Here is a 57671-nt window from a genome sequence, read left to right as displayed (position 1 = left end):
TGTGATCTTCTTCGACCTGCTCGCCGCTGCGTTGGCCATTGCCGCTGTGGTGTACCTCGTGGTCGCCCTCGTGAAACCGGAGCGATTCTAGATGGACGTGTTCTTCGCAGTTCTCCAAGTGGCCACCCTGGCACTTATTCTCACTCTCCTGTACCGCCCGTTGGGCGATTACATGGCCCGCATCTACACCTCAAGTAAAGACCTCAAGGCCGAGCGAGGCTTTTACCGTGTCATCGGGGTGGATTCCAGGGTCGAACAGACCTGGCAGTCCTATTTGCGCGGCGTGCTTGCCTTTTCCGTTGTCGGGCTGCTTTTCGTGTACCTCCTGCAGCGTATTCAGGCCGTGCTTCCTTACTCTTTGGGGCTTCCCGCAGTTCCGGAAGGACTGTCATTCAACACGGCGGCGTCGTTCGTGGCGAACACGAACTGGCAGTCGTACTCGCCCGACGTGACTATGGGCTACACCGTGCAAATCGCTGGCCTAGCCGTGCAGAACTTCGTCTCAGCTGCAGTCGGTATTGCCATCGCCATTGCGCTGGTGCGTGGTTTCACCCGGCGAGAGTCAACAACGATTGGAAACTTCTGGGTTGATCTGACCCGGGGAATCCTGCGGCTGCTGCTGCCTCTTTCAATGGTCGGCGCGGTGGTCCTGCTGGTCGGTGGGGTTATCCAAAACTTCAATGGCTTTACTGAGATCACGACTCTCAGCGGCGGCCTTCAGAACCTGCCCGGTGGTCCGGTCGCGTCACAGGAAGTGATCAAGAACCTCGGCACCAACGGCGGCGGATTCTTCAACGCCAACGCATCGCACCCCTTCGAGAACCCCAATGCCTGGACGAGTCTGTTCCAGAACGTACTGATGCTGATGATCCCGTTCTCCCTCCCTCGCACCTTCGGCCGCATGGTCGGAAATCACAAGCAGGGGTACGCAATCCTTGCTGTCATGGGTACGATCTTCGTCGCCTCGCTCACCTTCCTCACCCTCTTCGAACTCAACGGTGCCGGCACCGCGCCTGAACTCGCCGGTGGCGCAATGGAAGGCAAGGAACAACGATTCGGCATATTCGCATCCACTCTGTTCGGATCCACGAGCACCTTGACGTCGACCGGTGCGGTCAACTCGATGCACGATTCCTACACATCACTCGGCGGCATGATGCCGATGCTGAACATGATGCTCGGCGAGGTCGCACCGGGCGGAGTCGGATCCGGTCTCTATGGGATGCTGGTCCTCGCGATCATTGCGGTCTTCGTCGGCGGGTTGCTCGTCGGCCGCACTCCTGAGTACCTGGGCAAAAAGATTGGCCCGAAGGAGATCAAGCTCGCGAGCCTCTACATCTTGGTCACCCCCACGATCGTCCTGCTGGGTACGGCACTGAGCTTCGCAATTCCAGCGGTGCGTGCAGACGTCGAGTCGACCTCGATTTGGAATCCCGGCATTCATGGGCTGTCCGAAGTGCTGTACGCCTTTACCTCCGCGGCGAACAACAACGGTTCGGCATTCGCGGGACTGACCGCGAATACCCCGTGGTTCAACACTGCCCTCGGCGTTGCGATGCTGCTCGGCCGGTTCATCCCGATTGTGCTGGTACTCGCGTTGGCCGGCTCCCTAGCTGCTCAGGATAAAGTCCCGGCCACTGCAGGAACCCTGCCCACGCACCGGCCGCAGTTCGTCGGCCTCCTCATCGGCGTGACGATCATCATCACTGCTCTCACTTATTTCCCCGTACTCGCGCTGGGTCCCCTAGCAGAAGGGCTGCAGTAATCATGTCCACAACAACATCCACGATGGCGCCGCATAAACCCGACACCACTCGCACCCCACGAGTTCAGCAGAGCACGTTCAGTGCCGAGCAGCTGATCTCCGCCATACCCGGAGCCGTCAGGAAGCTTAACCCGCGGCAGATGTGGCGCAACCCCGTCATGTTCATCGTCGAAGTCGGTGCGGCATTCACCACTGTCCTCGCCGTCGCCGAACCGTTCCTGGGCGGCCCGGCATCATCGGGCGGTTCCACAGTGCCAGGATCTTTCACCTGGGGCATCGCCGTCTGGCTGTGGCTGACAGTGCTCTTCGCCAACCTCGCCGAGTCGGTCGCTGAGGGCCGCGGCAAAGCGCAGGCAGAGAGTCTGCGCAAGACCCGTACCAGCACCATGGCGCACAAAGTCACGGGGTACAGTTTCACCGGTGATCCCGCGGCTACCACCACACCAGTGCAGGAATCCTCCTCAGCGGAGCTGCAACTGGGTGACGTTGTAGTCGTCACCGCCGGAGACCTAATCCCCGGCGATGGCGACATCATCTGGGGAATCGCGTCGGTCGATGAGTCCGCTATCACCGGCGAATCGGCTCCCGTCGTGCGGGAATCCGGGGGCGACCGCAGCGCCGTTACCGGCGGCACCCGGGTACTTTCTGACCGCATCGTCGTGAAGATCACCAGCAAGCCCGGCGAGACCTTCGTCGATCGGATGATCGGCCTCGTCGAGGGCGCCTCGAGGCAGAAAACACCCAACGAGATCGCGCTGAATATCCTCCTGGCTAGCCTCACAATTATTTTTGTCATCGTCACCCTGACTCTGAACCCGATTGCTTCCTACTCCGCCGCGACGGTCAGCCTGCCGGTCCTGGTTGCCCTGTTGGTCTGCCTCATCCCGACCACCATCGGTGCGTTGCTCTCCGCGATCGGTATTGCTGGGATGGACCGGCTCGTGCAACACAACGTCTTGGCCATGTCCGGGCGAGCAGTCGAGGCTGCCGGCGACGTCACGACGCTGCTGCTGGACAAAACGGGCACCATCACTTACGGCAACCGCCGCGCTTCCGAGTTCGTGTGTGTCGATGGTGTCAGCGCGGACGAACTCATCCGGACGGCTGCACTGTCTTCGCTGGCCGACCCCACGCCCGAAGGAAAGTCCGTTGTCGACCTCGCCGGCGTGAAAGGAATCCACGTGGGCGAGTTCGCGGTCGGAGACATCATCCCCTTCACGGCTCAGACTCGCATGAGCGGATTGGACCAGCCCGACGGAATCCAAATTAGGAAGGGCGCCGGCTCTGCTGTCATCGCCTGGATCGAGGAGAACGGGCGGGTGGCCAGCTCCGTGCTCGCCGATCTCGACGAACATGTAGAGCGCATCGCGAAAAGCGGTGGTACCCCGCTCGTGGTCGCCGTGAAAAGCGCGACCGGTGAGGGTCGCATCCTCGGCGTCGTACATCTCAAGGACATTGTCAAGGAGGGCCTCAAGGAGCGTTTCGCCGAAATGCGGGCAATGGGTATCCGCACCGTCATGATCACAGGTGACAACCCGCTAACGGCCAAGGCCATCGCTGCCGAAGCCGGCGTCGATGACTACCTCGCCGAAGCCACCCCGGAGGACAAGCTCGCACTCATCCGCCGGGAACAGCAAGGCGGCAACCTGGTCGCGATGACCGGTGACGGCACCAACGACGCCCCCGCGCTCGCTCAAGCGGATGTCGGTGTGGCGATGAACACTGGAACTTCGGCCGCGAAGGAGGCCGGCAACATGGTTGACCTAGACTCCGACCCGAGCAAGCTGATCGACATCGTCCGCATCGGCAAACAGCTGCTGATCACCCGAGGGGCGCTCACCACATTCTCGATCGCGAACGACATTGCCAAATACTTCGCGATTATCCCCGCCATGTTCATGGGAGTGTTCCCCGGCCTGGCCGTGCTGAACATTATGGGGCTGAATTCCCCGTCGTCAGCCGTGCTGTCGGCAATCATCTTCAACGCCGTCGTCATCGTCTTCCTGATCCCATTGGCCCTGCGCGGGGTGAAGTACCGCCCGCTGAGCGCCTCCAAGATCCTGAGCCGCAACCTGCTGGTCTATGGCGTCGGCGGCGTGATTGCCCCCTTCATCGGAATCAAGCTGATTGACCTCGTCGTCGGCCTGATCCCCGGCTTCTAACCCTATGCTCGACTTTAGAAAGAAGACTTCATCATGAGCTCATCCCGCTCGGGCATCCCGCACTACTGGGTCGCCCTCCGCGCCATGCTCGTCCTCACCGTCGTCCTCGGTGTGGCATACCCGCTCATCATCACCGGGATCGGTCAGCTCGCCCTGCCCGCCCAGGCGAACGGATCCACCGAAACCGTGGACGGCGGCACCGTCGGGTCCGCCCTCATCGGGCAATCATCGTCCGACGCTGACGGCAACCCGCTGCCCGAGTGGTTCCAGCCGCGGCCCTCGGCCGCCGGAGAAGGCTACGACGGAGGAGCCTCCAGCGGATCCAACTACGGACCCGAGAACACCGACTTGATTGCGGCGATCGAGGAGCGGAAGGCGCAGATTGCCGAGTTCAACAGCGTTAACCCGGACGATATCCCTGTGGACGCTCTAACGGCGTCGGCGTCAGGCCTGGACCCGCACATCAGCCCGGAATACGCGCTACTGCAGGTAAAACGCATCGCCGCTGAAAGAAACCTGGCCGTGGAAGACGTGCGGGCTCTAGTTGAGAGCCACATCCAAGCCCGGGAACTCGGCTACCTCGGCGAGCCGACCGTGAACGTGCTGCAGCTGAACATCGCTCTCAAAGCCCTCAAGGCGTAGACCATGAGACGAGGGCAGTTACGAGTGCTGCTCGGTGCCGCCCCCGGCGTCGGAAAAACGTACACCATGCTTGAGGAAGGCAAACGGCTCCTCGGTGAAGGTACGGACGTGGTGGTCGCGGTCGTGGAAACCCACGGCCGCGCCGCCACGGCCGCCATGGCTGAGGGCCTTGAGATTGTCCCCCGCAGCACCGTCGTATACCGGGGTGTCGAATTGACGGAGATGGACCTTGCCGCGGTGATCGCGCGGAAGCCCGACATCGCCTTAGTGGATGAGTTGGCGCATACCAACGCGCCAGGCTCTCCACACGAGAAACGCTGGCAAGACGTGGAGAGCCTGTTGGCTGCGGGGATCGACGTACTGTCTACCGTCAATATTCAACACATTGAATCCCTCAATGATGTCGTGCAGCAAATTACCGGAGTACCGCAGCGCGAAACTATCCCCGACAAAGTACTCCGCGCAGCAGACCAAATCGAAGTCGTCGATCTCGCACCCCAAGCCCTTCGTGGGCGCCTCGCCGATGGGCGGGTATACCCGGCGGAACGCATTGACGCCGCACTGTCAAATTACTTCCGCCTGGGCAACCTCACTGCCCTACGTGAGCTCGCCCTACTTTGGTTGGCAGACGAGGTAGACACCGCCCTGAAAAGCTATCGTGCTGAACATGGAATCGACAGCAAATGGGAGGCCAGGGAGCGGGTCGTCATCGCTCTCACCGGCGGCCCAGAAGGAGAAACCCTGATTCGGCGAGGCGCCCGCATCGCTGCCCGCTCTGCAGGGGGAGAACTCCTCGCGTTACATATCATCAGCCAAGATGGCCTGCGCTCCGCTCACCCCGGAGCGCTCGCCCAGCAGCGAACCCTAGTCGAGACCCTTGGAGGCACCTACCACCAGGTCATTGGCGACGACATCCCCCATGCGCTCGTCGAATTCGCCAAGGGAGCGAATGCCACCCAACTGGTGATCGGGGTCAGCCGCAGGAGCCGGCTAATGGCGGCCCTTACTGGGCCGGGAATTGGATCGACGGTGATCCGCGAGTCCGGTAACATAGACGTCCACATCGTCACTCACGCCGCGGCCGGAGGACACTTCACGCTCCCCCGACTCGCAGGAGGCGTCACGATGAAACGCCGCACTATTGGATTCCTCATCGCCCTAGTCGGCGGCCCACTCGTCACCTGGCTGCTCGTGTCGTTCCGGAGCCCGGAGTCAATCACCAGCGATGTTCTCACTTACCAGCTCCTCGTTGTCCTCGTCGCCCTGGTCGGCGGCATCTGGCCCGCCCTTTTCGCTGCGCTCCTGTCGGGCCTCACCCTCGACTTCTTCTTCGTCGAACCTGTGAATACGATTACCGTTGATGAACCGTTACATCTCTTGGCGCTTTTCCTATACGTTCTCAACGCTGTCCTGGTTAGCTACGTCGTGGATCAAGCGGCGCGACGCAGCCGCGCAGCCAAACGCTCAGCGGCGGAGTCCGAACTTCTCGCCACCATCTCCGGAAGTGTCCTCCGGGGTCAGAGCGCTCTACAAGCGCTGGCCAATCAAACTCGCGAAGCCTTCAATCTCACCGGGGTGCGCCTGACAGCGGACGGGCAAATCATTGTGCGGGACGGTGAACCCACTACCGACCAGAAGCTCACGACGGTGCCCGTCGGGACACGCGCCATCCTTGAACTCCACGGTGGAGCTCTACAGGCATCAGAACGACGACTGCTCGCCGTGATCGCCGCACAGATCGATGCCGCAATGGAACACTCCGACCTCACCGCCACAGCAAACGAAGTAGGGCCACTCGCCAAGGCAGACCGCGTGCGAAGTGCGCTCCTCACCGCAGTAAGCCACGACCTCCGCCGCCCCCTCGCAGCTGCTACTGCTGCCATTAGCGGACTTCGCTCAACCGACATCGCCTGGTCTGACAGCGATCGAGACGAGCTCATCGCCACCGCTGATGAGAGCCTTCAAGCGCTTGCATCACTCGTGACTAATCTTCTTGACGTCAGCAGGGTTCAAGCCGGCGTTCTTGGCGTGTTGCTCGATGCAGTTGACGCGGAGGATGTGATCCTCTCGTCTTTGGATGAGCTGCATCTTGGTCCAGGGGAGATTGAGCTCGACCTCGATCCAAATCTTCCGTATCTCATGGCAGATCAGGGCCTTCTTCAGAGGGTGGTTGTAAATCTCCTTGCCAATGCCGCCCGTTTTACCCCGCCCGGCACGCGGGTCCGCATCTCCACTAGCAGTTTCGGTGGCACCGTCGAGATCCGAGTCATCGACCACGGTCCAGGCATAGCCGCCGAACGCCGAGAGGAAATCTTCGTTCCATTTCAGCGGCTGGGCGACACCGATAACCTCACCGGCCTCGGGCTCGGTCTTGCCCTATCCAAAGGATTCACCGAGGGCATGGGCGGCACTCTCGAAGCCGAGACTACCCCTGCTGGCGGCCTCACAATGGTCATCGCCCTCCCCGCAGTTAGCCCGAAAGTCCCATCATCAGACGAGAAGCCCATCTACCCCCAACCGGACCACATTGCACCTCAGGGCAAGGAGTCACATGAAGATCCTCATCGCTGACGACGACCCCCAAATACTCCGCGCCCTGCGCATCACCCTCAGCGCACGCGGCTATGAGATCATCACCGCCGCCAACGGCACAGACGCTGTTAACGCGGCCATCGAGCATCGCCCCGACATATACATGATCGACCTAGGCATGCCCGAACTCAATGGCATCCAAGTCATCCAAGGCCTTCGCGGGTGGACCCATGCCCCCATCCTCGTGGTCTCCGGGCGTACCGGCGCAGCCGACAAGGTCGAGGCGCTTGACGCTGGCGCGGACGATTACGTAACCAAACCCTTCTCCATCGACGAGCTCCTCGCCCGAATCCGCGCCCTCACGCGTCGCGTCCCCAACCAGGAAACCGCCCCCATTACACGAATCGCCGACATCTCCATCGACCTCGTAGCCAAAAGCATCACCAAGGAGACAACCGACGGAACCGAATTCGTGCGCCTGACGCCGACGGAATGGCAGGTGCTCGAAGTCCTTGTCAGGAACGTCGGCAGACTCGTGTCTCGTCAAACCCTCCTGACCGAAATCTGGGGATCTGAACACATCACTGACACCGGATACCTGCGCCTCTACATCGCGCAACTCCGCAAGAAAATTGAGCCCGACCCGAGCAGGCCCCGCTATCTGCTCACTGAATCGGGCATGGGGTATCGATTCATGCCGGACCGCAACATGCGTGACTGAATCGCAGTTCACAGGAACTAGGCGACCGGTGGGACGCCAGAACACGAATCACACCGCCCAGAATCAGGCCCGGATGGCCCGACTCGAGCCGCACCTCGCGGAGAAGCGCGAGCAGATCGCTGAGTGGGAGGCCGTGCGTGCAGCCCAGATAACGAGCGGCACGCACGGCCTCCCACTCGTCGTGTTGCTCGATCAACACCGACCCGGCCAGGCGGAGCAGGGCTGCGGCCTTGAGGAATACGCCGACGACGTCGGAGCGGCGTTTGATCTCCTTGTTCACCCGTTCCAGCGGGTTGGTGGACCAGATCTGGCGCTAGTGCCGCAGTGGGAACGCAGCGAACGCGAGCAGGTCGGGTTGCGCGTCGACAAGCATCGCGGCGACCTTCGGGTGCGAGCGGGCGAGCATCGTAGTGACCTCGCGGAACTGCTTCTCGATGTGCTCGCGGTCGGGCTGCGCGAAGATAGTGCGGATGATCGAGGCGACCATATCCTGGGATCCTTGCGGGATCACGGCGAGGACGTTGCGCATGAAGTGCACCCGGCATCTCTGCCAGCCGGCGCCCTGGAACACGGTCCCGAGAGACTGCCCCGAGTTCAGTTGACTCAGAGGGTTAGTGGTTTCAGGCGCCTTGTGGGCCACGTTTATTGTCTCAAAACCGATCGGGGTGAGCTTACCGAGGCGGCGTTGCCGGCGCTTGCGGTGATAGGTGCGCTCGATTCAGATCACCATCGCCAGGCGCATTTCCTCCCGGGTTGACCACCGCTGCCGATCGAGGACGTTCTTCTGCAGCAGGGCGAAGAACGACTCCAACGCCGCGTTGTCAGCGCATGCACCGACTCGGCCCATCGACCCGGTGATGCCGTTGTTCTTCCGCACCCGCAGGAACGCGTTGGAGCGGAACTGGGAGCCCCGTTCCGAGTGCAGGATCGTGCCGTCGATGGTGCGCTGGCCGATCGCGTTCCGGGCGGCCGCGACGGCCAGGGACGCCTTCATCCTGGAGTCGATCGAGTAGCCGACGATCTTGTTCGAGTAGACGTCTTTGATCGCGCAGAGGTAGATCTTGCCCTCATCGGTGCGGTGTTCGGTGATGTCGTTCAGCCAGAGCTGGTTCGGGCGTGTCGAAGTGAATTTCCGCTTGACGAGGTCGTCGTGGACGGGCGGGCCGGCCTTGCGCGTGAGGCCGCGTTTCTTCGCGAACACAGACCAGAGCCGCTGCTGGGAGCAGAGCCGCCAGACCCGGTTCTCACCCGCGGTGAGACCGGCCTGGTCGAGCTCGTCGGCGATGAACCGGTAACCGAACGCGGGGTCGTCCCGGTGGGCATCCCAGGCGGCGTTGGTGAGGTGGGCGTCGTCCCAGTCGCGCTGGGAGATAGGGTTGCGCTTCCATTGGTAGAACGCTTGTTTGGAGAAGCGCAGCACCCGGCAGGTCACCGTGACGGGGACACCGTCGACGGCCAGTTCACAGACCAGCGGGTACATCATTTTGGGTTGACGTCACGGGACAGATAGGCCACGGCCCGGCGCATGACCTCGGCTTCCTGCTCGAGCAGCCGGATGCGCTTCTTCGCATCGCGGAGCTCGGCGGATTCCTTCTCGGTCACGCCCGGCTTCACGCCTTCCTCGACGTCGGCTTTCTTCAGCCAGTTCGCCAGGCAGGACTCCGAGATCCCGAAGTCCTTCGCGATCTGATTCAGCGGGGCTTCGTGCTTCCGGGCGACCGCGACTACATCGCGGCGGAACTCGGGTGTGTAGGGCTTGGGCATGATGACATCTTTCCAGCGAAGACGAATCTCCACAGGTCAGGAGTCAACCAAACCGGGGGCAGTCCCGTCGATCCCAACTACCAGGTCCCCGGCATGTTCCAGCTCATCGCAGCTCAGGGCGATGCTGTGCAGGCCTTCCACGAGTTCTACGGGCTCCGTGTGGTCATCACGGACGGCGGCTTGGCCAGCAGCGGCGGTGAGGGCGAGTGCCTGAACGTCTTCTTGGCCGCGGACGGCGAGAACTCGGACTCTAATTCGTTCTCGGGGCCGATCAGGGGCGGTTGTGCTGCGGGACCGTTTCCGGCGATGACTCAGTTGATGGCGGACGAGGAGGGCCTTCCCGACGAACTGCAGTCAGCGTTTCCGGGACCGACCGCCCTGCAGTTCGTCTACGACAAAGCGAACCAAAAGATCGTGATCTTCGCGGGCGAATGACGTTCCTTTCGCGGGCCTCTGTCCGCCCGGACTGCGGCCACAGGTCACGGCGCAGGTTGAAGTACCTGCGTCCGAGCCACAGCCCGTGCGAGACCTGACACTCCCGACGGCAACTGTCGAATCGTCCAACCGACGAGGTCAATGCAAGACTCGATCCAAGCCGGGGGCTGCTACGGTGCAGCCTGATCACGCCATCTCAATGCCGAGGGGCCACGGAAACTCAGGGGGATTTCATGAAACGGTTGCCATCCATACTGGTCGCGGGCGTCGTAGCCGCGGTGGCGTTGTCGGGCTGCCAAGCAGAGGAAACGGTGGCTCCCGTACCTCCAACCTCGGCCTCGCCGGCGCCCGCCAAGACGGATGACCCCACTGCGCAGGAATCTGCTCAGGCGTGGGCCGACGAGACTTTCGGGACGTTCGAGGCTTTCACGGTCACCGGGAGCGGGGCGGATGAAATTGTCTTTCCCGACAACGCCAAATCTGGCTTCTACACAATCACATGGGCACCCGGACACTATGCGAATGAGAATTCCTATGCGCAGGTTTACGGTGAGGACGGGACCTTCCACGAGGTCGGCACAGCGGACTACCAGGGCGATTCGGCCAGCGTCGCTTATGGCCTGGATCCCGCCGTGGGCCCCGCTGGTTGGATAGGTGTTGAGGCCGGTGCGGGTGATTGGTCCATCACTGTTTCGCCTATTTCAGCGCTTCCCGCGTTGCCGGAGACCGGTGGCTACGACGCTTACCTGTATGCAGGCGCTGAGCAACCGGAAGTTTTCTCGTCCTTAAACTCGGGGCGGGTCAGCGTTCGACAGTTCAACGGCGTCGATTCGACCGACAGCATCCTCCACCAGGACGCTGCGGGTACTCTTCTCGCTGGCCCCAGCGTCGTCAACGTCCAGCTGGAGAGCGTGAGCCCCTGGACGCGGTCCGCGAATTAGCCAGGGCGACACGACCTGGTCAGCGGCCGGTTCGGTCTTTGGGACCGCGAATCACGCAGAACAGAGTGTGTTCACGTATCGAGTGAACGGCGTCCCGTAGAGCGTTCCTCTTGCGGGGAACCTCACGACAGCGGGCACTTCACCCTTGGGTTATAGGACGCTGACGCCCCGGAGCCTCGTGGGAGTACAACTCAATGCGCCAAATAGCAATCAAAGAACGCCGCCACAGAGCGCAAAAAGTCACAACGAATGCCCATTTAGGTGGGCTCCCGCGTCTTCAGCGGGCCATCGCATAGCCGCGAATTGAGTTCCTATTGGTCTGTCGCCAAGGCATCCCGAACCGTTTTCTTGTTTGCAGCTCGCGAGGGGATGCCGATGGCGGTCAATATGCCGAGAAAACCAACGAGGGTGACAGCGGCTCCGGCTCTGAGGTCGATTTGCGGTGACCACCCGTAGCCTAGATTGACCAAGGAGAGGGAATAGAGAAGGACGGCCAGGAGCGCGACAACGGCGCTCAGGAAGAAGGCCGTGACTGCATAGATGAGCGCTTCCAGTACCGGCATCAGAGCCAAGGTTCGGGGTGGGGCCCCCGTGGCACGGAGCAGTGCTGTTTCTCTTTCTCGGGTCTGACCAACCATGAAGACTATCGCCACGCTTCCAGTGATGGCGATGACGGCGGCAGGCGTGAATAGGACGAGCCCTTGGCCCAGAGCAAGTTGGGGCGCATCTTGGTCGTTTCGCGATGTCACGGCCCACGTAGTTGCAGCGCTGAAGTAGATGCTCAACAGCCCTGCGCCGATCATGAAGGGCGTGATCGTCGAAGTTGTTGCCGTTAGCCGGGCGAGCGCTCCATGGCGAGCCACATACCAGGCTGTGGAGAGGTGGGCAGGGACGATTGCTGTCCACGCCCGAACAAACACTGGGAAGACTGCCGACGCCATGATTGCCAGGACAACCAAGACGGCGCATCCGAAAAGCATCACAAGCGAGGAGGCCGAACCGTTGTTTTTCTCTGTGATGGCGCCGACGGCGAAGAAGATCCCGCCGGCTGACACGATGCCAGCTCCAAGAATGGATCGCGGTCGAAGTCGTGCTTCGTTCCCACCAGATTTGTCTTGCAAGGCTTCGATAGCCGTGACCCTCGATGCCCGCCACGACGGTATCCCCGCGCCAAAGAGCGACGTCCCAACCACGAACCCGTACGTTGCGACGATCGCTGACCATGTCGGCTGCGCGGGAAGAAGAATTCCGAGATCTGTAACGGACATGAGGAAGTCGGAACCGACTTGGATGAGCGGGAGGGCGACAAGAATTCCGACTGTCGAGGCAACAAGGGCCAACAAAACGAATTGCGCCAAGACACCGCCGAACACCTGGGCGGGCGTTGCCCCGGCCAGTCGCCACCGGGCGAACCGTGAACGGCCCTGCGCAACTTTGGTGGCGCCCACCGAGGACAGGACGATTGTGCTGGGAAGCGCGATTCCCATCAGCAAAAGAAAAACGGCCAATTGGATGAGTGTGTTGTTGGCTCCCTCTGGCGCGGATGCCAGCGCCTGGATCCCGGCGGGTGTCTGAACGGAGAACCAGAAGAACGCGGCCAAGGCTACCCAGAACGAACACGCAACCGTCGCGTACAAGGGACCAACGAAACTCCGTGCATCGGTTCGCATGTCGGAGAGGAGCAGCCGAATCATGGTGTGGCGGACGCTATCTCTGCGGCAAGGGCAGCCAAGATGTCAGCGGGTTCGGGGCGTTCGAGCGTGACGAGGAGGCGACCGTCTCGAATAACGACGACTCGGTCGGCCGTGCAGGCGGCGGGGATGTCGTGTGTGACAAAAATGACGGCTCCACCGCGTTCGGACACGGTTCGCATGTAGCCATTCACGGTCGCTGCCGAGCGGCTGTCGAGAGAACCGGTGGGTTCGTCCGCGAAGAGGATGTCGGGCGCATTGGCCAAGGCCCTCGCTATGGCCACGCGCTGTTGCTCTCCCCCGGAGAGCGTCCCCGGACGGTCGTATGAATGTGTGAGCAAGCCGACCTGATCCAGCGCATCATTGACCGCCTTCTTATCGACCCGTTTACCGCCCAGCCTCTGGGGAAGTGCGACGTTTTCCCACGCCGTCAGTGACGGAATCAAATTGAAGTTCTGAAAGACGAACCCGATTCGCTCTCGATACATGACTGCGAGTCGGCGAGCGGAAATAGTAGTGAGGTCCTGGTCCAACAGTACGGATCGTCCTGATGTTGGTCGTTCGAGACCGGCGAGGCAGTACAGGAGAGTTGACTTGCCTGATCCAGACGGACCGACGATCGCGGTGACTCCGCCGGCGATCGACAGGCTGATGCCATTGAGCACCTCAACGTCAGGTGTCCCCTTGCGAACGCGAAACGATTTTCTTATGTCTTCTGCCCGCAACACCATATCCGCCCCATTTCAGTCTGTGCGATCACACCCCTACCCAGACAATACCGAAAGTGTGACACAGCCAGGCACTCGACGTCATCAGCCAGCACGCTAGACAAGTCTGGGGCGCCCCGTGCTTACTCGGGCTACTCGCCTCAGACTCGGATACCGCTTTGAACCCCATCCGTGTTCTGGGCAGCTACGCGATTCCCCTTCTGGAAAGGCTATTGTCCTTTCCCAGTGTCAGCGACGGTTGAAACGTAGGCCAATAACGACGGTCGAAAAGTAGTCCACTGTTGTGTCTGACTACTCTGCCGTGTTCTCTGGTCGTGCCGAGGGAAGAGTGTCGATGCCGCTGTTTTTGAGTCGGTAGCTGGAGCCTTTGAGCGTGATGACGTCGGCGTGGTGAACGATTCGGTCGATCATCGCGGCCGCCACGACGTGGTCGCCGAAGACGTCGCCCCATCGGGAGAAGGGGAGGTTGCTGGTCAGGATCAGCGAGGCGTGTTCGTAACGGCTCGAGACGAGCTGGAAGAACAGATTCGCGGCGTCTTGTTCGAACGGGATGTAGCCGACTTCGTCGACGATGATCAGGCCGTAACGGCGGAGCTTCACGAGTTCCTGGGGCAGCCGGCCCAGCTGGTGGGCTGATTGGAGCCGGGTGACCCAGTCCGTTGCTGTGGCGAACAGGACTCGGTGGCCCGCATGGGCGGCTTTGATGCCCAGGCCGATCGCGAGGTGCGTTTTCCCGGTCCCGGGCGGCCCGAGCAGGACCACGTTCTTCGCCTCGGTGAGGAAGGAACCGGTGCCGAGGTGCGCGATCGTGTCTCGCTTGAGCGAGGGCTGGTGGTCGAAGTTGAACTCCTCCAACGACTTCCGGCCGGGGAAGCCCGCTGCCCGAATCCGCAGTTCCGCGCCGGAAGACTCCCTCGCGGAGACTTCCCGAGAGAGGACCGCCGCCAAGTATTCCTCGTGAGTCCAACCTGCCTCCCGGGCCTGCTCAGCGAGTCGGGCGGCGGCGTCCCTGATCCTGGGAGCTTTCAATGCGCGGGCGAAGTATTCGATCTCGCTGATCGCTTCGCGGCTCATCAGGCGACTTCACCGTCGAGGTCGAACCGGACCCCGAACGCCGTGTCGTAGTCGGCGAGGTTTCGTTCGAGGCTCTCCTCGACCGGCTCCGCGCGGGTTTGAAACGCGGCTCGCAGGGTCGCGGCGGCGGCAACGTGAGCCCGATCGGTGATCGTTTGTCCGGTCGACCATGCCCGGTCATGAGACGCGAACAGCCTGTCCTCGAGGGTGACCGTGACCTGGTCCAGGTCCGCCCGAACCTCGACCATTCGTCCGATCCCGGCCGGATCAACGGAGTAATCGTTGCCGTAGACGCGAACGTATTAATCGCGCGGCAAACGGATCCGGGCGGCGAACCCGACCAGCGGAGCGACCGGCGGCAACGCGAGCATCGCGGCCCGGTCCGCCGCGACCAACTCCGTGGGGCGCCCGCCGAGCCGGCGAACAACCCTCCCATTCGCCCGGGGCAACCAACTCGAGAGTTGCTCGTTGAAGTCAGCCGGCGAGCGAAACGATCGCCCCGGCAGGAACGATGTCTCCAAGTACTGATTCGCGCGTTCGACGATGCCTTTGGACTCCGGATCGAAGGGCTTGAGTTGCACGATCCTGGTCGTCAACGTCCCGGTGAATGCCGCGACTCCGTGAGCGAACGCGTTCCGGCGGCCGAAGCCGGCCTCGTTGTCCCAGATCAACCGCTTCGGGACGGCGCCCAACTGCCCCGAGATCAATATCCACATGCCCAGGAGCAGATCCGGTGTCGTCCGCGACGGCAACATCACAGCCGTGATGAACCGCGAGAACGAGGACACGACCACCAACACCGGCGGAGACCCGGCCTGGCCGGCGCCGAGCGGGATCTTCACGGGCGGGAACCACAGATCGCACTGCGCCTGATCCCCGGCTGCATACGCGATCCGGTCCGCGGGATCTGCCGGCGCATACTCGGGCCGAAGCCTCGCCACATTCTCACGGAACCACGTGATCGAGCCCGACCACGCCAACCACTCCGCGACGACCGTCGCGGGCATCCTCGGGTGCGCCGCGAGCAGCTCACGGATCCGCGGCTCCAGCTCCCTCAACTCAGATGGCCGAACCGGCCGCTCATATTTCGGCAGCTCATCAGAAGCGATCGCTCGCGCGACCGTGTCCCTGGCCACCCCTAAACGCCGCGCGATCTCTCGCTGCGACACGCCCTCGCTCTTGTGAAGGCGACGAATCAACGCCCAATCTTCCACTGTGATCACCTATCCAATCGTGGTCGAGTGGACTAGTTTTCAACCGTCGATTCTGGCTGGGTATTCAACCGTCGCTGACACCCAGAGGGATAGTCGGCCAGCTGACGGGGTGGCTAAGCCCTCGAGCCACTGGAACACTTGGACTTCTCTGAACCCGAATGCCGAACGCTCGACAGCAAATGGTTCGTGGGATATCTGTCAACGCCTATTCGCTGGGGCCATTGCGAACAATTTGCTTTCATTCGCCGCCTCGATAGCAACCCCAGTGGCGGTCTCGTCCGCGGTGGGCAACTCAAACGATCTGTCCGTGCGATTGAAAAATACTGTCTAACGGATCATTGATTCGCGGCCAGAATCAGACGCAGGTCTTGCACGGCGTCTTCAAGCCCGATGGCGTTTCCGACTCCAACGGTTGAAAGCACAATTTCATCGACGCCGGCATCCTCGTATCGGGCCAGGGCGCTGATGATCTTTGCTGGTGTGCCATATACGAATACGTCATGCTCCAGGACTTCGGCGATGTTCCGCATTGCATCCTTCTCGTGCATTTCGAGGCCGGCTTGTTTGAGCATCGAAACGTAATGGCTGCCGCTGAGGTGTCTTTCCACTGCAGCGCGTGCGAGGACACGGGCTGTCCTTCCCGGCCGAGCTACGGCGACGGGAACAATGGCAACAACACGTGGCCGAGTTCTTCCGCCGGGGCGGTTCTCGATCATCGCTGGGATTAGCCGATCGGCTATGTAGGACGGCGGCGCGAGCCACGTAACTGCGACATCGCCGGACCTTCCTACGGCGGCCGCCATCGCAGGTCGGAGAACGCCGCCTCCGACTTCAATCTCCGGCGCTGGCACAATTTGCATTGAGCCCTGGATGTTGAAGAGCTCACTTGGAGCTTGTACACCGCCGGTTTGCAGCAGCTGTTTCACAACTGACATGTACTGTTCTGTGTGAGCGACGGGACGCGCTAGCGGTTGGCCCAATATGGCTCTGCTGAATTCTGGCGCTCCCGGACCAAAAGCGACAGTTACGTGCGACAAGCCAAGCGAGAGTAGCGATCGCACTTGAAGTGCTGCGTCATAAGGGTGACGCAAAGGCGTGAGAGCAACACCCATCCCCACTCGAATGGAGTATCCCGCGCCGGCAAGATAGGCAAACGACGCGTGAGCATCAATACCAAACGATTGCCCCATCCAAAGCGCGTGTGCACCTTTCCCGCGTGCCAAGTCGGCAACGGGCACCAGCGACTTGATAGCGTTCGGCTGTTGCACAGCCATTACCGACAGTTTTAATGACATCGCGTCCTCATCGGCAATCTCTGTTGGTGAAGCAACCATTTGGACCTGACAATTGATATGAACAGACTCAGGCGACTAGCTGGCGCACGGCCAACTCCCGATAGATCTCGCTGGAGAGCAGAAGCTCGTCATGGGTCCCACTCGCCGTCGTTCTTCCGTCTTCCACAACGATGATCTGATCAGAATTAACTACTGTGGACAGACGGTGCGCAACCACAAGTACCGTTCGTGAAGGGGTTTGGGAAGCCAACAGATTCTGGAGAATTTCTTCGGTGACGGCGTCTACCGAAGAGGTGGGCTCGTCCAGGAGGAGGAGCTCAGCATTTCCCAGGAGGACGCGTGCCCAAGCCAACCTCTGACGCTGGCCACCCGACAGCATCACCCCATCGTCGCCGACCCGGCTCTGAAGACCCTCGCTTGAACGGTGCACCACGTCATCTAGGCCTACGGCGTCCAACGCTCCCATCAATTCCAGGTCGCTCAGGTTTGGATTTCCGAGCCTCAGATTGTCCGCTATCGTGCCCGAAACTGACGTAGCCTCCTGCTCGACATAGCCGAGGTTAGAACGGACGCTAGCCCTCGGCATCGAACGGATGTCATTTCCGGAGTACAGAATGGCTCCAGAGTCAATTTCATAGAATCGTTCGGCGAGAGCCAAAATGGTTGATTTTCCGGCACCAGACGGACCGACGATTGCATTGCGTGTGCCTTTGATGATGGAGAAGGAGACGTCTTGGAGAGCCTGCGTGCCAGACGCGTAAGCGAAGCGCACGCTGCGAAATTCGATCAAGGCTTCGGATTGTGCCGTGGGGACCCGAAGCGGCAAATTCCTTGAGATCGCAGCATCGCCCGCGTCCTCTTCGTCCAAGAAGACTATGTCGTTGACACGCTGCAGAGCGGCCAATGCAACCTGCATCTGACTCACGGCGCCAAGGCCCTGCGATATCGGCTGGATAAGAAGGGACAAGTAGAGCACGAAGGCCACGAGGCTCGCGAGCTCTAAGGTGCCACTCGCCACTCGAACGCCGCCGATTGCGAGAACGACCACGATCGAGCCCTGAATGAACAACGAAATAATGGGGCGAATAAACGCTTCCAATTTGGCCACATTGACGCCAGCTCCATAGGCGGCCGTTGCAGAAATTATGACTCGCTCGGACTCATCAGCGGTTGCACCTGCGGCGCGAATTGTTCGAATTGCGGAGAGTGATCTGAGGACGGAAGCCGACATATCGCCAACCCGATTTTGCACATCAAGGCTGGCGACTCGAATAAGCCGAGCCATCGCAAGGACGCTAACGGTCCCCACCGTCACCGTAGCGAGCACGAGAAGCAGAAGAGTTGAATCGAGCGAGACCATGAGCAGCAACGACGCAACAAACATTATGGCTGCGGCGCCAAGATCAAAGATTCCCGAAGTGACCAGTGACCGAACCATCGCCGAATCTGTGCCAGCGCGCGAGAGCAAATCTCCTAGCGCTCGCTGATCGTACTCAGTGATCGGAAGTCGAAGTAGACGTCCGATCAAGGAGCGCCGGAGCCCCAGCACGGCTGCCTCCCCCGTACGCTGCAGCAGATACGAACGCGCCGCCGAGAAGAGTGCTTCACCAATTGTGATTGCGACCAGTATCCAGATCAGAATCACCGGCGCACCTTGCTCAACCGTTGTCCCACCGATCAAGTTCTTCACCACAATCGGCTGCACGATCGCGAGACCCGTTGCCGCAAGCGACGCGACGATTGCGGACAAAAGAGCCAAGTGATGGCCGCCGAGATATGGAACAAAATCTCGCAACTTTGCCCGTCGCGTCTTCGCGTCGACGGGCGTCTCAAGTTCGGTGGCGGGTTCCAAAGTGATGACCTTCTTTCGATGAGAATCCATGCGAAGGCCATTCTTCTGGGCATCAATAACATGCCCAGATTCGAACCCCCCCCGAAGTAGTTACAAAGAAAAAAATCCAGGTTAGACCCCGAAATCAAATTCTTGTCGACTGATTTGACCTTACTGGACATCGAGTGAAAACGTACTGTAGGTTCTCGTTTGGAAGTCCGAATTTTCGGCGGCCGGGGGGCGGGGTAGAAACATGCGAGAGCTCGTAATTGAGCATTTTGCTATGAATAACGCGTATTTTTTTGAGCAGCCGGATTCGACGTCTGCCGACGAAAGCGCGCGATTTGAGGCGGCCCTCCCAGGTGACTGGCGTCGCATCATCGAGGCGGAGTGGACGCATGCTATTCCAGTCGGCGTGGAACTCGCCGAGCAGGGCTGGAAGATTCACGTCAGCGCTATTCCCGAACATGCCCAAAGTGCCCTAACCGCCGTCGCGCAGATACTTGTGGCCGAGAATACTGCTTTCAAGTACCTGTCGTCTCCGGAACGTCTCAGCGCTCGAAACAGCAAGACCACGCCACGAGGCCACGCCGGTAAGTTCATCACGGCATACCCGAGCAGTGATTCTCTGCATCGAGTTTTGGACCTACTCGATGACGCTCTCCAGCGTTTTTCGGGGCCTTATATCCTGAGCGATAAGCGGTGGAGATCCGCTCCTGTGTACCTGCGTTATGGTGCCTTCCGTCCGCTTCACATGGAAACTACCGGTGGCATTCAAGTGCCGGCAATTCGAAATGCGTCAGCGGAACTTGTACCTGATGAAAGGAATGGTTTCTTCTCGACCCCTGACTGGGCTCCCGTCCCCGGCTTTCTGAAAACCTGGGTAAATAGCTCGAGCGAAGCCGAATCGGCCATGCCATTCCAGGTTCTCAGTGCCGTGAAGTTCTCGTCCGCGGGAGGAACGTACCGCGGAAAAATGCTGGACGGTGAGGCAAATCTCATCATCAAAGAAGCGCGGGCTCACGTCGCTCACGACTTTCTTGGGCGAGATGCTATTCAGCGACTGAACAACGAAGTTGAAGCTCTGAAGGCTCTCTCGGGAATCGCCGCCGTGCCCGAAGTAATCTGGCACGGAATGGTCTGGGAGAACTCATTTGCGGCGCTAGAGTTCAAGCCCGGCATCCCCTTACGGACCTGGGTAGTGGCAAATTTTCCCGCATACAGCATGAGTCCGGCGGGTGCCCTCTCATACTTGAGATCAATTCATAGGATTGGCCGAGACCTTCAAAAAGCGTTATCGAGCATTCACTCGCGAGGGTGGGCTCATTTCGATGTCCATGGGGATAATGTCCTCATTTCGGAGAACCTCGACGTCTCACTCATAGATTTTGAGTGCGCGCGGCCCGCCAACGCGGAGCTTGTCAGGCAGACCATTGCGGCGTCCGGGTTCAGGGCACCTGGCAAGAGGACTCCCGCCCAGGCGGATTGGCACGGGCTGAGACAAACTCTCGCCTTCATGCTTGTACCCCTGATCCAGCAGTCCGAGCTGGTAGCTGATTATTCGCACCAAACACGGATGTTGGCCGCTTCTATATACCCAGATGAGACGAATGTCACCAGCGCGCTGAATGACGTGCTCGCGGACCTCGAACAACTCGACGACCAAGCATCGGACGTGACAGCGGCCACTACCTTTCGAACAGATCGATGGGAGTTGAAGTCACTGCTAACTCCTTTTGTCACAGATGAGTCGCTACTTCAAGCAACGCTCAACGGATACGAAGATTTGCGACCCAAATGGACGTCGTCCTCACGTCGATTCCCAATACACGTATACGGATTGGCAAAAGAGTCCACGGGGCTAGCTTACGGAGACGCGGGCGTCATGGCAGCGTTGGTGACCGCAGCCAACGCCCTGCCGAAATCAACCCACGCCTCAAATCCCGAGCATTGGGACGACCTCGCGAACCATCTCATCGCTCGCGGAGGCACCTCGGCATCACCTGGTCTGTTTTCGGGAGCGGTCGGAGACCTCTGGGCGCTGGCTGTGCTGGGACGGCGCGCAGATGTCACCAGGATCATCGAAAGTCGAGCTGCGGAATGGCTTGAATCCCCTGGGCCCAGAATCTATGACGGTTTGCCGGGAATCTTGCTGGCGCTGCTGCGCCTCAAGGAAGCTGGCTTAGTCCCTTCCAGCCACCATGCAGCTATTTGCGAATCCGTTGACGCGATGGCCGACGCCTATCGGAGGTCACCTGAGTCTTTCGCTCCGATTGGCAAAGTTCGGTCAAACAATGGCAATATGCCGGACCGACTCGACTCTGGCCTACTTTATGGTCACCTCGGAATTGGCTGGCTCTTCGCTGAGGCACGGCGAATACTTGCTGATCCTCGGTATCTCGAGACGGTCGACCTTGCGCTCGGGTACGAACTCACCGCCTACCAGTATGACGAAGCGTCAAAAACTCTTCAATTGAGTGAGGGGACGCGCAGGCTTCCGTATCTCGCCACGGGCAGCGCAGGCTTCGGAGTGGTGCTGTCCCTGTTGCAAAAGGAGAGTGTTGATCCCGGCATTCTGGAGAGTGCAGAGTACTTGCTCAAGGCCACCCTGCCACCCATTTCGGTTTTTCCTGGGCTGCTCGCAGGGTATGCCGGCTTGGCTCTTGGCGGAGCGGGAATCCGCCAATTTCTTGGACTTCCCGCGGAAGACAACCGTTCGGTAATCAGAACGTTGAGCGCCTATGCGGTGCGTAGCGGCACAGGCGTCGTATTCGCAGGTGACAGCGGCATCCGGATAACAGCTGACCTGGCTTCAGGCGGTGCTGGGGTGGCTTTTGCTGTAGCCCAACTTGCTGCGGGACGAGTCGACCTCCTCCCGCCCCTCGAGCTCCCGTCGCAACCTGCGCGGTGATTAACTCATTCAATCGTTCATAAGGGGGTGAAAAAATGATCGCAAATGTCTTGGCATTTCAGGCTCTGACCGTTGAGAGCGAGGAACTCTCGCTTGACGACGCTAACTTCAGCTGGGCCAGCCACTCGTACTGCAGCTCTTTCACGAGCAGCTTCGAGAGCTACTCGCACTGCTACTAGTTAGCTCTTGATGCGCAGGGGTGACCAATTTGGTACCCCTGCGCATCAATTCACTATGAGGACGCGGCCTCGAGCCCTGTTCGAGATCGGACCTGCACCTTGACACCCCAACCGTTCGCGACCAGCGAGGCATTGCTCGGTTTTCAATCGCGATCCAGCACGCACAGCAGCGGTCTGAGAACGTGCGTGGCGACTGATCACAAGTCCACTCGAGTCGCCGTTCAGGTGCAATTGGGGTTCGGCTCCCGGGACGATCCCCAGACCTCTCCCGGAATGGCTCACCTTGTTGAACATCTCTTGTTCGGCCAGGCGCGGGACCTCGAACAAGGCGAATACGCGAGGACCATCGCGGTTCTTGGCGGCCGATTCGCCGCCAGCACCGGCTACGAGCATCTCGCTCTGTCAAGTGAGGTGCCGTCAGAGTCTCTTGATCTATTGCTCTGGATGGAAGCTGATCGCCTCTTCACCGTCGCTGAAAAAGTCACGCAACTCGCGATCGAAAAAGAGGCCGATGTCATCGACAACGAGCGAGCACTCCGCCTCTCCTCGGACCCGTTTGGCGGCTGGTTTAGCGTAGCGCTAGCACTACTACGAGGTGCGGACAGCCCGTACGGGCGTCCCCCCGTGGGCGACCCGGCTGCAATCCGTAACCTAACTCCCCGCATGGTGGCCGAGTTCATTGACAATAAAATATATTCCTCTTCGATCGTGGTGGCCATTGCGGGGGCAGTGGATGAAGGCCGCGCTCTTGAGGCAACGAACTATTATTTCGGTGACGCGCACGCTGTAGAGACGGCTTGGTATCCGGCCCGAGAGCCAATTTGGCTGCGCAAGAACATCTATCTACCGCTACGCGGGGGATCAGCTTTCCGGGTCCTCTTCAACATCCCCTCCGCAAGCGACCCAAGATTCACTGCGGTCCACTTGGCGAGTCAGGCTATGGCTACAGACCTCCAACAGCGGGCATCTCTCGCAGGAAGCAATGTGTCGGTCAGGCTTCAGATCCGCCCGCTCCGAGATGAAGACAGTCTCGGCTCCATCAGCCTGACATCACCCGAACCAGGAATATCGTTTCGGTTTGCGGAACTCTTCTACGAGGCCTGGTCACAGATCGAGCGGCACGACCTATCGACGGACCTTTGGACGCAAGCGCTAGAGACACTCTTTCGCGAATACAACGACTCTTTGCGCGAGCTGGGTGAAAGAGCAGCGGTCATGGCAAGAAACGGGTTTGGGAAGGACGGCACTGGCATGCGCGGAGACCGCTTGACCCAACTCAGCCTCGCCTCGGCGCAGGATTTGGCCTGCGCCTGGTTTGTTTCTGGCTCGCACATCGTTGTCTTGCCGAGCAAGACATGAACGGAACATCTGTGCCGAAGTGGATTGCAAAGGCGAGACCCGAAATTCGGAGAACAACTACATCAGTACCGCCGCGAGTGATCGCCGGCACGAGCGCTGGTATCGATGCGTTTGGAGTGGAGGTCTCTACTTCAGATCGTTGCCATATCCGCGTTGCGTATTCCGCCGACCTTCGACACGAACCACCAGGTTTGGAGGGTATAGCGGCGTTAGCTGCAGACTGCCTTGTCGAGGCACTTCGCAGCAAGTTCGGAATCGACGAAATTGCCGCTGAACCTGGATATTGGGGACCCCAAATCGTTGTGAACACCAGCAGGCGTGAGGCAAAGACTGTCGTCGAGTCCATTTCCTCAGTCATGACAAACCTCGACGACCTGGCTTTTGGCGGCCATGCAGTAGAAGAGGCTCTCGCCCGCAATCGGATTCGATCACAAAACATAGAACTTCAGATTCGTGCAATGGTGCAAGACCTTACGTTCCCGCGGGCAGCCCGCGCGCGGCTCCCGTCAGCTGGACCGGGAAACGGCCTTCTGGCCGTGTCCGCGCAGGAAGTCCGCGACTATTCGGCTACCTGGCTAACAATGGAGAGAGCCGCTCTGATCGTCGTCGGCGATGACGTCGGAACGCTGATCTCTTCATCTGAACGACGCTATCGACGGAAGTCCGCACCGGCGCTGGGCCCGCGTCGCCTGAAGGCCCACGAAGTGATCGGCGGGCGGAACGCTTTCATCGATGCTTCAGAATCACGCCCATGTCGAATTGTTATGTCCCGTGAGGTTCCGGGATCGTCCTCAGAAGTCTGGCAAGCCCTGAAATGGATTGGGGCCTACCTCGCATCAGAAATACCAGGTTCGTTGAACACCGTTTTGCGGGCGGACAGCGGTCTGACCTATGGAACGAGTTCGCAACTCGCCGAATTTGGGTGTGAGGCGTCGTGGATGTTTACATTCACAACGCCTGTCGACCGGGTAGGGGAGGCACTGGCGCTGGCCAAGCGAACAATCGAAAATGCCGGTGCACAACTCCAGAAGGTCGAGACGCTACGTGAAGTGGGGCGCATTTTGGAGGCAAGGTCAGCGCGTCCTGCAACCTCGAACTCAGCGCTGGCGTATGAAGTCGCACAGAGTTATTTTCGGAACGGCCCTGAAAGCATTGGTTCTCTTCCTAGACTTCTTGCGCCACCGGACAGCTCTGATATCGCTGAAGCGGCTGCTCGTTGGCTGCCTCCCGATCAACTTAACGTCCTGGCGATAGGCGCATTGGAGGTTCTCAACGCTCAACTCGGGGCCACGTCCCGCTAAGGGATGCTCCTAGGAAAACGAACGTGATTCTATTCGGCGTTAGAGACGCTGTTTGGCCCGTTTGGGGTTCCTTCGGGGGCACTCTCCCGGCTCATGCAGCCGGCAAGGTCAGTCGCTTCTTCCCCGCAGTTTGGCGGGGAAGAAGTGTCGCGGCGGGAGCGCTCGGTATCGGATGAGGACCGGGATTCGACAGACGGGACATATCCAGTAAGAGTGCTTGATGGATCCAGTGATTGTGCATCTGGTGGTGTAGGACGGGCACGGTGGGCAAGGTCTGTGCGTTTGTCCATGTCGGGGAGCGTACGCCTGGTCTGGGCATCGAGGGCGCAGATAGACCGTCTCTTCAGCAGCCCCGTCCTCTATAACTCCACGTCGTCAGGTGGCATCGACGTCGGCACGATCCTGGCGGTGGTGTCTTTGCGGCGGTGGAGGTGTCCTTGGTCGGGGTCGCAGTCGCGGAAGGGCCCGTTGCCCTTGTCGAAGATGACGGCGGCGTGGCGGTCCCAGTGGTTGATCCACCAGGACGAGACGGCGCCGGCGTCGCCGTCCATGACGCTGGCTTCGGCTTGCATGCTGGCCTGCCAGAGGGCTTTGAACCGGGCGACTACCTCGGGGTGTAGCCACCATTGGGTGCACCACGGTGTTGGTTTGGTGCCGACGACCTCGACGGTGGCGAGGTGGCTGGTCAGCCAGTCGAGGAACATTTGGCGGACGTCGACCGCGTCCTCTTCCGTGCCGGTCGAGTCGTAGTCGTCGTGTTCAGCCATGGGCTGCTACCTCCGCTGCAGTGGTGTCGTCCGGCGCCGGCACCGGCACCGGGACCGGCGTTGGCACGGGGTTCGGTGTCCTGGTTGGGGTGCGGTTGATGGTGGTGGTGAGGGTTTTGTCGCGGAACCAGGGGACGGTGTTGACCATGACGGGTCGGCATTTGGAGCTGAAGACGATGGCGCGCCATTCGGGGAGGGAGCCAAGGGCGGCGATGTCGAGGGTGTTGACCTTGCGGGTGTTGGTGGAGGTGGATTGGTGGCCGTCTTTGCCGGTGGAGCTGCCGTAGGTGATTTCGTCGTGCTCACCGATGAGGGCAGCCAAAGACCGGAGGAAGTCGTCGTCGCCGGACCCGCCGCCGAAGACGCGGGTGGCGGCGGCGTCCCAGAGGGTTTGCCAGCCGTCTTTCCCGAACGCGTCGATCGCTTGGGCGCGGGATTGAAAGTAGGAGTTGAGGATGATGCCCATGGATCCGTAGAAGGAATACACGGAGGGTAGTTCGGGCCAGCGGACGATGTTCGCGCACTCGTCGAGCTCCATCACGAGCGGGACGGGGAGCCGGCCGCCGTTTCGCTGCGCAGCGGTTTCGGCGGTTGTGCAGATGGCGCGGATGAGGGCGGTGAGGATGGCGCCGCCGGATCCTTCACCGTCTTTGGAGAGGAGCACGAGGGTGTCGGTGCTGGTGATGAACGCGGCCGGGTCGAACCGGCGAACCCCGGACGTGTCGGTCCAGGCGAGGAGATCGTCGTCCGCAAGAGCGGACGCCATCCGCTGCGCGGTGGCGTAGACGCTGCCCTTGGTTTTGTCCGGCCAGCTCAGGATGCCCTCGATCGTGGAGGACGGCCCGGTTTTGCCGTGACGGGCGAGGATCTGCTGCACGTCGTACCCCTCGGCGCGGGCGATCCACGCGAACACCTGAGAGAGGGGTTCCTGCTCGAGGGCGGCGGCGTAGAAGAAGTACGCGAGCATGTCCCGCCCGGCCGTATCGAACTGGGAATCCCCGCCCCGGTCGGACGCTTTCCGGGTGGAGGCCTCGAAGATCGCGGCCAGCTCCCGGGCGTCCGCGGCGCTTCGAATGTACTCGAGCGGGTTGAACACGAAGTCGGGCTGCGGGTCGAGCCGGTAGATGCGGTTGGGGTCGAAGATGAACGCCTGGCCGTGGCCGGCACGGCCGGCGAGGGTTTCGCGAACACCGTCGACTTTGTTGGACGTCATAATGGCCGCGCCGGGGGCTTCGAGCATGTGCCGAATGACGAGGGCGGAGGTTTTCCCGCGGCCGGTGCCGAACACGTAGACGCCGAGGTCCCGCCACCCCTGATACACCCACCGGTTCCCCCGCCCGACGAGCCGGCCGACCCGCTCCCCCGCCGGCAGATTCACCGCGGCCGGGTGCAGCTGCGCCGCCTCCTTCGCCCGCAGCTTCTCCCGCAGCACCGCGGACTGCCGGGGCGTGGCCATGTGCCGCAGCGCCACGTTGTTGCGCTTGGTCGACGCCCACTGGGCCTGCTTGGCCAGGATGAACGCAAATAAGGCCACGGCGAGGACCAGGGCCACCACGCTGGTCCAGGTTGCCGCGGGCGGCCACGGTGCGTCCCGGAACAGGAAATCCCCCACCAGGGCGGCGGGATTCCACGGGTAGGTCGTCCCGGTGGGGGTGATCATCGCGCCCGCGTGCACGGCCACAAGCAGACTGAGGGCGGCGAGGAGGGCGAGGAGGCCGGTCATGATGCGGGCTTTCCAGTCGATCACAGGGTTCTCCTTGCCGCCACGAACACGGACTGTCTGGGGTTCTGGGTGGCGCGGTGCGCCTGGGGGTGGGGCATTAGTTGCTGAGTTTCATGGGGTCGGTGCTGTTTGGGTTGACGGCGATGTGGACGTGGTTGCAGTCGTCCCGGAATTGCTTCATCGACAGGTCCAGGCTCACGCCGGCGTCGGCGCGGCACTGATTCTGGCCGGCCCCGGACCCGGCCGGCATCACCGGGCTGAGCGCCTTCAAGAGCTTCAGGGCGTTCGCGTCGGCACCGGTGGTGGGCATCCGGTCGAAGGAGTAGAAGTCGACCGCGTGGCCGCCACCGTTAGCGGAGTGCGGCGACGAGAGGCCGGAGCCGAGGATCTGGCCGGTGCAGGCCCGGTTGATGTCGGAGATCCCGACCGCGTCGAACATGTTCGTGGCCATGGTGAGGACTTGCAGGATGCGGGTGTCGATGCCGCAGTTCGGGCGGGTTTCGCCGGCGGCGATCCACCGGATCTCGCGCAGGTGATCCGGCGACAACCCGGTGATGATGCCCGCGTCGATCTTGACCACCAGGGCCGCCGCCAACACCCGCGCGTCACTGCCAACGCCGGCCGCGCACGCTGCGTCGCCCGTCGTGAGAGCGGCCACGACCTCTTTCGCCTGGTCGTAGTAGGTCGTGTAGTGGTTCGGGTCGGCGTTGATCTGCACGGCGTGCGCCGCCGCCGTAGGCGCCAGCGTGTCCCAATTTGGGACAGTGACGAGGCGTTGGAAGAAGAACCCGGCGGCTTGGGTGGGGTTCATGCGCTCGGCGAGGGTGCCCCAGGTGTTGCGTTGTTGGAACAGGCCCCGGGAGTCGGGGCCGACGGTGTCGCCGTAGTTGAGGTTGCGGAGTGTGGATTCGCCCATGGCGGTCATGACGGCGATGGTTTGCCCGTGCACGTTGACGCCGGCGGCCCGGCCGGCGTTCATGATCAGGGCGGCGTTGACGAGTTGGTCGCCCTGGTACCCGGCGACCGGTGTGCGGTCGGCGGCGCCCTGCGGGTTCGCAGCCACAGCGGCGCAGGCGCCGGTGCCGGGGCCGCCGCCGGTGACGAGGAGCAGCCCGGTGAAGAGGACCACGAGCAGGACCACGAGCCCGGTGCCGAGTATGCCTTTCTACATGGCGGGGGCTCTAGGTGGTGGCGTTGCCGGCGGCCATGGCGGAGTCGGTGTTGGTGACTTCCACTTCCCAGTCCGAGCGGATGTGGCGGATGTGGGTTTCCGGGTTGGACCCGTACTTGAACACGCAGTGCCCCGGATTCAACTGCATGAGGGTGGCGGCGGTGTCGGGGGCGAAGTTGAACGTTTCTTGCGCCCAGCGGGCGTCTTCGGGGCGGTCCTGGCGGAACGCGTACACGGTTTGGGCTTCTTGGACGACGGTGTAGCCGGGGCTGTCTGGGGGGATGTCGGTGCCTTTGTGCATGACGAAGACGTTGGAGATGCCGAGGGAGCGGGAGAGTTTCTGGTTGGATTTCACCAGTTGGGCGGAGGGGCCGCCGATCATGTGCCAGCCCTCTTCGTAGATCACGTTCGTCACGAACCCGCGCTCTTCACGCAGCCGCCCCATCAGCCACATGTTCCCGATCGCCATCACCGTCGGGATCGCGGGCCCGGAGTCGGGGAGCTGGGAAATGTCGAAGGTGGTGAGCTTGTGGGAGAGGTCGACTTGGCGGCTGGTTTCGCCGTCGAAGACGCCGGCGTAGGTTTCGAGGAGGTTCTGCAGGCCGAACCGGATCGACAGGCCCGCCTGGTGGAACCGCTCCGACGCCTCCCCCGACAGCCCTTGATCTGTTGGCACCAGCCCGAGGAACGGCATCAGGTCTGTGGTGGTCGCGGCGCGGCGGGTGTCCTGGAACTTCTCAAACAGCAGTTGCAGGGCGTATCGGGTGGCTTTCTCTTCCCATTCCGTCGCTGGGGTGTCGCCCCGGGCGATGCGGGCGACGGCGTTGATCAGCAGCATCTGGCCTTGGAGGCCGGTGCCGCGGGCGATGAGGGGGTCCATCAGGTTGAAGCGGGTTCCGGAGCCGTCGGGGTCGAAGCGGAGGGGTTCGGTGCCCATGCGGCGGGTGACGCCGGCGTATTCGCCTTCGCCGCCCTCGTCTTTCTTGTCGAACACCACCGCCCGGTGGTTCTTCAGCAGAAGGGGCCGCATCACCATGACCGTTTTCGTGAACGAGGACTTCCCGGACCCGACGGTGCCGATGATGAGCACGTTGGGTGAGGTCAGCTTCCTTGGGGTCGCGTTGTACGCGGTGGGGGCGTCGTGACTGATCATCGTCGACGAGAGCGTGTCGGTGCCGTTGACGACCCCGTCAATCCCGGTCGGCGCCCCAATGATGCCCGTGTTCAGGATCTCGGCCTGCCTGGTCGTGGACGGCGCCCCGGCCAGGCGGGGCGCGTACCAGCCGCGCGCCGCCGTACCCGAAGACGCCCGCAGCACCGACCCGGGCCGCTCGAATGGCGGCACATCGACCGGCCGCCGCGACGACACCACCACGTCAGAACCCGAGATAGGTCCGGCGGCGTCTTCTTCGCCCGGGAGCACGGGCGACGTCGCCACCGGGGTGACGAAGATCTTCAGGCCGGGGACGGTGCCGTACCAGGGCTTCTTCGTAACGGTGCGTTTGCCGTGCGCGGTGCCGGCCGCTGCAGCTGCGGGGGTGGTGGGGTGGGTCATGAGATGGCTTCCTTGTCGGTGCGGCCGGCGAGGCGGTTGAGGGCCCGGGTTGCCAGGGTTGCGCCTGCTGGGCGGAGGCCGCGGCCGAGGGGCCAGGTGGTGCCGGAGGCGGCGGATTGGAAGGAGTCTTGCCAGTCGAGGTGTTCGATGCCGAGGCCGGTCCCGCAGGCTTCCTCGAGCTGCCGGGAGGCGTGGCCGAGGTCGGCGCGGGTGGGGGCGGAGATGGTGACGAAGCCGATCCAGTCGACGCCGTGGTGGTGGGATCCGGCGGCGAGGTCCGCGGAGCGGCGCTGGGCGGCGGACATGCGAGTGGTGCTGTCGTCGGAGATGAGGCGCCCCTTCTGCTGGTCAGCGAGGACCCCGGCGAGGTCGCGGACGACGTCGGCGCGCGCTTTCGCTTTCGCCTGACCCGCCGGAACCAGGTGCAGGTGGAAAGACACCGACCGGACAAAGGTCAGTTCCCGCCCGATGAGGAGGTCGAGGCACCAGAGAGGGCTGCGGCCGGCGACGGCGAGGTTCTCACCATGGATGGCCGCGGTGCGGTGCCACCACGTCACCGGCGGCGACACCGGCCCGTCTTCGGTCATGACGAGGGAGGTGGGGTCGACGCCGTCGACGATGTGCGCGGAGAACTCGTCCCGGGACGCGATCCCGGACAGCAGCGGGTCGACGTTCCGGGTGAGGTCGATGGGCAGGTGAGGGTTCTGCTGGTGCAACATCAAAGCCGTAGTCTGCTTCGCAGTCAGGGCCTGCACGTCACCCATCCGGGCCTCGTTCAAACCCAGTTCGGTGGCCTGAATCTGCCCGGCCATCAACGCCCGCCACGCGTCCCGGCCCGGACCGTATTTCCCGGCTCCGTCGGTGAACTGCTGGGTGAGGGGCCAAGACACGACCACGTAGTGGCGCTGCACCATCGCGTTCGCACTGGACTTCCGGATCACCTCGTCATAGGAGAGCTTCTGCGCCTCAAACGACGCCCGCTGCTCCGCCGTCCAGGATTCCTGCACGGGTTCCAGGCGGGTCTTCACCCACTGCTGCTGCCGGGCCGAGTCCGGCGGTAGAATCCGGGTCAGGGTTTGCACGTTTCGGATCAAAGAGGACGGTGCGGCGCGGCGGGCCAGGAACTTTCCCCACGCGTTCGCCGCCCGGGTCAGGGCGGCGGCGGTTTCCATCCCGCGCAGCTGCCCGGACACGGAAAACGCAACCGACAGGTACGGTTGCTCACCGATCGGGGCGTGCCAGGCAATGCCGGGCATGTTGGAGGCGTACTGGAGCCAGCCCATGCCGTCGGCGCCGTCCGGGTTCGCCCGCATCTTCAGCGCAGCCCGCTCCGCAACCTGCTTCTCGGTTTTGGTGCCGCGGAGGATGGCTTCTTGGAGCTGGTCCCATGCCCCGACCTCGTAGGGCACGAATTCGTCCGTGCCGAGGCGCTTCCGCGCCCGGGCGCGGGCGCGCTTCCGGCGCCGCTCAAGGACCGTGCCCCGGTGGGTGCGGGCGGTGGTCAGCATCGTGATGCCCACCCCGGCGACGGCCACGATCAGGGCGGGGAGGCCGAGCCCTGAGACCATGCCGGCCATGCCTCCGGCGATGAACACGGTGAGGAGGATCATCCGGGTTTTGGAGGCGGTGCCGCCGAAGAAGCCGCGGTGGCCGGACTCGCCGCCGAGGTAACGGATGTGGGACTCCGGGGTATCACTCACTAGACGGAGTCCTTTCCATAATGTTCCTCGTGGTCCTCAACCGGTGCCACAGCCGCATCGGTCACCGAATCGGTGACCTTCTTCGTCGCCTCAAACCCGGCCATCGCCCCGGCGGCAATCATCGTGGGGACACCAATCGCAGCCCCCGCACCGGTCGCGGACTCGGCCACACCTACGGCGGCCATACCGCTCTCGGCAGCGGCCGCGCCGCCGCCTGTCGCAGCGGCGCCGGCGCCGGCACCGGCGGTGGCTGCGCCGGCGGAGCCCACGGATGCGGCCTCAGAGATTGACGACGTCGCCGGCTCGCCCTCGCGTGCCGGTGAACTGCCGCCGGTGCTGCTCGAGCTGCCCGCGGACGGCGAGCTGCCGCCGACGGATGAGCTGCTGCCCCCACCGGAGGAGGTTTCGGGGCCGTTGTCGCTGTATTTGGCGTCGGCTTGCTGCATCGACTGGGATCCGATGTTCGGTCCGACAGGTGCGGTTCCGCCGCCACCGGTGGGGATGACGGGGGCGAACTTCGTCAGGGCGACCGGGGCGAGGCCGGCCATGAACAACGCCAGGATCGACACGACCAAGGTGACCGTTTTGGCGAGGCTGGGGGTGTCGGAGAACGCATCGACCTGGGCGCTCATCATGCTGTACGCGATCGCGAGCAAGAAGAACAGCAGCGGGTGAGACGCCAGGACCCCGAACCACAGGTAGGCGATCTTCGACCCGAACTTCCGCTTCTGGGGGTCCACGATCCACACGAACCCGAGGGGAAAGAGGACACCGGAGAAGTACAGGGTGATGAGCTGCACGATCAGCATCAGGAGCACGACGAGCAGGCCCAGGATCATGAAGAACATCAGAATCACGCCGAGGACGGCGCCGCCGGCCAGGCCGGACCCGTCTTCTTCGGAGAGCATCGTGGAGAACTTGGCCACGATGGTTTCGGAGTTGCTGGTGACGCCCCACGCGATCAACGAGTCAGACAGAGCGCCGAAGAACTTCACCAGGAACGCGCCGAGCGCGGGACCGAACATGGCCCCCAGGATGAATGCGGGCCCATAGAGGGTGAGGGACTCCCCCAGCTCACGGCCGGACTGGTGGCCGCGCGCGGTGCGCACGATCTGCGGGATCAACAGGGCCACGAACACGAAGATCGCCAGGGCAAACGACACCTGGTACGCCTGAATGAACCAATCCGCCGTCAAGTCCGGAAGCGTCGCCTGCGTCAGCGCCGGCAACACCGTGTCCGAGAGGCCCTTGGCCGCTTCCTGCAACAGCTTGAACGAGTTCCCCGCGGGATCCGACCAGAAGTCCGCGACACCGGCAGCCGTGTTCACGACAGCGCCGACACCGCCTACCGCGTTCCCGACTCCATCAGCGAGGTTCGTCACACCGCAGACGAAGACGTTGCTCTCGCAGTCAGGATTCATCAGCAACCCGCCGTGTAGCGCGTGCCGCCAGCGGCGAGTTTCGACTGGTCGGGAGTGCCGGCACTTTCGAGATGCCACGTGCCGTCTTCCCAAACCATCGTTTGGGTCATAACGGCGGCTTTCGTTGGGCTGAGTTCGCCGTTGACGACGTACCCTGCCGCGATGTTCACTTCCACCTTGTCGGCAGTGGAGCCCTCCGAGATCATCCACAGGCCGTTCGTGGTCGACAGATGAAACGGGGTGTCTGCGGGGACTTGCCCCGAGGTCATGTCGATACCCGCAGTGGCCTCGTAGGCGGCCGCGATGTCGCGGAACGAATCATTGGCCGTGGAGGCCATGATCGCTGCACTGACAGTGTCCGCGTCTGCGACATTGGCCGCCGGGTTGGGGTACTGCCACAGCCACCGGTAGTACGCGGTGGCTGCTTCCACGGCTCCGTAGCTGGTGTGTTTGGCGTCGGTTTGGGCTGTTAGGACCATGCTCACGTTGCGGTCTTGGCCGCCGAGGCAACCGGTGGGTGCGACGTCGTCCCCGATACCCCCGGCACCAGCGGTGCTTGTGGGCGTCGGTGTGGGGGTGGCCGTGGCTGTGTTGGGTGCGGCGTTTGGGGCGCGGCGGGTGGCGGTGTAGGCGATGCCGCCGCTGATGGCGACGACGAGGGCGGCGACCCCGATGACGATGGGCCAGCGGCTACGGCCGGATGCTGTGGCCATTCGCATGGTGGGACTCCTTGGTGACGCGTTGGTGGTGTGGGTTAGCCGGCGAAGGAGAGGACGGCGCCGACGATGATGGCGAGGCCCGCGAGGGAGGCGAGGGAGATGCCTGCCCAGACGGCTTTCCGGCGTCCTTGGGCGTGGGCTTGGGGGTTGGGGTTGGTATCTCCGGAGGCTCCGGCCATAGCGACGATTCCGAAGATCAGGAAACCGATAGCAACGAGGATGCCGATGGCCCAGAGCGCGGCGATGAGTTTTTGCCAGAGGGCGGTGAATTCGGCGCCGCCGAAGGAGAAGTCGGGCAGGATCCCGTCGAGGGGGTTCTCGATCGCCGCGTGGAGCAGGAGGTCGTGCATGGGGTTTAGGCCTTCCGGTTCTGTGTGGGTGCGGCGGAGACCGCGGTTTGCAGGGACCGGACCACGCTGGCGGCTGCTGCCACGAACGCGTCCCGGGTTGCAGGATTGAGGCGGCTGAGGGTGAGTTGTCCGCGTTCGGCGATGTGGGCGTCGTAGGGGATCTCGTGCAGGGCGGACACGCCCGCCTGGCTCAAGAGTCGTTCGACTTCTTGGCGGACGGCGTCGTTCTCGGGGCGGCCGTCGGTGAGGCGGATGGCGATGGCTCGGTTCGCAAGCTCGGCGGAGGGCCCGCCCTCTGCCCGGAGCTCTTCGAGGAGTTGGATGGCTTCGAGGACGGAGTCGCCAGCGTTCATCACGGGGATCACGAGGACGTCGGAGACGGACACGGCGCCGCGGAATGCGGAGGAGGTGGGGACGTTGCCGGAGTCCATGATGCGGATGGAGTAGAAGCCGTCGATGACGTTGGCGACGGCGACGACGGATTCGCCCGTGAGGCGGTCACGCCGCCCGGTAGATCCGATCACAGATGCGAAGGATGTTTGCGGGGCGGTGTATCCGGCCAGGCGGCCAGCGGTTTGGACGTGGTCGACGTCGCGGACCAGTTCGCCCAGGCCGAGGAGGGGGTTGCCCTCGGCGCGGAAGTTCAGGGCGCCGGGGTCGTCGGAGACTTCGAGGATCGCGACCGATCCGCCGCGGATCGCGGCCAGCACTCCCCCAAGGAGCAGAGCGGTGGGAGTCTTGCCGGTTCCGCCTTTGGGGTTGTTCACCAGGACCGAGACCGCACGCGTCCAGGTCGCCTGCCGCACCGTGGTCTCATGAGTAGTCTGCAGTTCCGTCCGGAGCCTCTCCCCCAGCTCGGCTGCGCCCGGTCCGACCGGCAGCCCCAGGCGGGCCAGAGCGCCACGGAACCCCGTCGTGGCCTTCGCAGGGGTACTCGACGCGGACGCGAGGCCAGCGGCCGAGCCGCCAAAGAGGACAGAGGTGCTGGCTAGGTCGGTGGGCGTTTCGGACGGCACCGACGGGGCTTCCTGCATCGCAGGCGCCTCCCCCGGGGCGGGCGCGGAGGCTGGTGCTTCGAGGACTGGGCGGCGGGCGGACGCGGTGTTGTTGGCCTTGCGTCGTGGGGGCGCGGGGATCGTGTGGAGGGTGTCTTCCTCGATGTAGTCCCCGGCGCGGTCAGCCGCTCCAAAGACCTCGCTGTGGGCGGTGCGACCGGTGTCACTCATGGGCGGGATGTCCTCTCGAATTTCCACTAACTGGCACAGGGAATTAGGGAACCCCCCGAGGCCTCGACTAGTCTCTCGTCTTTTTTCTCTTGTACCCTCCTGAACGGGGGGTGTGTTCCGTCTGTGCGTCCGGTTATACGTGCCTGAATCACTGGGGGTGTGGGTCGAATGGCCTGATCGCACGGAGCTTCGAACGTAACGTCGGCCACCGACATTTGCGGGTCGGTGCAGCTTGCACAGGTAAATAGATGCGTTTGCATTAACTCGAGTGCGGTTGTGGCGCACGTGCGAGAGGGGTGATCCACGCCAGAATTGAATGCATGGCCCGTGACGACAATCTGATGATGAAACATGCACCTGACCGGGTGGCATTGTTCCAGGAACTGTTTTCCGCGCCCTCCCGTGTCCTGGTGCTCCGCGCCCTGCTCCGGAAGCCACTCAGCTATGCGGAGTTGTTCGACGTTATCGGTGACACCATGAGTCGGCCCGCGGTGCATGCTGCACTGATCGATCTCCGGGGTATGGGCTATATCGAGGACGATGCCCCCGATGGGGTCGTGCGTCGGCCTCAGGGGACGAAGTTCACCGCGCGGCGGGACCTGGTCACCCGCGACTTCGGGCAGGTGCTCGAGTTCCTCCTGGGCTGACCACTCCCCCTTTGAGCAAGAGCATCGGGCCAGCGTGGTGCTCGACTTTGTCATAAGCTAATCATATAATGATTAGGGTTGACGGAGTCAACACTGGAAGAGGGCGGAGGTCGGGCAGAATGGCAGGATGCCCCGCTACGTGCGTCCCCCTCACGATGAACTCGTGGAGGCCGCGATCGACGCATTTGGAAATCGAGCTCGAGTGGCAATCCTCAAGCACATCCGCGAAAACGGGCCATGCACCCGCGCCGATGTCGCAACAGCGCTCAGCATCGCCCCGCCGACGGCGTCAAACCACCTGGCTGCCCTTGAGACTGCGGGACTCATCGAGTCCACTCCCCCGCGAAGCGAAGCCAGAAGCGGCCAGTGGGTGCGCTACACAGTCATCCCGGAAAGCGTCACGGAGCTCTACGTCGCTCTTGGCGAATTCCTCGGACAGTCAAGACTTTAATCAAGCCGCTCCCGCGCGTCGCGCGCTCTTGAATGGGTTTAACGACAAGATCGTTTCCATGGCCGTTGCAAAGGGAAGCAGGATTCGTCGGGACCACACCCCCACGGTGTTGTTCCAAACACGAGTCGACCCCGCGATCCGCGCGGAAGTCAATCAAGCCGCAGCCGCAAGCGGCGTGTCCACCGGTATCTACCTGGAAGCGTTGTTGCGCCTAACTCTCGCGGACCAGGGCCAACTGCCTGTCCTCGACCTCATTCGCGACCCCAAAGAGGAGTTGCTCATCCCAGCCGCTTAAACGAAAGAGCCCGTCGCTTTCGCGACGGGCTACTGCAAGTTTCGTAGCTCAAACCCTCTGTGCTTGCCGGCCCGAGGTTCGAGCTAATCCAGATCAACAGCCCTCACGGGAGGTTTCTCTATGTCCCAGAGCATAGCGCACATACCCCTCAATGCACCCGGAATTGTGTCCGGCGTGTCTGGCGTGTCCACTGAACCGTGGACAGCCTGGGCTTTGACGCGCCGGATGAGTCCGCGCGATCAGGTGCGCGTGATGAAGCGCGACGCCTACGGGCGGTTGGACGAGAACAGTTACCCCCTGATCCACCGTGTTGGACCGGCTGAACCCACGACGCCGTGGGCGATGAACCTGGCCGATGAGACCGGCTTGTTCCGGGTCCTGTGCTTTGACTTCGACGGTAAAGACAAGCACGGCGTCGACGCGGAGCTGATGGAGGAAGCCGTCGACGAGTGCGACGTTCTCTCCCGCACCCTCGAGGCCCTCTCAATCGCGCACGTCGTGTGCCAGTCGTCCGGGACCGGCGGCCGCCACATCTGGCTCGCCCTCCAGGGCGGCGCCCCGAAACTCGCCGTCGCCCCCGTGGCCAGTGCAGCGCGCGCGAACTTCCGCCGCTTGGACCACGGCATGCTCCTGAACGCTGTCACCGGTGCCGCACGGCCGCCCCTGTCTCCGCACCGGGACGGCAGCAGCTCTACGGTCCTCCGCGGAAGCTTGGATACCTTGGTCACCCCGTCGACCACGCTCGCGAATCTGGCCGCTCTGGCTGCGGTGCTCGAGGCGCGGAAGCCGTCCCTCCGGGCGGAAGATAGCGCCCCGTCGGGCCCCGTCATCGCGGGGCACCAGGCGCACCGGCGCCTCAGCACGGCGGGCACCGCTCACATGGCCACTATCGATGGTGGGAGTAACCCGAGTTGGACCGGGTTCATGTGTCTGCTCGCGGCTGCGAATGCGGGTTGGCAGCTGGTCGACGTCGAGCACGCCATCAAGACGGCCCCGGGTTTGGAGCACTTCCGGACGAAGAATACCGGTCGTGGCGACCGCCGCCCTCGGGCCGCAGCCGAGGCCCGGGCCCGGTTGGGCCGGCAGTGGGACAAAGCCCAGCAGTACGCGGCCGTCCAGCGCCCACTGCCGGCGGTGCGGGAGCCGCAGGACCTGTCGGAGCTGGACGCTATCGTGACCGACGTCGAAGCCCTCCTCACCCGGTTCCGGGTCAGCCCGGGCCGGTGGGGCCGCACTGAAGCGTCTTCGAATCAGCAGACCATTCTCCGAGCCCTGGCCTACCTCACCCTGCAGACCGGCAAGCGCACGGTTGCCGCCGCCATCCGGGACCTGGGCCCGATGGGGGGCCTCGGCCGCACGACCGCAGCCGACGCCCTTATCGCCCTCGCTAAGGCCGGATACGTCGAACGGGTCAGTGCGAGCGACGACGGCAACGCCGCCGAATGGCGCCTAGCCTCCACGTTATCCACAGGTCCCAGTACAGTCCGGTCACAACCATTAAATAACCCCCGCCCCCCGTACGAAATGTTGTCGTCGGTAGGTCGTTCTGCAGCTGAGCTCTTTAACACCCGCACCTATCTCGTCGCCTTGCTCGAGGAACAACTCACTGACCAACGCCATGACGTCTTCTCCCGCCGCGGCCTGGGACACCTCGCCGGCAAGCTCTACGCCCTACTACGTCAGCACCCGTCTCTCACTGTCGATTCGGCTGGTCGTCTCCTGGGCGTGACGGGCCGGCACACCGCGACAATCCTCAGCCGGCTCCGGCGGCACAAGCTCCTGGTTGTGCACCGTGATGGGTGGGCCAGGTCCACCCAGGATCTCCGTGATCAGGCGGCCCGTCAGCTCAACGTGCTCGGAACCCTCTTGGCTCGAGCGGAACGTTACAGGATCGAGCGGGAGGTGTGGGCGTGGTGGCAAGCGGAGTTGACCACGATGACGTCAGCGCCCCGGTCTCGGCCGCGGCGCCCACATGTGTCGAGCCGGCCATTGTTTGAGGCGAGCACGCCGGGTGAGCGGGTGTGGCCGCGGTATCCGCGGGCCAGCACCAACCTCGCCGATCACCGCTCCGCGCTCGAGCTGGTCAGTGCTGGTCTGCTCAACCCGGAGAACCGGTGGCAGTACCTGGGCGAGGCCGCATAGCAGGCGCCGTCCGGGGAGAGGAAGTTGCCCATTAAGTTTTGTATTTTGGGGACGTCATTGCCCGAGATTTGCGGTGTGTGCGCCGCCGTGCGCTGACGCCTGTTTCTGGTTAAGTTGCCGTGATGTTGCGTTGCTTGTGGCTTGGGAGAGAACCCGGGGTAAAGGGCAGGTATCTAATATCTGTCCCAATCACGGGGCCTCCCCGCGCATGTCACACGCCAGGCAGAACGGGTAACTCTGCGGGCTAGTTTCTCGCAGCTGTGTCATGTTGTGGCTTGCGCCGCGAGGGCGGCGTTGACCGGGCCGGTCAGGCTAGGCCTATGAGGGCTTGAGTATGACTTTTGTCCACCCGTTGGTGCGTTCGTCGAAGTTTTTATAGGCGTCGGCGGCTTTGCTGAGGGGGATCTCGTGGGAAACGATCCAGGATGGCTTGGCCTTGTCCACGGCGATCAGGTCGCGCAATTGCCGGTTGTACTTCTTCACCGGGCATTGGCCGCTGCCAATATTTTGGCCTTTGAGCCATTGCAAGCCGTAGTCGATGGCAAGCTTGCCCTGCTTGGCGTTCTCGTCGAAGCCGGCGGGATCTGCTGGCAGGAAGACGCCAACAACGCCGATTCCCCCGGTGATGCGTACGGACCGGATGAGCTGATTCAGAGTCATTGCGGGGTCTTCGGTTCCCTGGGGGTCGTGGGCTTGGTAACCCACGCATTCACATCCTCGGTCTGCGCCGATACCTTTTGTCTGGTCCAGAACGAACTGAACCGGGTCCGTCTTTGAGTCATCAATGGCGATCGCACCGATCTGCTCGGCAAGGGCCAGCCGGTCCGGGCGTCGGTCCACGACCCAGACTTTGCTTGCGCCCTTGATCGTGGCAGACAAGGCGGCCATCAACCCGACTGGACCGGCTCCATAGACTACGACGGTGTCACCCGGCATCACGCCGGCCATCTCAGTAGCGTGGTAGCCGGTAGGGAAGATGTCCGAGAGCATCACGTAGTCGTTTTGCTTTTCTATGGCATCTTCTCCCAGGCGCAAACAGTTGTTGTCGCCGTAGGGCACGCGCAGCATTTGGGCCTGCCCGCCGGGATACGGGCCCATTCCAGCGAAGCCGTAGGCTGCGCCCGCGCCAACCGGGTCTGGCTGAGTTGTCATGCAGTAGTTGGTGAATCCGCGCTCACAGTTCTTACAGAACCCGCAGGAAATATTGAATGGCAGCACGACGTGCTCGCCGACCTTGACCTTGTCGACGCCGTTACCGACTTCGATGACCTCACCCATGTTTTCGTGACCGAACGTGCGTCCAACTTCGAAATTGGTGCGTCCCTCGTACATGTGTAAATCTGAACCGCAAATATTTGTGGCCGTGATGTGAACGAGAACGTCAGTGGGACGTTCGATCTTGGCATCGGGAACTTCTTCAACGTTGACTTTGTTGGGACCTTTGTAAACGACTGCTTTCATTTCTTTCACTCCCTGAATTTGTGACAATGAAAAACGTGAGACCATTTTTGACTGTCGGAGGTGCTCTAAGGATGAATATCCGAGCAGAGTCTCAGGCTGCGCGGAAAATGGGCTTAGCTCATGTTTATCACGACCGCACTTGACTGGCCACTGCTCGTCTGGCACAAGATGGCGGGCAGTGCGATGCCCTCGATAGATACGCAGGGACGCTTCCCCTGTCCAAGTCCCAACGTTGCGTTCTGGGAGCGGTTCGACCAGCGGGAATCAGCGACGACCCCACACTGGAGCCTCTCTCTCGCTCCCCCGGGGCGGGATATCAGCGTGATACCACTGTCGAAACCGTGACGGTGATGCCGTCAGGAACAGTTGGAGCCGTTTCATTCGCCGGGGCCTCGGGCATCTTGCCGGCAAGCTCTACGCCCTACTACGTCAGCACCCGTCTCTCACTGTCGATTCGGCTGCTCGTTTCCTGGGCGTTACTGCCCGGCACACGGCTACGACCCTTAGTCGTCTCCGGCGGCACAAGCTCCCGGTCGTGCACCGTGATGGGTGGGCGAGGTCCACCCAGGATCTCCGGAACCAGGCTGCCTTGCAGCTGAACGTGCTCGGGACCTTGCTGGCTCGGGCGGAGCGGTATCGGACTGAGTGGGAGGTGTGGGCGTGGTGGCAGGACGAACTGACCACGATGATGTCAGAGCCCAGGTCTCGGCCGCGGCGCCCGCATGTGTTGAGCCGGCCGTTGTTTGAGGCGAGCACGCCCGGGGAACGGGTGTGGCCGCGGTACCCGCGGGCCCGCACGAACCTCGCCGATCACCGCTCTGCGCTTGAGCTGGTGGGTGCTGGATTGCTCAACCCGGATAATCGGTGGCAGTACCTGGGTGAAGCAGCGTAGTCGGCACCTTCCGCTGAGACCGTTGGGCCGGTGGGGATGCTTGGTGGTGGTGGGGAGGGCCCCCGGATTGAGTGCAGGTATCTGACATCTTCACGAGTCACGGCGGCTCTCACGGGGCACGTTATCGAGAGTGCAACCGTTTGTGGGGAAATTGCTCCACTTTTGTGCACGTTTAAGTGACCGAGGCGACGTTGGCTATGTGCTGCCTCTAGATCGCCCACTGGGTGTGAGGGTTCTCTGTGGGCACTGTGTGGTGCGGCCGTTCCGACCTGTGGACATCCACGTCTCTCCGACGACAACCTCGTGCGTTCACTCGCTGCACTCGACGCATACATGCTGCCGTATCGGCATGGCACCCATTCCGGTTGGCTTGAGCTCTGCTATGAGTTAGGGGTTCCGGTGGTCGCACCCATGATTGGGCACTGGCTCGACCAGCACGACGAACCGGGCGCGGTCGCCGGTTTCGATCCCGGCTCGATCGAATCGCTGGCGGCTACGATTTCGCAGATCCTCCCTCACCGGGGAAACATTCCACGGGGCGCAATCAAGGCACAGCGCCGCGCGCGGCGCAATGCCGAACGCGCTGCTATCGCAACTGCACACGCTCATGTGTACGAATCAGCCCTCGCAGCTGCCGCGCTTGCGCACATCGGCGCAGTCCGTGAGGCCGGTGCTACCGCGCCGACCTGATGGAGAACGTGGTCATTACGGATGCCGCTCCTAAAAATGGTGGTCAACTACTGCTGGACACTGGTTACTGGGGCGATCAGGTGTGGGCTGACGCACTCAAACGAGATGGGCACTACGGCACCTGAAATGTAGGACGCTTCGGGTGAGGCTAAAAAAACGTAGGCGGCGGCGAGTTCGGCTGGTTGTACTGCCTGGCCGAGCGCGGTTTCCTGACCACAAGAGGACAGCGTGTCCGACCATGAAGCTGCGGGGCTAAGCGGCGCCCAGGATGGCCCGGGCGCGACTGCGTTAACCCGCACCCCGGCTGGGCCTAATTGTTGGGCGAGCGCTTGCGTGAACGCGACGAGAGCGGCTTTGGTCATGGCGTAGTCGATCAACGCCTGTGCGGGGCCCGATGCCGGGATTGATGACGTGGAGATGATCGATGCTCCCGGCCAGAGGTGCGGGATGGCGGTGTGCGCGATCCACAGAGTTGCATAAAGATTGGTTTTGAATACCCGGTCGAACTTTGCCCGGGACAGGTTTTCTGAACCGTTCCGGTTTTTTTGGTAGGCGGCGTTGAGCACCAGGATATCCAAGCCGCCGAGGGTTGCCACAGTATCCGCTATGAGGTCGACACAATATGTTTCCTCGCGAATGTCGCCCGGTATGAGCAAGACAGTGCGGCCAGCGGCCCGGACCTGTTCTGCCGTGAATTCGGCATCCGTCTGTTCGTCAGGCAGGTAGGAGATCGCAATATCAGCACCATCTTTGGCGTAGGCGATGGCCACGGCCCGGCCTATGCCGGAGTCGCCGCCGGTGATGAGTGCCCGTCTCCCGAAGAGCTTGCCGGCGCCAGGGTAGGTGTCTTCCCCACGATCTGGGTGGGACTGAGTCGCCTCGCTCAGGCTGGGTTGACTCTGCTCCTGTTTAGGGTAACCGCCGGTGATGTACTTGGTCCTCGGGTTGTCGGTGTGGTTCGTCAAGTCGTGACTCCCTATCAAAAATCGGTGGATGTTGCCGGTTGAGATAGCACGGTTGACCGCAGCCAGATGACTCCTAGGAGCCGGTGAGTTATCAGCGGATGCGGGTGGCCTTGGTCGTTCGCGCGCGGAAGCCGCCGCCGATCTGCACGAGGGCGGGGAGTTGTAGGCCGAGGAGATTATCGAAGGAAAAGAGCACCTCGTTGACAATCTGGCTGGCTTCCCGAGGTGAGATTCCTCGGCGGCAAGTGATGGCCACTTTCAGTGCTGACTGGTTTTTGACGCGGTAGGTGGAGACGTGGAAGGCAACAAGTTCCGGTCGGATTGTGAGAGCTTCTTGGATGGCGTGCTCGGCCACTTTCGCCTCGATGTCAACTGCGCCACTGCTGGTTTGTTCGTTCAGCGTGACGAGGCGGCCGGTCTGGCCGTGGCCTTGACGCAGGCTGAAGGTGACCAGCGCCGCGCTGAGCACCGCTCCAGCGGCGAGAGCGATGAGCCATAACCAGCTGCCGTTGACCGGGCCCAGTGATTCGGGCAAAGGGGTGGCCTGAAGCAACCGGGTTGCCCTATCGATGCCGACACGAGTTGCGTTCGTCCAACTATCGCGGACAAGCGGAATAAGTGCCACCAGGGCCAGGGTCACCCCACCGGTCAAGACGAGGAGTCCAACCAGGAAAACAAAGATGCGGTTGAGGATGCGATTGGTGGAGTTCATCCGCCCACCCTCCCCGTGGAGACAACAACGACCTTCGCGTGTAGGGAACGCAGCAACCCAAAAGCATCAATCTGTTCGCGCACGGCCGTGAGCACCGCCTGCTGATCGATCGCAGTTCCAGAGGTAGGAGTGAGGTGCACGGTGGCGCTACGGGGGGTCACAGTGACACGCGCGTTGTCTGGGGCCAACTCAGCGACGCGGGCCGCTTCACGAGCCAACGCGGATGCGATCACCTCATTGTCGACGATCGTCGCGGTCCGTTCGGTCTCGAGCAGATGGCGAGAGCGGCGGCCAGGAGTAACGGCCACGACAAGGAGAAGCAGCCCGATGAGAGCGCCGGTGAGGCCGAGCCCGCCCACAAACACGGGCGGTTCAGAGGAAACGCCCGCAACCGCGCCCGCCATATCCGCGGGGGCCGCGAGGAGCCCCGGCTGGCCGAGCAGGTTCAACACGATCTCGATCATGAGCCAGAGGCAAGCGAAAATTACCAGGATCGCGAGAGTGATCGCTGCAACCGAACGCGGCGAGTAAAGCTCGCGCCGGCTGATCCGTTGGTAGGTGGAACGATACTTGGTCATTGAACGCGGCTCTCTGGTCGAATGTCGGCACCGGTGAGCCGCACGGTCACCCGGGACAGGGTAGAACCGGTCAACTCACCCACCCGGTAATGAATGTGCTGCCTGACGTGCTCGGCCCGCTCCAGAATCGTGCCCCCGGTGCGAGCCACGACGGAGGGATCCCGGTGCACACGGGTGAGCGCAACGACCCGGATGGGGGCGCTGACCGTGAGAGCGAGGCTGCCCTGATCATCGGTGATCTCGGCACCGACCGCCGAAGGGTCAACGCCCAGAGCGTCCGCCGCGACCGCGCACACCAGCCGATTCAAAGCCCGGGGCGAGACGGTGGTCCGGCCGTTTTTGAGTGCCGCCGGCGACAGCGTTTGACGGGTCGCTGTTTTGGAACTGAGGGTTGTCATGACGACGAACGCTGGCCCCGGAATACGTCAACCAGGTTCGAAACGCTCAGCTTTCCGTCCATAATCCGCCCGACGACCACGCCGACCGCCATGGCCGCGGCCACGAACACGAATGGCCAAAAGCCAAGGACCAGCCACGTCAGAGCAAGCACGGTTCCGAACACGGCCCCCGTTTTCGCCGAGGTACTCACTGGACCCGAGCCTCGGATTTCTCGTCCTTGTCGTCGGTCGGCAGGTACACGTCGTTGATGTTCACGTTCACCTCGGTGACCTCCATCCCAATCAGGTCTTCGATAACACGGATCACGGCAGACCGCACCCGCTCGGCCACATCCTGCAGGGCCACGGGGTACTCCGCGACAATGGTGACGTCGGCCGCGACCTGAGTTTCTCCAACCTCCACGTTGATGCCCTGGCTCACGTCAGAGGTGTTCAGGGCATCACGGATGGCACCGAGCGCCCGGGCGGCGCCGCCGCCAAGGGCGTGCACACCGCTGACCTCACGGGCTGCAATGCCGGCGATCTTTGCCACCACAGCGTCGTTGATCACGGTCTTGCCGCGGCCGGGGGTCGCCGAGGTGGAGTTCGGTGCGGTGGAAAGAGTAGGTGTGGTGAGATCTGCCATGGGAGGCTCCTTGTTTGTGTCCCCTGAACGGGGCGTATTTGCAGTAGTTACTAATTAGTCGTAGGCCACGCCGCGTTCGTCACACCCGGTGCTTCAGTTCCCAGCGAATTGAGGGGCAACCATTCCAGATAGTGAGAGCAGGGCACTGCTGGCCCACGCTGACGACCGCACCTTGGTGAACCGCGCCGTTGACGGAGACGTTCGAGCATTCGAAGTGCTTGTGCGGCGGTACGGCCCGTTGGTACGCGCCCACGCGACCCGCATCCTGGGCAGCAGCCACGATGCAGACGACGTCGTGCAGGACACGTTCATCACGGCATGGGCGAAGCTATCGACCTTGAAAGATTCTGCGCTGGTAAAAAGTTGGCTGATGCGCATCGCCAGCCACAAGTGCATCGATCGAATCCGCGCACGGCGGCAGCACTCCAACCTCGACGACGTCGACGTGCCTGCATCGGAGGACCATTCACCGACGCAAATAGTGGAGGCACTGTCGCGTAGTGAGGCACTCTCCCAAGTCTTGTCAGCCCTTCCGGAGGATCAGCGACGATGCTGGGAGCTGAAAGAGTAGTCGGGGACTACCGTTATGCAGAGATAGCCGAGGAACTCGACTTGCCGGTCTCGACTGTGCGCGGTCTCCTGGTCCGTGTCCGCAAAACTCTGATTCGCGAAATGGAGGCCTGGCGATGACTTCATCCGACACGCCTGACTCCGCCGCCCCCTGGTACGTGTCCGACGACGAGCCTGACCAGCTTGACGGCCACACCATTGAACAACTCAGCGATTATCTCGACCGAAGCAAGATGCCCGCCGATCCCTCGATCGATCACTCGCCGGCCTGCCAAATAGCGCTCGCCTCGTTGGAGCGGCTTCACGGGGCGATGAGTTCGATGGTCCAGGATGAGGCGGATCGCGCGCCGAGTCGCGACGATAGCTGGGTCACCACCATCCTGGAAGGAATCGTGCGTGACTCCCGGACCGGACGCGACATTCCCATCTCGAATCCGGCGCCGACAGCCCGACTCGCAATCACTGAGGGAGCTGTCCGCGGACTCCTTCGCGCGGCAGGCGATACCGTCGACAACCTCATCGTGGGTCGATGCCGGCTCGACGGGGACCTCACCACGCTGGGAGCTCCGATCACGGTCACGATCGACGCAAACGTCTACAAGGGTGAGAACATTCCCGTCCTTGCCGACAAGCTGCGGGACACTCTCTTCGGCGCGCTACACACCCACACCGAGCTCGCCATCATGGCCATCGACGTAATCATCCGTGACATCTACTTCACGAAGCCTGAGCCCAGCGACGAAGAAGCAACACCATGACGGATGCCGAGCTCGCAGAAAAACTCGAAGCTCTCGTAAGGTCCGTCCCGGGGGTGACAGCCTTGTACCCGACCACGCCGATCGTCGTCACGATTGTCGGGTCTGTGGTCGACGCCCTTACGTAGCGGGCAAAGACACCAAAACTAGTTACCGTGACGACGGAAAAGGCCAAACTGAGCGTGACCGCGAGAATCGGCGTCGCCGACGCAGCGTCATCCGCCGAGGTGTGCCGACGCGTGAATGACACAATCGCCGCACATCCCGCCGCTCTGGCGCTTGCCCCTATCAACACCATCTCTGTCACGGTTGTCAGCATCGGATAGAAGCCCGGCCATTTTCTGCCACGCGTGACGAAACGGCCGGTAACCGGGGGCAAAGCCACCCAAAACTCGCCGACAGTTCGGCTCGTGTCCTGTCGGAGCGCGATGTCGAAATGCTCGGCTAGGAAACGCTCTCTCTGCCGCGGTCGCGCCCAACGCATTGAAAAAGCGGTCAACCGGTGCGGGCTTTCTAAAACAGGCCGCGGGCCTGTCCATAATGAGATGGACCGCGGCGTTGTCGCGGTGAGTAATCTGATGAGCCCACTCTGTTCCTACGACAACCAACGCCACCGCGCATCGGGGCTGAACCTGCTCACCGCCGCGATCACCCTCTGGAACACCGTCTACCTCGACCACGCCATCACCACAACAGGCCACCCCACTGACGACCCGCTACTCGATCACCTCTCACCGCTCGGCTGGGAACACATCAACCTCACCGGCGACTACACCTGGAACAACCCCCGCCAACCCAAAGCCGGAAAACTCCGCCCCCTGCACCGGCCCGGGAACTCTTAGCGTGGTATTTCCTCCGTTTCGTGAGCTGGCCCCAGGTAGAGCAGATCGTGATCAACACAGTCGCCGAGAAAGCAGCCTCCAAGGCAGCCGCAGCCAACGCCGCCACGCTCAAACAGGACTAACCTCGCCTCAAGACCCGGCGTGACGGTCCCCCACTGTCACGCCGGGCCTTCCTGTCCCCAGCCCCGCCCCGCCCCGGCACGGAAGCCGAGGCCGGAAACAACCAGGAACCCGTCCCGTCGGGCCGTGAAGGAACAGCGGCGCAGCCGCCGTACCCATCCCCAGGGGAGCCGCTACGCGGCAAGGAGATATCAGAGTGATATCACTCTGAAACCACGCCGGCCACAAACTCCTAAGAGGAGCCGCTACGCGGCACGGAGATATCAGAGTGACATCACTCTGAAAGCACGACGGCCAAGCCGTCAGCAGCTATATGGAACCGCTGTGCGGCGCTGATTGCCGGGCATTTTGTCCTTTCTGGCGGTTCATCGTAGCTCCCTTGCGTGCCTGCGTTACCCGCAGTGTCGGACGCGCTCTGCGGGCTTGTTTCGCCCGGCACTGCGGGCACTTCGGCACTCCCGGTCGCTCTCGATTTCTCTTGCCAGACAGGCAAAAAAAACAGTTGTTCACGAAGAGAAGAGAACCCATGGTCGAGTCCGACTACCGGTACGAGAACACCTACCCGAGGGAGCGCTACGCGGACGGGTGCGCCTGCAGCGGGTGCACCTCGGAAGGGGCCGTAGATACCCAGCCCGGAGAAACCTGCACCGCGACCCGCTACGCCGACAGCTTCGCCTAAACGAGGGAAAAAACATGCTCACCATCACCCACAGCAACGCCGCCGGAACCATGATCGACGGCACCAGTAAAGGCGACGGAACCGCCGACGTCCTCAAGACCGTTGGTTGGCGTTGGGGGCGCAGCATCAGCGCCTGGTTCGTCCCCCAGTCCCGCGACCGCCTCCCCAAGCTCCACACCATCACCCGCACCCAGGAGGCCTTGGAAGCGGCCGGATTCGAGGTCGAAACCGACATCGATCACGAGCACCGCACGACCGCCGAGGTTGAAGCCGGAAAGATCGGACGTCAGGCCGACCGGGTCGACGCCCTGGTCGCCAAAGCGGACCGCAAGAGCACGGCAAGCGACGACGCGTGGACCCGCGCCCGGAGCGCGCTTGACCGCCTGCCCGAAGGAGGAGAACCGATCAAGATTGGCCACCACTCCGAAGGACGCCACCGCAACGCGATCACCAAAGCAGACAACGCCATGCGTAAATCAGTCGAAGCCAGCACCGACGCCACCCACGCCCAGGCCCGCGCCGACGCCGCCACCCACACCACCGACGCCCGCTACCGGCCCGTCACGGTGGCTAACCGCATCGACACTCTGGGGGCTGAGCTGCGCAAGTTAGAACGACGCGTCATCGCCCCGCGCTACGACGACGCACAAGGCTACGTCGACGCCACCGACGCCCAGAAGCAGGCCCGAGCAGAGCACCTCGCACCGAACCTCGCCGAGAAGCGCGACCAGATCGCGTACTGGGAAGCCGTGCGCGCCGCCCAGATCGAGAGCGGCACGGCCACCGGCTACGACCGCAGCACCGTCAAGAAGGGTGACCGGGTCAAGATCCGCGGCCAGTGGCGCGAAGTCGTCCGCGCCAACCCCAAGACCGTCAGCGTCAGCACCGGCTACACGTGGACCGATACCGCCCCGTATGCGGAGATCCAGCAGCACCAGCGGCCCGAATAGCCGCCGTGTCGGCCGGCCCGCCGAGGGGCCGGCCGCCGTGAGGGGGATGTTGCCCCCTCACACTCCCCCACCAGGTGAATCCGGCCTGGAGGCCGGACCCACACGGAGCCGGCTGCGCCGGCCTGACTCTTCAAAACATTTCTTCCCTTGGTGGCCAATCATCGTAGTTCGCTTGCGTGCCTGCGTCACCCGCAGTCTCGCACGCGGTCGCAGGCTCCCTTATTTCGCACGAGACTGCGGGCACTCCGGCACTCCCGCTCTCAATCGATTTCTCTTGCCACCAAGGGCAGAAAAACGGTGGACGACAACACAACCACTGCCCACGAGAGAGCTCGGGACCCCGCGCACCTCACCAACCTTGGAGAGAGAACCCCATGACCACCAGCATCCGCAGCGTCAAGATCAACCCGACCGAAACCATCACCACCCTGAACGTGAACGAGGCCAGCATCGGGGCGGACATCAGCGCCGCCATCGGCTGCCGAATGTTCGACGTCGTCGGCCTGGAGGACGAGATCGATCTCTTCGTCGATGATGAAGGACTCATCAACGGGTCAACCCTGAACCTGCCCGCGACCGTGCTCGCCCACCGACTCGGCCGCCCCACCGTCATCTTCGGCACTGCCATCGCCGTCAGCGTCACCGGAGACGGCGAGACCGTCGGCCTCACCGACACCCAGCTCGCCCGAATCCAGGAGTCTTTCGCACAGAAGCCCGACGCCGGGACCGTCGACGCCCTCGTTGAGAGCCTGTCCCCGTTCCCCACCGTGGTGAGCATGCTCCGCAACATCTAGCAGCAAGCACCGGCTGGCCCCGGGCGGGCCGGCCGGTGAGGGGTGTCCCCCTCACACTCCCCCACCGGGCGCGGTTACGGGAGCCTCCGCCGCGTCGAGCGACGCAGAAGCGCCTGTACTCACCGCCCCAAATACGCCGCAAGGCTCGGGAGTGCTGGACTGGTAGCTTACATTGCTTGTAATGCTGCTATTGTCAGTAATGCTGCTATTGTCAGTAATGCCGGCATTGTCAGTAATGCCGGCATTGTGGGTAATAGCGTTAATACAATTAATACTTGTAAAAACAGTGAAAGCAGTAAAGACAGCATAAGCAGCAATGATGCTTATGCCATTAATGACGGCATTAGCTGTAATGTCACTAATGACGACAAGAGAAACGAGAACGTATGCCTCCGGCACTCAATCGCACCGCGTTGGAACGGGTCATCGCCGTCATCAACGGCAAGGGTGGCGTCCTCAAGACCACACTCACCGCCAACATCGGCGGCATGCTCGCTAACAACGGCTACCGCGTACTCCTGGTAGATCTCGACCCCCAGGGCAACCTGGCCGAGGACCTCGGATACACGGACGACGACCGGGACGACACCGGCCGCGCACTGGCTCAGGCACTCATGTTCGGTGGGGGAGCGGCCCCCATTCGCGAAGTTCGACCAAACCTTGACGTATTCGCTGGAGGTCCGGCCCTCGATCAGGCCACGGCCGGTCTCGCCGCCAAGGCGAACAAGGACCCCGATGGCGCCAAGCTAGCCGTCGCTCATCTGCTGGAGCCCATTGCGGGCGACTACGACATGATCCTCATCGACTGCCCACCAGGCGATGAAACGCTCCAGACAGCGGCCGTTGCGGCCGCGCGATGGGCACTCGTCCCCGTCAAAAGTGATAAATCAAGCCGCAAAGGACTTGGTGCTGTCGCAGCGCGACTCGACGCCGTCCTCGGAGTGAACCCCACCCTCGACCTCCTCGGCGTCGTCCTGGTAGACGTCGGGACCTCTGCCCACGTCGTCCAGCGCGAAGCACGCGAACACATCGCAGAGCTCTTCAACGCCGACAACAACGTCGTCTTCACTGCCACAGTTCGCCACAGCGAAGCGACCGCCCAAGCCACCCGAGAACGGGGTCTTCTGGTGCACGAACTCGACGCACAAGTCCGCAAGGGGCCGAAGTGGTACGAGATCCGGCGGGGTGACGCGCAGGCACAAACATTTGCACCACGCACAGCATCATCGGTCGCTGACGACCTGCAGGCAATCACCCAAGAAGTCGTGGCCAGGATTACGGCAGCAGAAAACCAGGAGGCCCTCGCATGAGCGACGAAACCCCCAACCGACAGATCGGCGGCCTCACGCCACGCGCCGGGGCTCATGACTTGAGCCGGCTCCAGGCCCGAAATCGCCCTGAACCAAAACCGGAAACCAGTGAGCAGCCCAAAACCGTTGCCTCTCCCGCTGCAAAGCCCTCGCGCACACCAGCCAAGAATTCGGCAACCGTTGTGGTCGACACGACTGCGCGGATGACCACCTATCTGTCAGTAGCCACACGTGATCGGGCCCGTGCAACGTACCGGGCGACGACTCACATCGAAGGCGATAAGAGCTGGTCAGACTTCGTGGAGCGAGCCATTTTGGCAGAGGTAGAACGTCGTGAACTCTCACACAACGCAGGGGAGAGATACCAGGGTGATAGCTCGCCGCTCCCCGCTGGACGACCACTGAGCTAGTGCGGTCTACCCACCTGTAGCTCGGCGTGAGGCACGGCGCCGCCGGCGGACACGAACACGCCCAGTACGCCTCCGGCCGAGACGGGGGAGTGGGCCGACGTTCTACTTCTGCTTGGGGCGTGGCGCCTGTGCTTCGGCGCGGTCGGCGCGGGTGCGCTGTTCGCGTTCACTGGTGCGTGCCTGGTCCAGGTCGGCGCGCATCTGGGTGAGTTGCTGCTCGAGGGCGGCCCGCACGTCGGTGACGCGCTGCTCGGCGTAGGAACGCTCCCTGCCCGCCTCGGCCGTGGCACTGTCTCGTTCACTGCTGACCGTGGCCAGGCGCCCGGTCAGCACGAGCGCTTCCGCCCGCGCGCTCTCGCGCTCCGTCCGGGCCTGGTCGAGCAGTTCCCGGGTGCTCGGAAAAACGCTGCCGGGGCACCCTCAAGCCCACCCTTGCCGGGCAAGGTCGTCGCCAAACTCATGTTTGGTTTCTGGACGTATCTCTTCGTGGACGCTCACGAGAAAACCATCTGGGTTCCACACCTCTACAAAGCCTTCCCGGCTGGCACCGATAGAAACGCGCTTAACGACGCCTTGGCTGCTCTTCGAGATTTTCGAAACAGAGTGGCTCACCACGAGAACATCCTCAGTGGCTCTGAAAGCGAACGCCGCCGAATCGTCTACGTTATTCGGTTGCTTTCGTCCGACGTGCTTGCCCATGTTAAAGCCAGTAGTGAGGTGTCCGCCATCCTGGCAGACCGGCCCTAGAGCCATCTCTAATGGTTAGTAGCTGGCCTGGGACTGGCTGGCGAGCTGGTATCGGCCTTTCCCAACGTGGCTCAAGAGCCATCTGTCCCGCGCAAGCGGTGGCTTTCACACGACCTGTCCGCTGGGCTAGGTCGGCGCCGGCCTGACACGTTTCGATGGCTTCATAGTAGGTTGTCCACCCACGCTCCGGCGGGGGTGTGACTCATTAGAGATCTGCCTCGCGACGATTCTCCCAGGCCCGGATAACGAACCATTTACCGGAAGAAGACAGTTCGTGAGCACCGTGGCTGACACATACAAATACGTCATCGGCGTGGATACCCACGCCAAAACGCACACCTACGCAGTCGTTGCTGCCGCTACTGGCGAAGTCATTGACACCGCTTCATTTCCCACCACCGACGCTGGCACCGCCCGCGCGATCGCATGGATTGAGCGAGGCTCGGATGGGCAGCAGCTTGCCGCTGTCGAGGGCACCGGCTCCTACGGAGCCACCGTGACTCGCGCTCTCACCACCGCGGGGATCCGCGTCTGCGAGGTCAAACCACCCAAACGGCAGGCCCGGGATAGTCACGGCAAAACCGACCAAATCGATGCCGTGGCTGCCGCCCGCGCCGCGCTTGGCACCGATGCGACCGCGCTGATTCTGGCGCGCGCCGACGGGCTTCGCAGCGCCCTTCGAGTTCTGCTCGTCGCGAGACACAGTATCGATTCTCAACGCACCAGCGACCGCAACGCGCTCAACGCGCTCCTGCGGATAATCAACCTGGGCCTCGACGTCCGCGCACCCCTGACCAACACTCAAGTCGACATCATCGCCGCACGGCGCGATCGCTCCAGCGATGACACTGCCGCTGCCGTCGCCCGATCTGAAGCCCGCAGGCTCGCCTCTGCGATCCACCAGCGCACTCGCGAGTTGGAAACGAATCACGCGGCCCTGTCAAAGCACGTCGACGAACTCGCTCCAGGCATCCAGGACATCCCCGGTGTCGGACCGTTCACGGCCGCTATAGTCCTGACCGCTTATTCCCACCAAGGCAGAGTGCGCTCGGAAGCCGCCTTCGCGGCGTTGGCTGGCGTTAGCCCAAATCCGGCATCATCGGGAAATACGACCCGGCATCGCCTCAACCGCCACGGCGACCGTCAACTGAACCGAGCGCTCCACATCATTGCCCGCTGCCGCATGATCACCGACCCCACGACGAAAAGCTACGTTGACAGAAGAACCGCCGAAGGCAAGACCCGGCGAGAGATCCACCGCTGCCTCAAACGATTCATCGCCCGCAGCATCTATCGCTCACTGCGACCCTTACTGCTTGACTTCAACCATAGAAGGGTCGTGTGATGTGTCTTTCTGTGAGTTCTTTGATCGGTACTCACTGACCATCGCACGATGGTTTCCTACGTTGTTAATCCAACACCCCAAGACCGGGAACTACACCACTCCACGGGACGTAACCCAATTCTCAACCGTCTCCGACAAACTCTGCAGCTTTCTTCGTTGAGAAGCCGCACCGCTGACAACCGCTCTGTGTGAAGGAGTGGTCGGGTTTGCGATAGCGAGCGGTCACTCGTCACACCCCCTTTCGCCGTGCTTGTCCCGTCTCTTCGTAGGGGTGAGGCTCCGGTTCGGTGTGCGAGTGCGGGGGCCGGGGAGCGTCTCGCGCCGGCCTCAGTGGGCGACGCCGGAGCGTTGGTATCGGGCGCGGGTTTGCGCCCGCGCATAAATGAGCGTAGTCCTTAATGAGTCAACTCATTGGAGGTGTCATGGCCGGTCTGCCGGATTACCCGGACGCGAAACGCAGCCCTACCCGAGGCCGCCGCGAACGAAGCATGCAGGACAAGCAGTTGCGGATCTTCAAGTCCGCGGCCGCTCTCTTCACAGAGCGCGGGTTCGACGCGGTGGGGACGCAGGAGATCGCCGAACGCGCCGACGTGGCTGTCGGCACGGTGTTCCGGTACGCCTCGTCCAAGGCCGAGCTGCTACTCATGGTCTACAACCGCGAACTGCGCGACGCGATCAGCACCGGCGTGCGGGCCTCGGCCGAGGCCGCTGACCCGGTCGAATCGGTGAACGTGCTCGTCCAGGCCGTGCTGGCGAGCTCGGCGCGCAACCCGGCCAACGTCATCGCCTACCAGCGCGAGCTGCTGTTCGGTTCGGCCACCGACGAGCACCGGACCGCGGGCCTCGCGCTTGTCGGCGAGCTCGAGGACGCGATCGCGTCCCGCCTCGCCACGGCGGCCCGGTCAGCCGGGGTCGATGGCGAGCCGGTCCTGCGCGAGGGACAGCGGGCCGCCCGCACCGTCTTCGCGGCGCTGGCGCTCCTGCTCGCTGGGCCGTCCACGGGCGCGCATCCCGGAGCGGACCCCATCGAAGAGCTTCGCGGGCAGGTCACGCAGATCGTGCGCGGCTTCCTCGCCACCTTGCCATCAACCATCGAAACATACTAAGGAGACTGACTATGTACTACAGCAGCGGCACTATGGAGGCGTTCGCGCGTCCCCGCAAGCCCGAGGGGGTCGAGAACAAGACCGCGTGGTTCGTCGGCGCCGGCCTGGCGTCGATGGCCTCGGCGGCGTTCATGATCCGCGACGGACAGATGGACGGGTCGAAGATCACCATGCTGGAACGGCTGAAGCTGCCCGGTGGGGCCCTGGACGGGATCGATGAGCCCAAGAAGGGCTTCGTGATCCGCGGCGGCCGTGAGGTGGACGACCACTACGAGTGCCTGTGGGACCTGTACCGGTCGATCCCCTCGATCGAGGTCGACGGTGCCTCCGTGCTCGACGAGTTCTACTGGCTCAACAAGGACGACCCGAACTTCTCGCTGCAGCGGGCCACCGTCGAGCAGGGCAAGGACGCCGGCACCGGCACCCTCTTCACTCTCTCGAAGCAGGCGCAGAAGGAGCTCACCGGGCTCTTCCTGGCCACCCGTGAGTCGCTGGAAAACACGCGGATCAACGAGGTCTTCGGCACGGAGTTCTTCGCCAGCAACTTCTGGATGTACTGGCGCACCATGTTCGCCTTCGAGGAATGGCACTCTGCGCTGGAGATGAAGCTGTACGTGCACCGCTTCGTCCACCACATCGGCGGCATGCCGGACTTCGCCAACGTGCGGTTCTTCAAGTACAACCAGTACGAGTCGATGGTGCTGCCCCTGTACCGATGGCTGCTGGACCAGGGAGTGACGTTCCAGTTCGACACCGAGGTCACCGACATCGACTTCGCGATCACCGCCGACCGAAAGCAGGCCACCGCGATCCACTGGATCCGTGAGCGTGTCGTCGGGGGCGTCGAGCTCGGTGAGAACGACCTTGTGCTCGCCACCATCGGCTCTCTTACCGAGAACTCCGACAACGGCGACCAGCACACCGCGGCGAAGCTCGACGAGGGACCGGCCCCGGCCTGGGACCTCTGGCGGCGGTTGGCCGCCAAAGACCCGTCATTCGGGCACCCGGACGTGTTCGGCGCACACATCCAGGAGAGCAAGTGGCAGTCGGCCACCGTCACAACGCTCGACACGCGCATCCCCGCCTACATCGAGAAGATCGCCAAGCGTTCGCCGTTCGGCGGGAAGACCGTCACCGGAGGGATCGTCACGGCCCAGGACTCCGCCTGGCTGCTCAGCTGGACAGTCAACCGCCAACCGCACTTCAAGAAGCAACCCGAAGACCAGATCGTGGTCTGGGTGTACTCGCTGTTGATCGACGTCCCCGGCGACTATGTGAAGAAGTCGATGCAGGAGTGCACCGGCGAGGAGATCACCCAGGAGTGGCTGTACCACATGGGTGTCCCCGTGGCCGACATCCCCGAGCTCGCGGCGAATAGTGCCACCTGCGTGCCGGTGATGATGCCCTACGTCACGGCGTTCTTCATGCCCCGGCAGGCGGGCGACCGGCCCGACGTGGTCCCGGCCGGCGCCGTCAACTTCGCGTTCCTCGGCCAGTTCGCCGAGACACCCTCCCGGGACACGATCTTCACCATCGAGTACTCGGTGCGCACCGCGATGGAGGCGACTTACCAGCTGCTCGGCATCGACAGAGGCGTGCCGGAAGTCTTCAACTCCACCTACGACGTGCGTACGCTGCTCGCCGCCGCCAGCCTGCTGCGTGACGGCAAGGAGATCGAGGTGCCCGGCCCAGCCATGGTCCGCGATCTGCTGATGAAGCAGATCAAGAACACCGAGATCGGCGAGCTGCTCAAGGAGTCCGGCCTGCTGACCTGACCGAGCCGGCGAACCATGGGCGGGGCCCGGGACACGACGTCCCGGGCCCCGTTGCGGCGGTCGATCTAAGGCTCATCGACGAGTACGAGCGCATCGATGCGTCGGTGATGGTCGCCGTCAAGGCTGAGGAAGTCGGCCTTGACGTCTTCGCGATGGGCGAGCACCACAACGCCCCGTTCGTTTGGCACGGCTCCATTCGCACCCCCGAGATCGCAGAGCAGNGTCACGATTCCGATGTATGTGTCACCGTCATAGACGCGCCACACCTGAGAATCGACCTCCGCTAGGCGGTAGGTCTTACGGGCGAAGTCATAGGAGCCTTCTGCGAACTCTGGGCCGTCTTCCATGACCCCACATTGCTAGGGTCGGCGCGGCAGCCTCCGCGAAGTGGTGGCGCGTTCCAAGGCCCGGTAGACCGTCGCGCGGCCGATCGTGAATAGCTCGGCTAGTTCCGCGATCGAGTGGCTGCCGGCGGCGTGCAATTCGACCAGGTGATTTTCTTGGGCGGGGGAGAGCTTGGGGCTGCGCCCGCGTAGCCGGCCTTTCTCTTTGGCCACCGCCATGCCCTCACGCGTTCGGGCCCGGATCAGGTCTGATTCGAACCCTGCGACCATGGCCAGGACGTTGAACAGTAGGCGCCCTACCGGGTCGGCCGGATCGTGCACGGAGCTGCCGAGGGCCAGGCGCACGCCGGCCGCTGCCAGCTCGGCCGATATGTCCCGGGCATCGGGCAGAGACCGGGCGAGGCCATCGAGCTTGGTCACCACGAGGGTGTCGCCCGAGCGGCACGCCGCTAAAGTTCGGGCCGGGCCGGTCCCGATTGGTGCCTGAGCGGCCCTGATCGACGTACACCCGCTCCGGCGCGACTCCCAGGGCAGTGAGGGTTCCGCTGCGCCGTGAGGTCCTGAGCACCCGTGGAGACCCGGGCATAGCCGATCAGTAATTCCGTCATGTCGGCAGTCTCACATAGGGCCCGTTCACCGGAACCTATTTCGGACGGGTCTACCGGACGCGGCGCGGTGTGACTGTTTGTGCTTTGTGGCGGCCTTCTGTGATCGCTATTTGGCGCATCGAATCTGAGGCCCTCGGCGATCCCGAGCGAGCTTCAGCGTCTTGTATCCCATGGGCGAATTCAAACGGTGGAAGCAACAGGGACTATTTCCTTCCTCGAGACTAGCTCGCTGAGCAGGTCGGCTGGGGTGCTTCGTTTGAGGGTTTTGCGTGGCCGCTCGTTG

General features: G+C 62.7%; 54 protein-coding genes and 5 pseudogenes. 31 read left to right on the top strand and 28 right to left on the bottom strand.

Going from position 1 to position 57671, the window contains the following annotated elements:
* The first annotated feature begins 1 nt into the window (after position 1).
* Genes E3O65_RS15965 through E3O65_RS15940 form a run of 6 tightly spaced genes read left to right on the top strand, consistent with a single transcriptional unit; the run spans position 2 to position 7822 of the window.
* The gene (locus tag E3O65_RS15965) at positions 2-91 is read left to right on the top strand and encodes a potassium-transporting ATPase subunit F (RefSeq protein ID WP_110127642.1); all 90 of its coding nucleotides are present in this window, start codon (positions 2-4) and stop codon (positions 89-91) included.
* Positions 92-1765, top strand: a complete 1674-nt coding sequence (kdpA, locus tag E3O65_RS15960; RefSeq protein WP_134364711.1) for a potassium-transporting ATPase subunit KdpA — start codon at positions 92-94, stop codon at positions 1763-1765.
* Between the two features lie 2 nt (positions 1766-1767).
* Positions 1768-3927 carry a potassium-transporting ATPase subunit KdpB gene (gene kdpB / locus E3O65_RS15955; protein ID WP_134364710.1) on the top strand — a complete coding sequence of 720 codons (2160 nt, stop codon included), beginning with the start codon at positions 1768-1770 and terminating at the stop codon, positions 3925-3927.
* Between the two features lie 33 nt (positions 3928-3960).
* A complete protein-coding gene (kdpC, locus tag E3O65_RS15950; RefSeq protein WP_134364709.1) occupies positions 3961-4569 on the top strand; it encodes a potassium-transporting ATPase subunit KdpC in 609 nt (202 codons plus the stop codon).
* A gap of 3 nt (positions 4570-4572) precedes the next feature.
* Positions 4573-7140 (top strand): sensor histidine kinase, encoded by a 2568-nt coding sequence (locus E3O65_RS15945; RefSeq protein ID WP_134364708.1) that lies wholly within the window; start codon positions 4573-4575, stop codon positions 7138-7140.
* Positions 7121-7822, top strand: a complete 702-nt coding sequence (locus E3O65_RS15940; RefSeq protein WP_134364707.1) for a response regulator — start codon at positions 7121-7123, stop codon at positions 7820-7822. Before E3O65_RS15945 ends, E3O65_RS15940 begins: the two co-directional genes overlap by 20 nt.
* A gap of 142 nt (positions 7823-7964) precedes the next feature.
* Here E3O65_RS15940 and E3O65_RS17345 read toward each other — a convergent pair.
* Both E3O65_RS17345 and E3O65_RS15930 read right to left on the bottom strand, forming a co-directional pair.
* Positions 7965-8405: pseudogene (locus tag E3O65_RS17345) on the bottom strand (transposase); the annotation flags it as partial.
* Between the two features lie 57 nt (positions 8406-8462).
* A pseudogene (locus E3O65_RS15930) lies at positions 8463-9586 on the bottom strand (IS3 family transposase); the annotation flags it as partial.
* 93 nt (positions 9587-9679) lie between these two features.
* Between E3O65_RS15930 and E3O65_RS15925 the strand changes: the two are divergent.
* Both E3O65_RS15925 and E3O65_RS15920 read left to right on the top strand, forming a co-directional pair.
* Positions 9680-10021 carry a hypothetical protein gene (locus tag E3O65_RS15925; RefSeq protein WP_134364705.1) on the top strand — a complete coding sequence of 114 codons (342 nt, stop codon included), beginning with the start codon at positions 9680-9682 and terminating at the stop codon, positions 10019-10021.
* A gap of 233 nt (positions 10022-10254) precedes the next feature.
* Positions 10255-10962, top strand: coding sequence for a hypothetical protein (locus E3O65_RS15920; protein ID WP_134364704.1), 708 nt, complete (start codon positions 10255-10257; stop codon positions 10960-10962).
* Positions 10963-11273: 311 nt separating this feature from the next.
* On the opposite strand, the gene E3O65_RS15915 is transcribed toward E3O65_RS15920, so the two are convergent.
* The 6 genes and pseudogenes from E3O65_RS15915 to E3O65_RS15890 form a co-directional block, all read right to left on the bottom strand.
* Positions 11274-12656: an FtsX-like permease family protein gene (locus E3O65_RS15915; protein WP_134364703.1), complete on the bottom strand. Its 1383-nt coding sequence runs from the start codon at positions 12654-12656 to the stop codon at positions 11274-11276.
* Positions 12653-13384, bottom strand: a complete 732-nt coding sequence (locus E3O65_RS15910; RefSeq protein WP_134364702.1) for an ABC transporter ATP-binding protein — start codon at positions 13382-13384, stop codon at positions 12653-12655. Before E3O65_RS15910 ends, E3O65_RS15915 begins: the two co-directional genes overlap by 4 nt.
* 288 nt (positions 13385-13672) lie before the next feature.
* Entirely contained in the window at positions 13673-14455 is a 783-nt protein-coding gene (gene istB / locus E3O65_RS15905) for an IS21-like element helper ATPase IstB (RefSeq protein WP_134364701.1), read from the bottom strand.
* Positions 14455-15678, bottom strand: a pseudogene (istA, locus tag E3O65_RS15900) (IS21 family transposase). The gene istB and the pseudogene istA overlap by 1 nt, the downstream one beginning before the upstream one ends.
* 326 nt (positions 15679-16004) lie before the next feature.
* Positions 16005-17003, bottom strand: coding sequence for an LLM class flavin-dependent oxidoreductase (locus E3O65_RS15895; protein WP_134364700.1), 999 nt, complete (start codon positions 17001-17003; stop codon positions 16005-16007).
* Positions 17004-17031: 28 nt separating this feature from the next.
* On the bottom strand, positions 17032-18846 hold the full coding sequence (locus E3O65_RS15890) for an ABC transporter ATP-binding protein (RefSeq protein WP_134364699.1): 1815 nt from the start codon (positions 18844-18846) through the stop codon (positions 17032-17034).
* 232 nt (positions 18847-19078) lie between these two features.
* On the opposite strand from E3O65_RS15890, the gene lanKC reads away from it, so the two are divergent.
* The 4 genes from lanKC (at position 19079) to E3O65_RS15875 (ending at position 24545) form a co-directional block, all read left to right on the top strand.
* Complete coding sequence (gene lanKC, locus E3O65_RS15885) at positions 19079-21706, top strand: class III lanthionine synthetase LanKC (RefSeq protein WP_166785802.1); 2628 nt, start codon at positions 19079-19081, stop codon at positions 21704-21706.
* Positions 21707-21741: 35 nt separating this feature from the next.
* Positions 21742-21885, top strand: a complete 144-nt coding sequence (locus E3O65_RS16845) for a hypothetical protein (protein ID WP_166785801.1) — start codon at positions 21742-21744, stop codon at positions 21883-21885.
* A gap of 186 nt (positions 21886-22071) precedes the next feature.
* The gene (locus tag E3O65_RS15880) at positions 22072-23244 is read left to right on the top strand and encodes a M16 family metallopeptidase (protein ID WP_166785800.1); all 1173 of its coding nucleotides are present in this window, start codon (positions 22072-22074) and stop codon (positions 23242-23244) included.
* 356 nt (positions 23245-23600) lie between these two features.
* The gene (locus E3O65_RS15875) at positions 23601-24545 is read left to right on the top strand and encodes an insulinase family protein (protein ID WP_166785799.1); all 945 of its coding nucleotides are present in this window, start codon (positions 23601-23603) and stop codon (positions 24543-24545) included.
* Positions 24546-24904: 359 nt separating this feature from the next.
* On the opposite strand, the gene E3O65_RS15870 is transcribed toward E3O65_RS15875, so the two are convergent.
* From E3O65_RS15870 to E3O65_RS15830, 9 genes are all read right to left on the bottom strand, one after another.
* Positions 24905-25312, bottom strand: coding sequence for a DUF4913 domain-containing protein (locus E3O65_RS15870; RefSeq protein WP_134364695.1), 408 nt, complete (start codon positions 25310-25312; stop codon positions 24905-24907).
* Positions 25305-27059 carry a type IV secretory system conjugative DNA transfer family protein gene (locus E3O65_RS15865; protein ID WP_134364694.1) on the bottom strand — a complete coding sequence of 585 codons (1755 nt, stop codon included), beginning with the start codon at positions 27057-27059 and terminating at the stop codon, positions 25305-25307. The genes E3O65_RS15870 and E3O65_RS15865 overlap by 8 nt, the downstream gene beginning before the upstream one ends.
* A 73-nt stretch (positions 27060-27132) precedes the next feature.
* On the bottom strand, positions 27133-28176 hold the full coding sequence (locus E3O65_RS15860; protein WP_134364693.1) for a hypothetical protein: 1044 nt from the start codon (positions 28174-28176) through the stop codon (positions 27133-27135).
* Between the two features lie 40 nt (positions 28177-28216).
* Positions 28217-29761, bottom strand: coding sequence for an ATP/GTP-binding protein (locus tag E3O65_RS15855; protein ID WP_134364692.1), 1545 nt, complete (start codon positions 29759-29761; stop codon positions 28217-28219).
* The gene (locus E3O65_RS15850; protein ID WP_134364691.1) at positions 29758-31461 is read right to left on the bottom strand and encodes a hypothetical protein; all 1704 of its coding nucleotides are present in this window, start codon (positions 31459-31461) and stop codon (positions 29758-29760) included. Before E3O65_RS15850 ends, E3O65_RS15855 begins: the two co-directional genes overlap by 4 nt.
* Positions 31461-32882 carry a hypothetical protein gene (locus tag E3O65_RS15845; protein ID WP_134364690.1) on the bottom strand — a complete coding sequence of 474 codons (1422 nt, stop codon included), beginning with the start codon at positions 32880-32882 and terminating at the stop codon, positions 31461-31463. The genes E3O65_RS15850 and E3O65_RS15845 overlap by 1 nt, the downstream gene beginning before the upstream one ends.
* Positions 32882-33601, bottom strand: coding sequence for a hypothetical protein (locus tag E3O65_RS15840; protein ID WP_134364689.1), 720 nt, complete (start codon positions 33599-33601; stop codon positions 32882-32884). Before E3O65_RS15840 ends, E3O65_RS15845 begins: the two co-directional genes overlap by 1 nt.
* 35 nt (positions 33602-33636) lie before the next feature.
* Entirely contained in the window at positions 33637-33951 is a 315-nt protein-coding gene (locus E3O65_RS15835) for a hypothetical protein (RefSeq protein WP_241981943.1), read from the bottom strand.
* A 5-nt stretch (positions 33952-33956) separates the two neighbouring features.
* A complete protein-coding gene (locus E3O65_RS15830) occupies positions 33957-35177 on the bottom strand; it encodes a nucleotide-binding protein (protein ID WP_134364688.1) in 1221 nt (406 codons plus the stop codon).
* Between the two features lie 344 nt (positions 35178-35521).
* Between E3O65_RS15830 and E3O65_RS15825 the strand changes: the two genes are divergently transcribed.
* The 4 genes from E3O65_RS15825 (at position 35522) to E3O65_RS15810 (ending at position 38712) form a co-directional block, all read left to right on the top strand.
* Complete coding sequence (locus tag E3O65_RS15825; RefSeq protein WP_166804618.1) at positions 35522-35824, top strand: helix-turn-helix domain-containing protein; 303 nt, start codon at positions 35522-35524, stop codon at positions 35822-35824.
* A 127-nt stretch (positions 35825-35951) separates the two neighbouring features.
* Positions 35952-36275: an ArsR/SmtB family transcription factor gene (locus E3O65_RS15820; RefSeq protein WP_134364686.1), complete on the top strand. Its 324-nt coding sequence runs from the start codon at positions 35952-35954 to the stop codon at positions 36273-36275.
* Positions 36276-36333: 58 nt separating this feature from the next.
* A complete protein-coding gene (locus E3O65_RS15815) occupies positions 36334-36570 on the top strand; it encodes a hypothetical protein (RefSeq protein ID WP_104170609.1) in 237 nt (78 codons plus the stop codon).
* 225 nt (positions 36571-36795) lie between these two features.
* Positions 36796-38712 carry a bifunctional DNA primase/polymerase gene (locus E3O65_RS15810; protein ID WP_241985709.1) on the top strand — a complete coding sequence of 639 codons (1917 nt, stop codon included), beginning with the start codon at positions 36796-36798 and terminating at the stop codon, positions 38710-38712.
* Between the two features lie 318 nt (positions 38713-39030).
* Here the strand turns inward: E3O65_RS15810 and E3O65_RS15805 are convergent, their stop codons facing one another.
* Complete coding sequence (locus E3O65_RS15805) at positions 39031-40173, bottom strand: glutathione-independent formaldehyde dehydrogenase (RefSeq protein WP_134364684.1); 1143 nt, start codon at positions 40171-40173, stop codon at positions 39031-39033.
* 1195 nt (positions 40174-41368) lie between these two features.
* On the opposite strand from E3O65_RS15805, the gene E3O65_RS15800 reads away from it, so the two are divergent.
* A complete protein-coding gene (locus E3O65_RS15800) occupies positions 41369-41755 on the top strand; it encodes a glycosyltransferase (protein ID WP_134364683.1) in 387 nt (128 codons plus the stop codon).
* A gap of 47 nt (positions 41756-41802) precedes the next feature.
* On the opposite strand, the gene E3O65_RS15795 is transcribed toward E3O65_RS15800, so the two are convergent.
* From E3O65_RS15795 to E3O65_RS15770, 6 genes are all read right to left on the bottom strand, one after another.
* Complete coding sequence (locus E3O65_RS15795; RefSeq protein WP_241985708.1) at positions 41803-42720, bottom strand: SDR family oxidoreductase; 918 nt, start codon at positions 42718-42720, stop codon at positions 41803-41805.
* 91 nt (positions 42721-42811) lie between these two features.
* Positions 42812-43432 carry a hypothetical protein gene (locus E3O65_RS15790; RefSeq protein ID WP_134364681.1) on the bottom strand — a complete coding sequence of 207 codons (621 nt, stop codon included), beginning with the start codon at positions 43430-43432 and terminating at the stop codon, positions 42812-42814.
* Positions 43429-44010, bottom strand: coding sequence for a DUF6286 domain-containing protein (locus E3O65_RS15785; protein WP_134364680.1), 582 nt, complete (start codon positions 44008-44010; stop codon positions 43429-43431). Before E3O65_RS15785 ends, E3O65_RS15790 begins: the two co-directional genes overlap by 4 nt.
* On the bottom strand, positions 44007-44408 hold the full coding sequence (locus E3O65_RS15780) for a hypothetical protein (protein ID WP_134364679.1): 402 nt from the start codon (positions 44406-44408) through the stop codon (positions 44007-44009). The genes E3O65_RS15785 and E3O65_RS15780 overlap by 4 nt, the downstream gene beginning before the upstream one ends.
* Entirely contained in the window at positions 44405-44599 is a 195-nt protein-coding gene (locus tag E3O65_RS15775; protein WP_134364678.1) for a DUF2273 domain-containing protein, read from the bottom strand. Before E3O65_RS15775 ends, E3O65_RS15780 begins: the two co-directional genes overlap by 4 nt.
* Complete coding sequence (locus E3O65_RS15770) at positions 44596-45033, bottom strand: Asp23/Gls24 family envelope stress response protein (protein ID WP_134364677.1); 438 nt, start codon at positions 45031-45033, stop codon at positions 44596-44598. Before E3O65_RS15770 ends, E3O65_RS15775 begins: the two co-directional genes overlap by 4 nt.
* 175 nt (positions 45034-45208) lie before the next feature.
* Here E3O65_RS15770 and E3O65_RS15765 point away from each other — a divergent pair, with 175 nt between their 5' ends.
* The 8 genes from E3O65_RS15765 (at position 45209) to E3O65_RS15745 (ending at position 49743) form a co-directional block, all read left to right on the top strand.
* Positions 45209-45604, top strand: coding sequence for an RNA polymerase sigma factor (locus tag E3O65_RS15765; protein ID WP_338419201.1), 396 nt, complete (start codon positions 45209-45211; stop codon positions 45602-45604).
* On the top strand, positions 45583-45723 hold the full coding sequence (locus E3O65_RS17650) for a sigma factor-like helix-turn-helix DNA-binding protein (protein WP_422386436.1): 141 nt from the start codon (positions 45583-45585) through the stop codon (positions 45721-45723). Before E3O65_RS15765 ends, E3O65_RS17650 begins: the two co-directional genes overlap by 22 nt.
* The gene (locus E3O65_RS15760) at positions 45720-46361 is read left to right on the top strand and encodes an Asp23/Gls24 family envelope stress response protein (RefSeq protein ID WP_134364676.1); all 642 of its coding nucleotides are present in this window, start codon (positions 45720-45722) and stop codon (positions 46359-46361) included. Before E3O65_RS17650 ends, E3O65_RS15760 begins: the two co-directional genes overlap by 4 nt.
* Positions 46362-46513: 152 nt before the next feature.
* Entirely contained in the window at positions 46514-46684 is a 171-nt protein-coding gene (locus E3O65_RS16840) for a hypothetical protein (RefSeq protein WP_166785798.1), read from the top strand.
* A gap of 102 nt (positions 46685-46786) precedes the next feature.
* A complete protein-coding gene (locus E3O65_RS17500) occupies positions 46787-47200 on the top strand; it encodes a Tn3 family transposase (protein WP_338419200.1) in 414 nt (137 codons plus the stop codon).
* 646 nt (positions 47201-47846) lie between these two features.
* Positions 47847-47999 (top strand): hypothetical protein, encoded by a 153-nt coding sequence (locus tag E3O65_RS16835; protein ID WP_166785797.1) that lies wholly within the window; start codon positions 47847-47849, stop codon positions 47997-47999.
* Positions 48000-48013: 14 nt separating this feature from the next.
* Positions 48014-48949: a DUF3560 domain-containing protein gene (locus E3O65_RS15750; RefSeq protein ID WP_134364675.1), complete on the top strand. Its 936-nt coding sequence runs from the start codon at positions 48014-48016 to the stop codon at positions 48947-48949.
* Between the two features lie 374 nt (positions 48950-49323).
* Positions 49324-49743 (top strand): DUF3846 domain-containing protein, encoded by a 420-nt coding sequence (locus E3O65_RS15745; RefSeq protein WP_134364674.1) that lies wholly within the window; start codon positions 49324-49326, stop codon positions 49741-49743.
* A gap of 51 nt (positions 49744-49794) precedes the next feature.
* Here the strand turns inward: E3O65_RS15745 and E3O65_RS15740 are convergent, their stop codons facing one another.
* Positions 49795-50142, bottom strand: coding sequence for a hypothetical protein (locus tag E3O65_RS15740; protein ID WP_134364673.1), 348 nt, complete (start codon positions 50140-50142; stop codon positions 49795-49797).
* Here E3O65_RS15740 and E3O65_RS15735 point away from each other — a divergent pair.
* A complete protein-coding gene (locus E3O65_RS15735; protein WP_104170602.1) occupies positions 50130-51053 on the top strand; it encodes a ParA family protein in 924 nt (307 codons plus the stop codon). The two genes, E3O65_RS15740 and E3O65_RS15735, sit on opposite strands and share 13 nt — an antisense overlap.
* Positions 51050-51463: a ParB family protein gene (locus E3O65_RS17645; RefSeq protein ID WP_166785796.1), complete on the top strand. Its 414-nt coding sequence runs from the start codon at positions 51050-51052 to the stop codon at positions 51461-51463. The genes E3O65_RS15735 and E3O65_RS17645 overlap by 4 nt, the downstream gene beginning before the upstream one ends.
* A gap of 102 nt (positions 51464-51565) precedes the next feature.
* Here E3O65_RS17645 and E3O65_RS15730 read toward each other — a convergent pair whose 3' ends face one another.
* Together E3O65_RS15730 and E3O65_RS15725 are read right to left on the bottom strand one after the other, a co-directional pair.
* A complete protein-coding gene (locus E3O65_RS15730; protein WP_134364672.1) occupies positions 51566-51796 on the bottom strand; it encodes a hypothetical protein in 231 nt (76 codons plus the stop codon).
* An 87-nt stretch (positions 51797-51883) separates the two neighbouring features.
* Positions 51884-52162: a hypothetical protein gene (locus tag E3O65_RS15725; RefSeq protein WP_134364671.1), complete on the bottom strand. Its 279-nt coding sequence runs from the start codon at positions 52160-52162 to the stop codon at positions 51884-51886.
* A gap of 322 nt (positions 52163-52484) precedes the next feature.
* Here E3O65_RS15725 and E3O65_RS15720 point away from each other — a divergent pair, with 322 nt between their 5' ends.
* The 4 genes and pseudogenes from E3O65_RS15720 to E3O65_RS17680 all read left to right on the top strand — a co-directional run.
* Complete coding sequence (locus tag E3O65_RS15720; RefSeq protein ID WP_134364670.1) at positions 52485-53555, top strand: IS110 family RNA-guided transposase; 1071 nt, start codon at positions 52485-52487, stop codon at positions 53553-53555.
* 398 nt (positions 53556-53953) lie between these two features.
* Positions 53954-54661 (top strand): TetR/AcrR family transcriptional regulator, encoded by a 708-nt coding sequence (locus E3O65_RS15715; RefSeq protein WP_198411674.1) that lies wholly within the window; start codon positions 53954-53956, stop codon positions 54659-54661.
* A gap of 11 nt (positions 54662-54672) precedes the next feature.
* The gene (locus E3O65_RS15710) at positions 54673-56436 is read left to right on the top strand and encodes an oleate hydratase (RefSeq protein WP_134364669.1); all 1764 of its coding nucleotides are present in this window, start codon (positions 54673-54675) and stop codon (positions 56434-56436) included.
* Positions 56433-56618 (top strand): annotated as a pseudogene (locus E3O65_RS17680) (hypothetical protein); the annotation flags it as partial. The gene E3O65_RS15710 and the pseudogene E3O65_RS17680, both read left to right, overlap by 4 nt.
* A gap of 177 nt (positions 56619-56795) precedes the next feature.
* On the opposite strand, the pseudogene E3O65_RS15700 reads toward E3O65_RS17680, so the two are convergent.
* A pseudogene (locus E3O65_RS15700) lies at positions 56796-57388 on the bottom strand (recombinase family protein).
* Between the last annotated feature and the right edge of the window lie 283 nt (positions 57389-57671).

The sequence above is a fragment of the Cryobacterium breve genome (assembly GCF_004402375.1).
GTDB lineage: Bacteria > Actinomycetota > Actinomycetes > Actinomycetales > Microbacteriaceae > Cryobacterium > Cryobacterium breve.
The sequence above is the reverse complement of the archived record's forward strand: the minus strand, read 5'-3'. Positions and strand labels throughout refer to the sequence as shown.

Coding starts and splice junctions, on each gene's coding strand:
- kdpA (WP_134364711.1), top strand. CDS start 92: ATGGACGTGTTCTTCGCAGTTCTCCAAGTGGCCACCCTGGCACTTATT.
- kdpB (WP_134364710.1), top strand. CDS start 1,768: ATGTCCACAACAACATCCACGATGGCGCCGCATAAACCCGACACCACT.
- kdpC (WP_134364709.1), top strand. CDS start 3,961: ATGAGCTCATCCCGCTCGGGCATCCCGCACTACTGGGTCGCCCTCCGC.
- E3O65_RS15945 (WP_134364708.1), top strand. CDS start 4,573: ATGAGACGAGGGCAGTTACGAGTGCTGCTCGGTGCCGCCCCCGGCGTC.
- E3O65_RS15940 (WP_134364707.1), top strand. CDS start 7,121: ATGAAGATCCTCATCGCTGACGACGACCCCCAAATACTCCGCGCCCTG.
- E3O65_RS15925 (WP_134364705.1), top strand. CDS start 9,680: ATGTTCCAGCTCATCGCAGCTCAGGGCGATGCTGTGCAGGCCTTCCAC.
- E3O65_RS15920 (WP_134364704.1), top strand. CDS start 10,255: ATGAAACGGTTGCCATCCATACTGGTCGCGGGCGTCGTAGCCGCGGTG.
- E3O65_RS15915 (WP_134364703.1), bottom strand. CDS start 12,656: ATGATTCGGCTGCTCCTCTCCGACATGCGAACCGATGCACGGAGTTTC.
- E3O65_RS15910 (WP_134364702.1), bottom strand. CDS start 13,384: ATGGTGTTGCGGGCAGAAGACATAAGAAAATCGTTTCGCGTTCGCAAG.
- istB (WP_134364701.1), bottom strand. CDS start 14,455: ATGAGCCGCGAAGCGATCAGCGAGATCGAATACTTCGCCCGCGCATTG.
- E3O65_RS15895 (WP_134364700.1), bottom strand. CDS start 17,003: ATGGTTGCTTCACCAACAGAGATTGCCGATGAGGACGCGATGTCATTA.
- E3O65_RS15890 (WP_134364699.1), bottom strand. CDS start 18,846: ATGGATTCTCATCGAAAGAAGGTCATCACTTTGGAACCCGCCACCGAA.
- lanKC (WP_166785802.1), top strand. CDS start 19,079: ATGAATAACGCGTATTTTTTTGAGCAGCCGGATTCGACGTCTGCCGAC.
- E3O65_RS16845 (WP_166785801.1), top strand. CDS start 21,742: ATGATCGCAAATGTCTTGGCATTTCAGGCTCTGACCGTTGAGAGCGAG.
- E3O65_RS15875 (WP_166785799.1), top strand. CDS start 23,601: ATGACAAACCTCGACGACCTGGCTTTTGGCGGCCATGCAGTAGAAGAG.
- E3O65_RS15870 (WP_134364695.1), bottom strand. CDS start 25,312: ATGGCTGAACACGACGACTACGACTCGACCGGCACGGAAGAGGACGCG.
- E3O65_RS15855 (WP_134364692.1), bottom strand. CDS start 29,761: ATGACCCACCCCACCACCCCCGCAGCTGCAGCGGCCGGCACCGCGCAC.
- E3O65_RS15845 (WP_134364690.1), bottom strand. CDS start 32,882: ATGAATCCTGACTGCGAGAGCAACGTCTTCGTCTGCGGTGTGACGAAC.
- E3O65_RS15840 (WP_134364689.1), bottom strand. CDS start 33,601: ATGCGAATGGCCACAGCATCCGGCCGTAGCCGCTGGCCCATCGTCATC.
- E3O65_RS15835 (WP_241981943.1), bottom strand. CDS start 33,951: ATGCACGACCTCCTGCTCCACGCGGCGATCGAGAACCCCCTCGACGGG.
- E3O65_RS15830 (WP_134364688.1), bottom strand. CDS start 35,177: ATGAGTGACACCGGTCGCACCGCCCACAGCGAGGTCTTTGGAGCGGCT.
- E3O65_RS15825 (WP_166804618.1), top strand. CDS start 35,522: ATGAAACATGCACCTGACCGGGTGGCATTGTTCCAGGAACTGTTTTCC.
- E3O65_RS15820 (WP_134364686.1), top strand. CDS start 35,952: ATGCCCCGCTACGTGCGTCCCCCTCACGATGAACTCGTGGAGGCCGCG.
- E3O65_RS15815 (WP_104170609.1), top strand. CDS start 36,334: ATGGCCGTTGCAAAGGGAAGCAGGATTCGTCGGGACCACACCCCCACG.
- E3O65_RS15810 (WP_241985709.1), top strand. CDS start 36,796: ATGAGTCCGCGCGATCAGGTGCGCGTGATGAAGCGCGACGCCTACGGG.
- E3O65_RS15805 (WP_134364684.1), bottom strand. CDS start 40,173: ATGAAAGCAGTCGTTTACAAAGGTCCCAACAAAGTCAACGTTGAAGAA.
- E3O65_RS15790 (WP_134364681.1), bottom strand. CDS start 43,432: ATGAACTCCACCAATCGCATCCTCAACCGCATCTTTGTTTTCCTGGTT.
- E3O65_RS15785 (WP_134364680.1), bottom strand. CDS start 44,010: ATGACCAAGTATCGTTCCACCTACCAACGGATCAGCCGGCGCGAGCTT.
- E3O65_RS15780 (WP_134364679.1), bottom strand. CDS start 44,408: ATGACAACCCTCAGTTCCAAAACAGCGACCCGTCAAACGCTGTCGCCG.
- E3O65_RS15770 (WP_134364677.1), bottom strand. CDS start 45,033: ATGGCAGATCTCACCACACCTACTCTTTCCACCGCACCGAACTCCACC.
- E3O65_RS17650 (WP_422386436.1), top strand. CDS start 45,583: ATGCTGGGAGCTGAAAGAGTAGTCGGGGACTACCGTTATGCAGAGATA.
- E3O65_RS15760 (WP_134364676.1), top strand. CDS start 45,720: ATGACTTCATCCGACACGCCTGACTCCGCCGCCCCCTGGTACGTGTCC.
- E3O65_RS17500 (WP_338419200.1), top strand. CDS start 46,787: ATGTCGAAATGCTCGGCTAGGAAACGCTCTCTCTGCCGCGGTCGCGCC.
- E3O65_RS16835 (WP_166785797.1), top strand. CDS start 47,847: ATGGTCGAGTCCGACTACCGGTACGAGAACACCTACCCGAGGGAGCGC.
- E3O65_RS15750 (WP_134364675.1), top strand. CDS start 48,014: ATGCTCACCATCACCCACAGCAACGCCGCCGGAACCATGATCGACGGC.
- E3O65_RS15745 (WP_134364674.1), top strand. CDS start 49,324: ATGACCACCAGCATCCGCAGCGTCAAGATCAACCCGACCGAAACCATC.
- E3O65_RS15735 (WP_104170602.1), top strand. CDS start 50,130: ATGCCTCCGGCACTCAATCGCACCGCGTTGGAACGGGTCATCGCCGTC.
- E3O65_RS17645 (WP_166785796.1), top strand. CDS start 51,050: ATGAGCGACGAAACCCCCAACCGACAGATCGGCGGCCTCACGCCACGC.
- E3O65_RS15725 (WP_134364671.1), bottom strand. CDS start 52,162: ATGGGCAAGCACGTCGGACGAAAGCAACCGAATAACGTAGACGATTCG.
- E3O65_RS15715 (WP_198411674.1), top strand. CDS start 53,954: ATGAGTCAACTCATTGGAGGTGTCATGGCCGGTCTGCCGGATTACCCG.
- E3O65_RS15710 (WP_134364669.1), top strand. CDS start 54,673: ATGTACTACAGCAGCGGCACTATGGAGGCGTTCGCGCGTCCCCGCAAG.